Origin of the sequence: Hydrogenophaga sp., from assembly GCF_050182545.1 — a bacterium.
Taxonomy (GTDB): domain Bacteria; phylum Pseudomonadota; class Gammaproteobacteria; order Burkholderiales; family Burkholderiaceae_C; genus Hydrogenophaga.
Genome location: NZ_JBFXCD010000010.1, coordinates 53,778 through 106,091 on the forward strand (window position 1 = coordinate 53,778; position 52,314 = coordinate 106,091).

The following is a 52,314-nucleotide window of genomic DNA, read 5'->3' on the forward strand; positions in this document are numbered from 1 at the left end:
ACGGCGTGTTGAACGCGAAGATGGCCACGAAGGCCGCGGCCGCGATGCCCCACATCCAGCGGTTCTTCAGCGCGCGCGTGCCGATGCGGTGCGCCGCGTGCAGCACCAGCGCAGTCACCGCCGGCTTGATGCCGTAGAAGATGCCGGCCACCACCGGCACGTCGCCAAAGCGCAGGTAAATCCACGACAGGCCGATCAGGATGAACAGCGAGGGCAGCACGAACAGCGCGCCCGCGACGATGCCGCCCCAGGTTCGGTGCATCAGCCAGCCGATGTAGGTGGCGAGCTGTTGCGCCTCGGGACCGGGCAGCAGCATGCAGTAGTTCAGCGCGTGCAGGAAGCGCTTCTCGCTGATCCAGCGGCGGCGCTCGACCAGCTCGGCGTGCATGATCGCGATCTGCCCCGCCGGCCCGCCGAAGCTGATGAAGCCGAGCTTGAGCCAGAAGCGCAAGGCCTCCATGAAACTCGCGGGTGCGGGCTGCCCGGTGGGCGCGGGCGTGTTCATGGGGTTCTTCCTTCGGTGGGGGTGGCCAGCAGGGCGTCGAACACGCCCGCCGCGGCGGCCAGCAAGCGGTCGTCGTCGCCGTGCATCTCGCGCAGCCCGGCCAGAACGGCCTCCAGGCCCACCGCCTCGGGCACCGGGATGCCACCCGCGTCGAGGCAATGCACCATGGCGCCGATGCGCAGCAACCGGGCGTCCTGGTCGAGCCCGAAGCTGGCCAGCAGCACCTCAAAGGTCACGCGCGCGCCCACATGGCTGAAGCGCGCGCCGTCGAAATCGAAGCCGATGGCGCCGCGCGGCAGCCGCGCCACATCGGCGAGCCAGACGAACTCGGCCCGCGCGTCGATGAAGCGCGCGATCAGCCAGGCGCTGGCCAGCCGGTCCACCCAGGGCCGTGCGCGGGTGGCCCAGCGCCTGCCCTGGAACTGGCGCGCGTCGAGCCGAGCGATGCCGTGCTCGGGCCGTGCGCGGGGTTCGCCTTTCGAGTAGTGCGCATCGAGTGCGTCACGCAGGTCGGCCAGCGTGGCCTGGGCCTGCAGCGCCGCCTCGCCGGGAAAGTAGTCGGTGCGCTGCACCTCCTCCAGCGACTGCGCCAGGCCGCGCCAGCGCCGGCGCGCCACGGCCTCGCCCAGCGCGGCGAGTTCCGCGTGCAGGGCCTCGGCCGTGGTGCGCCAGGCCGCATAGGCCTCCCCCCGGTCGAACAGCGCCAGCAGTTCGGCGCGCTGGCCCTCGTCCGTCGCCTCCAGCCGCAGCACCATGGCCGAGCCGCCGTGCTCGCGCACCTCTTCGGCCAGTGGCTCGAACAGCGTCTGCTGCGCCTCGGGCAGCAGATAGGCCCCGTCGCGCAAGGCCGCGCAGCCCAGCGCCTTGAGCGCACGCCAGATGCGCACCCGCACTGCGCTGGGCTGGGTGGGCAGGGTGACGAGCAGCATCGAGAACATGTCTTGTAATATACATCACATTCTTGGTTTTACTTATTACCAATAAGGAACGGATTCTGCATCAGTCCGTCGCGGCCTACCATGGCCTCACCATGCCCACCCCACCCACAAACCCCGCCCTGCAAGGCGGCCTGCTCGCCCTGCTCGCTGCGGCACTGTTCGGCCTGAGCACGCCCCTGGTGCAGCGCTTCGGCACTGGGCTGGGGCCTTTTTCCACCGCCGCCTTGCTGTACATCGGCGCGGCGGTCGTGGCAATCGTGTTGCGCCGGCCGGCCGGCCGCGAAGCCCAGCTGCGCCGCACCGACCTGCCCCGCCTGCTAGCCATGGCCGGCATGGGCGCGGTGGTGGGGCCGGTTGCGCTGGCCTGGGGCCTGCAGCGCACCAGCGGCTCCAGCGCCTCGCTGATGCTCACGCTCGAAGCCGTGTTCACCGCGGTACTGGCCTGGCGCTGGTACCACGAGACGCTGGACCGGCGCGTGGCCACGGCCATGCTCCTGCTGCTGGCCGGCGGCGCAGTGCTGGTGGTCGAGCAGGGTCTGGCCGGACGCGTGCAGTTGCTCGGCCTGCTCGCGGTGCTGCTGGCCACCGCGGCCTGGGGCGTGGACAACACCCTTTCGCGCGGCGTGGCCGAGCGCGATCCGGGCCAGGTCGTCTGGGTCAAGGCACTGCTGGGTGCGAGCGCGACCACCGTGCTGGCTTTCCTGTGGGGCGAACCGCTGCCCGGTGCGCGGGCCGCACTGGCGCTGCTGGCGGTGGGCGCCAGCGGCTACGGGCTGAGCCTGCGCTTCTACCTGCTCGCGCAGCGCGCCTTCGGCGCGGCGCGCACCGGCTCGGTGTTCGCCTTCGCGCCCTTCATTGGCGCCCTTGGTGCGTTTGCCCTGGGGGAACGAGGGCTCTCCGCCCTGGTCCTGGTCGGCGGGGCCCTGATGTTGGCTGGCGTGTGGCTCCACCTGGCCGAGCGCCACGAGCACCTGCACGACCACGAAGCGCAGGAACACGAGCACGCGCACACGCACGACGACGGCCACCACACCCACACACACGACCCCATGCCCGCTGGCCCCCACAGCCACGCACACGCGCACACGCCCCTGCGCCACGCCCATCCCCATGTGCCCGACGCCCACCACGCGCACCGGCATTGAGCGCGCGCCCTTCCATGCAGAATGGCGCCGTGGTCCAGCGGACCGCAGCAACCGCCGCCGTACCGGTCCAAGGAGGACACCATGCAGACCATCCCGCCGCGCGACCGCGTTCTGACCTGGGTGCTGCCCCTGCTGCCTGCCGCGGTCGCCCTGCTGCTGCTCGGTTTGGGAATCCTCTCCATCGAGCGCATCGTGGGCGACGAGCTGGCACGACGCTCCAGCTTCCGGGTCGAACAGACGGCGCAGCTCTATGCCGACCAGCTCTCGCGTCTGCTGTCGCGGCGCGCCGCCGAGATCCACCTTCTGGGCGAGATGTCCCGCGCCGACGTGCGCGCCGATACCTGGCGCGAGCAGATGCAGCGCCTGAAGTCGAGCGCCGGGTCTTTCGTCTGGATCGGCGCGACCGACCTGTCCGGCCAGGTCGAGGTGGCGACCGACCGCCTGCTTGAAGGCACATCCATCGCCGAGCGCCGCGTGTACGTCAACGGACGGCAGAGGCCGTGGTTCGGCAGCCTGCATCCTCCCGTGGCACTGGTGGAGCCCCTGCAGCGCTCGGGTTACCCGGTGCCAGCCCAGCTCGCCGACATCGCCCAGCCGATCCACGACGCCGAGGGCCAGCCGCGCGGCGTGATCGCCACCCACCTGGACACCCGGGACTTCGAACAACTGCGCGAACACGTGCTCGGGCCACTGGAAGCAAGGCGGTTTCTCACACTGGCGCTGGTGGACGATGCGGGGCGCGTGCTGCTGGGCGAACGGCCCGCCGTGACCGACGACGGATGGCTCACCCTGCTGAGCGCCCCCACGGACACCCCCGTGGCACTGCAGGACAGCGAGGAAGAGGCGCACTACCTCTCGCGTTCGGCGGTGCAACCCACGGAATCGGCGCTGCGCATCGGCTGGCAGGTGGTGGCCTCGCAGCCGCTGCACGCGGCGCTGGCACCGGTGAGGCAGCTCGAACGCAGTCTGATCGGCTGGGGCGGCGTCACCACCCTGCTGCTGGGCCTGGCCGGTTTCGCGGTGTCGCGCCGGCTCGCCCGCCCCTACAGCGAGTCCGAACTGCGCCTGCGTGAACAGGGCGAAGTGCTCAGCGCCGTCATCAACAGCGCGAGCGACGCGGTGATCAGCGTGGACGCCACAGGCCGCATCAGCCTGTTCAACCCGGCCGCGGCGCGCATCTTCGGCCACCCGGCCGAGCGCATGATCGGCCAGCCGCTGGATGCGTTGCTGCCTGCGGAGCAACGCGCGGCGCACCTGGGCTACCTGCAACGCTTTGCCGAGTCGCAGTCCACCACACGACCCATGGGCGTGGGTCGCGTGGGCGGGCTGCGCGCCGATGGTGAGGTGCTCGACCTGGAGGCCTCAATCTCGCAGATCACGGTGCGCGGGCACAAGCTGCTCACCGCAATCCTGCGCGATGTGACCGAGCGCGTGCGCGCCGAACGCGCCCTGGCGCAATACCAGCTCGAACTCTCCGAACTCACGCAGCGCCTGCTGCACCAGGAGAAGCAGACCACGCGCAAGCTGGCGCAAACCCTGCACGACCAGCTGGGTCAGACGCTGGGCGCGATCAGGTTGTCGTACGACGCCCTCTGTGGACTGATGCCGCCCGACATGCCGCCAAAAGCCCGCGAGCGCGAATACAAGCTGGGGGAGCTGATCAACACCGCCAATGCCGAAGTGCGCCAGGCGCTGGTGGCATTGCGCCCGCCCCTGCTCGACGAGGCCGGCCTGCCGGCGGCGCTGGAAAGCGAGATCCTGGCCAGGGCCGCAGCGGCCGAACCCACACGCCTGCGGCTGGAAGTGGCGCCGTCGGCCCGGGAACTGCGCTGGCCGGCCGACGTCGAGTACGCCGCCTTCATGGTGGCGCGAGAGGCTCTGGCCAATGCGATGCTGCACGCGCGCGCCACTGAGGTGGTGGTGAGCGTGGAAGGCGCGCCGGGCTACCTGCACCTGCGCGTGGCCGACGACGGTGTGGGTCTGGACAAGGACATGGCCGCCGGGCGCCCGGGCCACCTGGGCATGGTCGGCATGCGCGAGCGCGCGCTGGCCATCGGGGCGCGGGTGGAGGTGCAGGGTTCGCCGGGGGCGGGCACCGTGATCTCGCTCACATGGGAGGCCGCCGCGGCCAGCGCCGTCGCGCAATAGTCACTGAGCGGACGGTCATTGCGCTATCCTGCCGCGAAATGAGCGACATCTACCTGGTCGATGACCACGCCATGATGAGGGACGGTTTGCGCGCGGTGCTCGAAGGGGCTGGACACCGCGTGGTGGGCGAGTCCGACCATCCCACCCCCGCGCTGGCCGACCTGATCCGCCTCGCACCCGCCGTCATGCTGCTGGACCTGCACCTGGACCAGCGCTCGGGCTTCGAGCTGCTGGAACAGGTGCAGCGGCGCAAGCTCTCCACGCGCGCCATCATGCTGACCATGTCCGCCCAGGCCCGCCATGTGGCCGAGGCCATGCGCCTGGGCGCGTTCGGCTATGTGCTCAAGGGATCGCCCTCGCGCGAGGTGCTCAGCGCGGTGGAAGCGGTCGCGAACGGGCGCAAGCACCTGGGCACGGGCGTGGCCGAACTCGCGGTAGAGGGGCTCATGCACGACGCAGCGCCCAGCAGCATCGCGGCACTCTCCGCGCGCGAGCAGCAGGTGATCCTGCTGGTGGTGCGCGGCCACACCAGCGTGGCCATTGGCGAGCAGCTCAACCTCTCGCCCAAGACGGTCGAGTCCTACCGCAGCCGTCTCATGGCCAAGCTGGGCGTGAGCGACCTGCCCGCGCTGGTGCGGCTGGCGATCCGCGAAGGGCTGATCAGCGCCGACGACCGCTGAACGGGGCTCCGCCGGACACGGCCGCGCGGGAATTCACAGCGGCACCACTCCAGCTTTCCCGGCAGGCGGCGGGCGCGGAACGCCCCACAGTGGATCCCATGGCGCCGCCGTTCGAGTGACGCTGCAGGGAGCCTCGCATGATCGAATCCGGCCACAACGACGACCACGCCAGCCAAGGCGACATCCCCCTGTTGCGGGTGCTGGTGGTGTGCGCCCGCTGCGGGTACGTGGGCATCGTGCGCGACATCGCCCGCCAGTGGGGCCGCCCGGTTCACGTCCAGTGGACGGCCGACATCGCCGAGGCCCTGCGACTGGTGGCCGAATGCCCGCCCGCGCTGGCCATCGTCGATGCGCGGGTCGATCGGGCCAGCGGCTGTGCGCTGATCCGCGAACTGGAGCGCCGTTGTGCCGGAATCGACGTACTGACCTTCGACGAGCGCTGCGCACCCGCCCCGCTCGCGCAGCGCAGCACCTGGCACTGGCCCGAGTTGCCGCGTGCGATCAACTGGTGGGTGCAACGCTACCTGCGCCCCGCCCCGGCCCTGCGCTGAAAAGACAAAGGCCAGAACCGCCCCGCGGTTCTGGCCATTCGGGCCTCTCGGTCTCTCCCGTTTCAGCGGAACACGCTCACCGCCTCCACCAGCCGTTTCGTCTGATGTTGCAGGCTAGACGACGCGGCCGCGCCCTGCTCCACCAGGGCCGAGTTCTGCTGGGTGACCTGATCGAGGTGGCCCACGGCCTGACTCACCTGCTGGATACCGCCACTCTGTTCGATCGTCGCGGCGCTGATCTCGCTGATGAGATCGGACACGCGCCTGACCTGCGTGACGATCTCGTCCATGGTCTTGCCCGCGTCGTCGACCAGGCGCGTGCCGGCCTCGACCTTGTCCACGCTGGCGCCGATCAACTGCTTGATCTCCTTGGCCGCCTCGGCGCTGCGCTGCGCCAGGTTGCGCACTTCGCCGGCCACCACCGCGAAGCCGCGGCCCTGTTCGCCGGCGCGGGCCGCTTCCACTGCCGCGTTCAGCGCGAGGATGTTGGTCTGGAAGGCGATGCCGTCGATCACGCCGATGATGTCGCTGATCTTTCGCGAGCTTTCGGTGATCGCGCCCATGGTACTGACCACCTGGGCCACGGCGTGGCCGCCACGCGCGGCGGCATCGCTGGCGGTGCCTGACAGCGCATTGGCCTGGCTGGACGTTTCGGCGTTCTGCCGCACGGTGGCGGTCATCTGTTCCATCGACGCAGCGGTTTCCTGCAGGCTGGATGCCGCCTGCTCCGTGCGCTGGCTCAAATCGTTGTTGCCCTGGGCGATCTCGCTCACCGCCGTCTGCACGGTCAGCACCTGCTGGCTCACGTCGTCGATCAGCCAGCGGAACATGAGGCCGAGCTGGCTGATGGTGCGCAGCGTCATGCCGATCTCGTCCACGCGGTCCATGTGCTCGACCTTCTGGCTGTCGCCGCTGGCCACGCGCAAGGCGGTCTGGCGCAGGTGTTCCAGCGGGCGCACGATCTGCACATCCAGGAACCAGGCGGCCAGGCCCACGGCCACGGCGGACAGGCCTGCGAACTCGGCCCACTGCAAGCCGCGCAACCCCAGCGCCCAGGCCCCTCCGATCAGCATGAACATCAGCATGAACAGCGGCAGGCGGATGCGGCTGCGCACGCGCAGGGTCTTGAAGACGGTGGTCAGGCCCATGGGCCCGGTGCGCAGCAGCAGGCCCTTGTGCAGGCGCAGGTGCCGGGCACGGCCTTCGCGCATGTCGGCATACAGGCGCTCGGCGCCGGCAATTTCCTCGCGCGAGGCCTTGGTGCGCACCGACATGTAGCCCGTGGTCTGGCCATTGCGGATCACCGGCGTGGCGTTGGCCCGCACCCAGTAGTGGTCGCCGTTCTTGCGGCGGTTCTTCACCAGCGCCGTCCAGGGCTCGCCGCCCTTGAGCGTGGCCCACATGTCGGCAAAGGCCTCCTTGGGCATGTCGGGGTGGCGCACCAGGTTGTGCGGTTGCTGCTGGATTTCATCCAGCGTGAAACCACTGACGTCCACGAACGCCGCGTTGGCGTAGGTGATGCGGCTCTGCGTGTCCGTGGTGGACATCAGGGTCGCGTTGTCGGGAAACTCGAACTCGCGCTGGGTGACAGGGGTGTTGACGCGCATGGTGGCCTCTGGGGGTGGGAAGGGACACCCCTGTTTCGGCCGTCTGCGGGCGATCTTGTGTAGGGAAACCTTGACAGCCGCCGTCGGAAAACACCGTACCGCCAGCGGCGGGACACTGCGCTAAGCTCCCGCCATCCGCCCTCGCCAGCCCCACCTTTCCAGGAGTCCCCATGACCCAGCAACCCTTGCGCACCGTCCTGGTCTTCAGCGCGGAAGACCAGGCCTGGATACGCCGAACACCCGTGACCGTGCCGGCCTTCTGGGAAGGCCACACCGTGCCCCCCGCCAAGGGTGACCTTGTGCGCGTGGGTGGTCGGCAGTTCCCGGTGCTTGGCCGGGTGTGGGAGCACGACGGCGAAGGCCCCATCCTCAAGCTGTATGTGGGCGACGCCCACGCGCCCAGCGATACCACTTTCGGTTGACAGGGGCGCCCGCCGGCGCACCGTTCAGCGCTCCCAGTCGCGCTCGGGCTTCGCGCCGCGCGCCTTGACGGCGGCAATGTACTGCGACAGCAGCGCCTTGGCCTGCACGCCGCGCCCTTCGTTGTTCTTCACCCATTCCTGCGAGAGCGGCGGCAGCTGATCAATCCACTTGCGACGGTCGGCCTCGGACAGCGGGGTCACGGTCACCGGCGGGTTCTGCGTCTTGCCCACCTCCACCATGCGGTCGATGGCGGCCTGGTGGCGCGTCACCAGGTCCTCGCCGTGGCGGCGCGAGTACTCGGCGCCGGCCTCGCGCATGGCGGTCTGCACCTCGGGGGGCAGCTTGTTCCACGTGTCCTTGTTGATCGCCAGGCCGCCGGAGAACACCACCCCCATGTTGACCTTGGTGATGTAGGGCGCCACCTCGTAAATCTTGGTCGGCAGGATGCCGGTGGCCAGCGAGACCACGCCGTCTGACACGCCGGTCTGGATGTCGGTGTAGAAGGTGGTGAGCGCGCCGTCCACCGGCGTGGCCCCCACGCCGCGCAGCCATTGGCCCAGGATGCCGGGCGCCGAGATCTTGCGGCCCTTGAGGTCGTCCACCGACTTCACCGGGAACTTGGTGAAGATGTCATAGGTGTCCGAGCCGGTCGCACCCAGGAACACCAGGTTGTACTTGTCCCACTCATTCCTGAACGCGGGGTTCTTTTCGATCAGCTCGTTCATGGCGCCGAGCACGATGCGCGTGTCGCTCGTCACGAAGGGCGTGTGCACGCTCAGCTGGCTGATCGGCATGCGCGCGGGCTCCAGGTAGCTGAACACCCAGCCCAGGTCGGTGATGCCCTGCTCCACGCTGGTGAGCGTGGCATTGGCCTTGTAGAGCTGGCCGCCGAACGCCTCCTTCCACTGGATCTTGTACTTGCCGCCCGCGGCCAGTCGCTTGTCCACCTCGGGCATGAAGACCTGGGGAATGAAGCCCACCCAGGGAATGGTGGTCGGGTGGCTGGACGCCACCGTGAGGTTGATCACCTGCTGGGCCGAAGCGGCCAGCGGCAAGGCCAGGCTCGCTGCGGCGATGGCCGAGAGGCGGACGAAGGTCGAAAGTTTCATGCTTGTCTCCTGTTGTGGGTTGTCTAACGCGAACACGAAAACCGAAAAACTCAATCCACCTGCGCGCCCGACTGGCGCACCAGCGCGGCCCACTTGGCCACCTCGGTGCGGCCGAACTCGGCCATGGCCGCGGGCGAGAGCGGGCGCTGCTCGACGCCCTGCGTGGCGAGCTTGCCCGCCACCTCGGCGCTGGCCAGCGTGCTCGCGGCGGCCTGGCGCAGGCGCGCCAGCGCGGGCTCGGGCGTGGCCGCCGGGGCGTACAACATGAACCAGGCCACCAGGTCGAAGTCGCTGCCGGTCTGCTCGGCAATCGAGGGCAGGTCGCGCGCGGCCGCACTGCGCTGTGCACTGGAGACGCCGAGCGCGCGCAGGCGCCCCGCCTGGATGTGGGGCAGCACCGCGGCCGGGTGGTAGAACATGAAGTCGGCACGGCCGCCCATCACGTCGTTCATCGCCATGCCGCCTTCCTTGTAGGGCACGTGCAGCATCTGACCACCCAGGCGCGCCTTGAGCAGTTCGCCCGCGAGATGGCCCGAGGTGCCGTTGCCGGCGGAGGCGAAGCTCACGCCCTGCCCTTGCGCGGCGCGCGCCTTCAGGTCGGCCAGCGTCTTCAGCGGGCCCTGCGCCGAAACCACCAGCATGGTGGGGGTGTAGCCCACCAGCGCCACCGGCGCGAAGTCCTTCAGCGGGTCGTAGGCCAGACTGCGGAACAGCGTGGCATTGATCGCGTGCGTGCCCACCGTGCCCATGAGGATCTGGTAGCCGTCGGCCGCGCCACGCGCGACCTGGCTGGTGCCCACCGTGCCGCCCGCGCCGGCGCGGTTCTCCACCACCATGGGCTGGCCCAGCTCGCGTGCCATGGCGTCGCCCACCACGCGCGAAATGATGTCGGTGGTGGTGCCGGGGCCAAAGGGCACGACCATGCGCACCGGTTTGTCCGGGAAGGCCTGGGCCCAGGCGGGCAGCGCCAGGCTGCCGGCAGCCGCGCCCAGCGCCAGCAAGGCGTCGCGGCGGGTGGGTCGTTGGAATCGCTCGGTCATGCAGTCTCCTTCTTGGGGGTGGGGTTGCCGTCGCCGGCGCCGGCCGCAGGCCAGCCGTTGGCAAACAGGGCGTTGTGCTCGCCCAGGGTGGGCGGTGGTTTCACGTGCAGGTTGCGCTGGCCGTCGAAGCTGATGGGCGAGCGCACCGTGCGCGAGTCGCCCATCTGCGGGTGGTGCGTGTCCACGAACAGTTGCAGGTGCTTCGCCTGCGGGTCGTCGGGCACCTCGTCGGTGCGGTACATGGGCGCGTGCGGCACGTCCTGCGCGAGCAGGCGCTCGCACCATTCGGTGCGTGGGCGGCGCTTGAAGATGTCGCGCAGCACAACAATGAGCTCGTCCTGGTTCGCGATGCGCGCGAAACGGTCGCAGAAGCGCTCGTCGTCGAAGATGTCGGGCTTGTCCATGGCCACCGCCAGGCCCTGCCAGAACTTCTCGGGCGAGGACATGTGCAGCGCGATCCAGTTGCCGCAGGCGCATTCGAGCACGTAGCTCTGCGACACGCTGGGCCGACTGTACGGGCCCATGACCTCGCCGACCGAGAACAGGTGCGTGAAGGCGTCGAGGTTGAAGTGCGCCATGGCCTCGAACATCGACACCTCCACCAGGCGCCCGCGCCCGGTGGCGTGGCGCTCGTGCAGCGCACCCAGGATGCCGAAGGCCGCGTAGTAGCCGGTCATGGCGTCGGCAATGGCCGGGCCCACCACGCGCGGGTTGGCGGGGTTCACCAGCAGGCGCAGGTAGCCGCTGGCGGCCTGGGCCACGGTGTCGTAGCTCGGGCGCGCGGCGGCCGGGCCGTCGGGGCCGAAGCCGCTGATGGCGCAGTAGATCAGGCGCGGGTTGAGCGCGCGCAGGCGCTCCTCGCCCGCCTGGATCTGAGCGGCGAAGCCGGGCCGGAAGTTCTGAATGTAGATGTCCGCGCCCCCGATCAGCTTGTCGAAGGTCTCGCGGTCCGCGGCCTGGCGCGTGTCCAGCGCCACGCTGTGCTTGTTGCGGTTGTAGGTCTGGTAGTGCGGGCTGTACAGGCCGCCCTTGAAGGCGCGGAACGGGTCGCCGGTGCCGGGCAGTTCCACCTTGACCACCTCGGCGCCCATGTCGGCCAGCACCATGGCAGCGGCCGGGCCGGTGATGAAGGTGCCGTGCTCGACGACGCGAAGGCCTTTGAGTACCTGGGTCATGCCGGGTGCCTCACGGTTTCTGGTCGGGCACGAAGCCCTCGGGCAGCGCGCCGGTGTAGCGCTGTTCGCGCGTGGCCTGGTACGACAGCGCGAAGCCGATGGGCTGCTCCAGCTCCTCGCTCATGTGGGCGATCAGCCCGGCGCAGCGCGCCAGCATGGGCACACCCTTGAGCGCGTTGAGCGGGAAGCCCACGCCCAGCAGCACCGCGGGAATGGCGGCCGACACGTTGAGCTTGAGGTCCTTGCCCACCACCTCGGGCAGCACGGCTTCGACCGCTTCGGCGATCTGCACGTAGCGCTGCCCCCCACCCGCCTGCTTCGACACGCGGAACAGTGCGGCCACGCGCGGGTCGCGCTCCTTGTGCACCGGGTGGCCGTAACCGGGCACGGCCTGCTTGCGCGCACGCCACTCGCCCACCACGGCGCGCGCGGCGGCGGTGATGTCACCCGCATGGTCTGGCGCGGCGCGGTCGATCTCGTCGAACAGGCGTCCGGCGGTTTCGGAGGCACCCAGAATCACCGAACCACAGCCCAGGATGCCAGCGGCCACCGCGCCCTGCAGCGCGTCGGGTGCGGCGGCCAGTGTCATGCGCGCGGCCTGCACGCTGGGCACCAGGCCGTGCTCGGCAATCGCCACCAGCGTGGCGTTGAGCACGGCGCTGGCCGGCGCGTCGGGCCGCCGGCCGGTGAGCAGCAGGTAGAAGTAGTCGGCGAAATTGACCTGGCCGATCAGGTCCTGGCACAGGTCCTGGCCGCGCACCACGATGGCGTCGGGGTTGTGGGCGCAGATCGCCGAATGGGGCACGGTGGCCTTGCCAATCTTCACGGGGTTCTCCGTTGGGGTTCGTATGCCTCAGGCCTGCGGCACAAGGCGGAAGTCGTAGGTGGCGCTGTGGTACGGCACGCTCATCTGGCGGCCGTCGGGCGCGGTGCCGGGCTCGTGCCGCGCGAACGGCACGATCAGGCTGTCGCGCACGCCAAAGACGGCGTCCGAATCCAGATAGGGGCTGTCGGCCACGAACAGGTGGGTGGTCACGGTCTGGTGGCCGGGGGCGTAGACCTTCATGTGAATGTGGCCAGGGCGGTTGGGGTGGCGCCCCATGCGGCGCAGCATGGCGCCCACCGGGCCGTCGTCCGGCACCGGGTAGAACGAGGGTTTGATCGACCAGAAGCGGTAGCGGCCCTGTTCGTCGGTGTGGAAGCGCGCGCGCAGCCGCATGCCGGCGTCGTCGCCCATCTGCATGTCGTACACGCCGTCGCCATCGCCGGACCACACATCCAGACAGCAGTTGGCGATGGGCCGGCCCGCTGTGTCGATCACCATGCCGTGGTAGTAAGCCGGTTCGCCCGGCATCTGTTCACCGATGTCGCTGCCCAGCGCCAGTTCGGGTGCGCCTTCCCAGTAGAAAGGGCCCTGCACCGTGGCTTCGGTGGGCTTGACCGCGCTGGTGCCGCGCGCCTCGAACGCGCGCGCCGCCTTGAGCTGGTTGAGCGCCACCACCAGCATGGAGATGCCCAGCGTGTCCGACAACAGGATGAACTCCTGGCGCTTGTCGTCGCAGGTCTTCCCGGTCGCGGTGAGGAAGCCGATGGCCTCCATCCACTCGCTTTCGCTGAGTTCGACCTCGCGCACGAAGGCGTGGGCGTGGCGCACCAGCGCCGTCATCACCTGTTTGAAGCGGGGGTCGTTGCAGTCGGTCATGCGGTCCAGCACCGCCTGCGTGATGTCGTCGGCTTCGAGTTGAGCCATGGCTTGTCTCCTGTTTATGGTGGCAGTCTAGGGAATAGGTGATGGCGATGGAAGTGATGTTTTTCGACCGCTATCATCGATGCCATCGATGATGTCAACGGGCATGACATGGAACTCCGACACGTTCGCTATTTCGACGCCGTGGCCGACACGCTGAACTTCACGCGCGCGGCCGAGCGCCTGCACGTGACACAGTCCACCCTGTCGCACCAGATCCGGCAACTGGAGGAGGAACTGGGCCTGGTGCTGTTCGACCGGGGCCACAAGCGGGTGGCGCTGACCGAGGCCGGGGAGATGCTGCGCAGCCACCTGGTGCCGGCACTGCAGCAGATCGACCGCGGCCTGCAGGCGCTCAGCCGCGCGCCCGAAGCGGTATCCGGCGAGCTGCGCATCGGCACCACGCACAGCTTCAACACCCGGCTGGTGCCACTGTGCGTGTCGTCCTTCCTGGCTTACCACCCGGGCATGCGCGTGACGGTGGAGGAGCTCTCGGCCGAGCTGATTGCCCGGCGCATCGCCAGCGGCCACCTGGACCTGGGCGTGTCGTACCGGCCGCAGGACCGGCCCGAGCTCTGGTTCGAACCGCTCTACAACGAAGAGCTGCGCCTGGTGGTGGCCGACAAGCACCCTTTCGCGAAGCGGCGGCGCGTGCGCATGATCGAACTCAACCACTGCCGCATGGTGTTGCTGCCGCCGCAGTTCTCCACCCGCAAGCTGCTGAACGACTGCTTCGAGGCGGCCAGCGCTCAACCGCTGGTGATCGCGCAACTCAACTCGATCGCGCCCATGCTCGAGCTCATCCGCCAGACCGACCTGGCCGGCATCATCGCCGAGACCGCCGTCTCGCCGTCGACCGGGCTGCGCGTGGTGCCGCTGGAAGACCCGACGCCGATCCGCACGCCGGGCCTGCTGTGGAAAAAGGGGGGCAACCGGTCGCCGACGGTCAAGCACATGGCGTCGGTGATCCGTCGGGCCGCGTCGGGGCATGCGGGGTGATGCCTCGCGGGCCTTGTGGGCGAGCCGAGGGCCTGGGGCCTGCCTTGGGCCCTCGGCCAGTGAGGTGCTGGCGCGCCTACCACGCAACTTGTCAGGGCGGTGCCCCTGGCCCTGGCGGCGCATAGGCAGTGCCGAGGAGCACAGGGCCATCAGGTCGCCGCGCGCAGCGCGGTCAAGTTCGCATGTTTGAGCGGAGCGAGTTTGCGAACTTGCCTGATGGACCGCGCACCGCAGGGGACCCGTCGCGCAGCGATGGGCGCTGCATCTAAGCCGACAGGGCCAGGGGCGCCGCCCTGACTCCGCCCATCCCTTGGCCAGAAACCTCAGAGCACCCGACACGCCTCGTCAAACCCCAACCGCGCATTGCGATCAAACAGCTTGGTGTCGTCGCCGTAGCCCAGGTTGATGAGGAAGTTGGCGCGCCAGCGCCCGTCGGGGAAGAACTCAGCGTTCACCTTGGCCAGGTCCACGCCGCTCATGGGACCGCAGTCCAGCCCGAGAGCACGCGCGGCAATGATGAAGTAGCCCCCGCCCAGCGTGCCGTTGCGCGCGGCCGTGGCCTCGGCCAGTGCCGGGTTGCTTTCGAAGTTCTCCTTCGCACCTTCGCGGTGCCACACCTTGGGCATGAACTCGTAGAAGCGCGTGTCGGTGGCCACGATCACCGTCACCGGCGCGGCGCGCGTCTTGTCCAGGTTGCCCGGAGTGAGCGCGGGCAGCAGGCGCGCGCGCGACTCCGCCGTCTTCAGGAACACGTAGCGCGTCGGCTGCGTGTTCATGGACGTCGGCCCCATGCGCGCGATGTCATAGACCTGCCGAAGGAGCTCGTCGGGCACGGGTTTATCGATGAAGCCGTTGGCGGTGCGCGCCTTGAGGAAGATCTGGTCGAGGGCTTTCGCGTCGATGGTCATGAAGAGTTTCAGTTGGGTTGGTGTTCAAGGAGATTCAAAGTCCACCTGATGGCGTGTGATGCGCAGGCCTTCGAGTTCGCGGCGCACACGCAGGTGTTCGGGGTGGTCGGCATAGGCTTCGAGCGCCTGGCGCGACTCGAACTCGGAATACAGCACCACGTCGCAGGCGTAGTCGACCCGGCTCACGTCCAGGCCGATCTCCAGCCGCAGCAGACCGGGAATGCGAGCACCCAGGCCCTCGAAGGCGGCCTTGAGGCGCTGCGCATTGCGCTGCTTCTCCTCGGCGTTGTCGCCCAGGAGGTTCCACATGACGATGTGCTTGATCATGCGGGTGGGAACCCGGCCTTCTGAGGCCACAGGTTGGCAAAGGCGTGCACGGTGACGCCCGCGTACAGGCCGGCCATGAAGAACGGCTCCTGCGCCAGCCAGCGCTGCGCGGCCTCGCGGTCGGGGAAATCGATGGCCAGCAAGCTGCCCACCATGGTCACGCCGTCGTCGGCCAGCAGCGGGCCGGCAAACGCCATGCGATCGGCCTGCTGCGCCAGGTAGGCCTTGTGCTTCGGCCGCACGGTCTGGCGCAGCTCGCCCGCGCCGGGTTTGTCGAGCAGGTGAAAGATGTAGATCATGAAAGCCTCACATGCGGGCCAGCCACGTGGACAGGCCCGGGAACACGGCGAACAGGAACAGCGCGGCGATCATCACCAGCACGAAGGGCAGCGTGCCGGCGAAGATGTCGCGGATGGTGATGCGTGGGTCGTTGATCGCCGACTTCACGGTGTAGACGGACACCCCGAACGGCGGCGTGAGCAGCCCGATCTCCACCGCGACCACCGTGAGCACGCCGAACCAGATCAGGTCCATGCCGAATTCGCGCGCCACCGGCAGCACGATGGGCAGCATGATGAGCATGATCGAGACCGAGTCGATGATGCAGCCCAGCGCGATCACGATGACCAGGTAGGCCAGCAGGAAGGCCCAGGGGCCCAGGCCCATCTCGGTGATGCCGGTGGTGATGGCCGCGGGCATGCCAGTGAGTGCCAGCATGCGGCTGTAGAGCGAGGCCGCCGCGATCAGGAACAGCACCGAGACCGAGACGAAGCCGGTCTCCACCAGCACGTTCCACAGCTTGCGCCAGGTCAGGCGCCGGCGCAGCAGCGCGATGGCGAACGCGCCCGCCGCGCCCACGGCACCGGCCTCGGTGGGTGTGAAGATGCCGCCGTACAGGCCACCGAGCACCAGCACCACCAGCGTGAGGATAGGCAGGAACTTCACCGCCGCCGTCGCCGCCGTCTCCTGCTGCGCCTCCCCGTCCGGTGCGCGCTGGACGCCACCGGTGAAGATCTTGGTCGGCCAGAAGTAGGCGAAGCCGAGGATGAGCGCGGCAAAACCCAGGGCCAGGCACAGGCCGGGCAGGATGCCGGCGAGGAACATGCGGCCGATCGACTCCTCGGCGATCACCCCGTAGATGATCATCAGCAGCGAGGGCGGGATCAGCATGCCCAGCACCGAGGAGCCCGCAACCACGCCCACCGAGAAGCGTGGCGTGTAGCCGTGGCGCATCATCTCGGGCACGGCCACCTTGGTGAACACCGAGGCCGAGGCGATGGAGATGCCGGTGATGGCGGCGAACACCGCGTTCGCCCCCACCGTGGCCAGGCCCAGGCCGCCCTTGAGCCGCCGCAGCAACCACTGGAACACGTCGAAGGTGTCGCGCCCCACCCCGGAGACACTCACGAACATGCCCATGAGCACGAACAGCGGCACCACACCGAAGAGGTAGTCGCGGATCGCGTCGTTGGCGGAGGCGCCCACGAAGCGCGCGGCGATCTCAGGCGAACGGATGAACAGCACGCTGACGAACGAGGTGACGATGAGCGCCACGCCGATGTGCATGCCCAGCACGATGGCCACGAGCATGACGCCGATGGCCATGAAACCGATGCCGAGGTCGCTCATGCCGTGCTCCTGCGGCTGTCGATCATGTCCTGCCAGGCCAGCAGAAGGTACTGCAACGTCGCCAGCGACGCGCCCACCACCACCACCAGCCGCATCGGCCAGGTGGGGAAGGTGAACAGGCCCTCGATGCCCAGGAACTCGTTGTTGTTCCAGGAACGCAGCAGCAGCGGCCAGGTGGCGTAGGCGATGACACCGCACGCGAACACACCGAACAGCGAGAACACCGCGCGCAGACGCCGCCCGCCGCGCGGGTTGCGCAGCAGGTAAGGGTCCAGGAACAGGTCGGCGCGCGACATGCGGCCATGGCGCAGCGTGGCCGGCAGCTGCAGGAAGACGATGATGATGATGGAGGTAGCCACCATCTCGGACACGCCTTCGATCGGCTGGTTGAACAGGTTGCGCATGAGCACGTCGGCGCACATGAGCACCATGGTGGCCGCGATCACCAGCGAGCCCAGGCCGTTGAGCCCGTCGATCAGATGGCCCAGCGGACTGGACCGCGCCGCGGAGGGCGGTGGTCCTTCGTCGAGGTTGGTGTTGGCTTCAAAGCTCATGCCGCGCTCACAACTCCTTGTCCCAGTCGCGCAAAGGTTTGGCGCCGCGCTTGCGCAGTTCCTCCAGGTAGGTTTTCACGATCTGCGCCGACGGTCCCCGCGAGGCATTGGCCTTGGCCCAGTCGGCCGCGATGTTAGGCATGGTCTTCGCCCACTTCTCCCGCTCACCGGGAGCCATCGGCGCGATCTTCACCGGCACGGCCTGTTTGGCGCCCTGCTCGCCGATGGCCTTGAGCGCCGCCTCGTAGCGCTGCATGAGCGTATCGCCCAGCACGCGCGAGTACTCCAGGCCCACGTCCTTCACGATCTTCTGCACCTCGGGCGGCAGCGCGCCGAAGCTGTCCTTGTTCATGGCCATGCCACCGTTGTAGAGCGCGCCAATGTCCACCGTGGTCACATACGGCGCCACTTCATACACCTTGCTGGGCAGGATGCCGGTGGCAATCGAGATCGTGCCCTCGCTCACGCCGGTCTGGATGTCGGTGTAGTAGCTGGTGAGCGAGCCGTCCACCGGCACCGCACCAGAACCCTTGAGCCACAGGCCCAGCGCACCAGGCGCCGAGAGCTTCTTGCCATTCAGGTCGGCATAGGTGCTGATGGGGGTCTTGGTGAACAGGTGGTAGGTGTCCACGCCGCTGGCACCCAGGAACACCAGGTTGTTGCGGTCCCACTCGGCCTTGAGCGCCGGCACCTTCTCGTTCATTTCGTTGGCCACCTGCAGCAGGGTGCGCACGTCGCCCGTGGCAAAGGGCGTGACGGTGGCGAACTGGGTCAGCGGCATCTTGGCCGCCTCGAGGTTGGCGAACACCCAGCCGATGTCGGCAATGCCCGAGCCCACGCTGGTGAGCGTGGCGTTCATCTTGTAGAGCTGGCCGCCGTAGGCTTCCTTCCACTCGATCTTGTAGCCCTTGCCCAGGGCCTCCACGCGCTTGTTCACCTCGGGCACGAACAGCGTGCTCATCAGACCCACCCAGGGCAGCGTGGTCGGGTGGCTGGACGCGATCGTCAGCTTGAAGGTCTGCTGCGCCTGCGCGCTGCCCAGTCCCGCCGCGGTCAAGGCCGCCACCAGAGCGGTCGTCACGAAGGCACGTTTCTTCATCTTCATCATGGTCTTGTCTCCTGTTGTCATGGGCCTCTCAGGCCGTGGTTTTCTGCACCGGGTTGAGCACAAAATCGAAATCGAGGGTGAAGCTGCCGTCGGGCTGCTCCAGCCAGTCGGCCACGAGCGACTGGCGCACGCCGAACACCGCGTCGGAGTCGAGGTAACGGTCGCCGTTGCGGAACACATGGGTCACCAGCGTCTGGTAGCCGGGCGCCTTGATCATGAAATGCAGGTGTGCCGGCCGCCACGGGTGGCGCCCCGTGGCCTTGAGCATGTCGCCCACCGGGCCGTCGTCGGGGATCGGATAGGACTCGGCCACCACGCTGCGGAAGTGGAAGCGCCCGTCGGCACCGCTGCGCAGCACGCCACGCGCCTGTGCGTGCTCCAGGCCCTCGCGCTGCACGTCGTAGTTGCCGTCGGCATCGGCTTGCCACACGTCGATCTCGGCGTCGGCAATGGCCTCGCCGCCCAGGCCGCGCACGCTGCCGCGCACCACGCAGGGCACGCCCGGCGCGCCATTGGCCACGTCGTCCCCGTGCTCGTAGTGCGGCGCGCCTTCCACATGGAAGGGCCCGAACACCGTGGATTCGGTGCAGCCGGCGGGCTTGTCGTTGTTCAGCGCCACGGTGAGCATGGACAGGCCCAGCGTGTCCGACAGCAGGATGAACTCCTGGCGCTGGCCGTCGCACTTGTGGCCGGTGGCGGTGAGGAATTCAATGCCCTGCATCCACTCGGCCTCGGTCAGCTTGACCTCGCGCGCAAAGGCGTGCAGGTGCTGCACCAGGCTGGTCATGACCTGCTTGAGGCGCGCATCCGGCGTCTGTGCCATGCGCGCGAGCACCGCCTGGGTGATGTTGTACTGGTCGAGGTTTCTCAACGCGTGTCTCCTGATCGCCTGCACGCGATGAGCAGGCCCGGCACAATGTAGACCCAGGGAGCGCGGCGAAAAATGCCTGAGACAAAAATGACTTTTCCGTCAGGCGCAACAAAGAGGAGACCATGGACCGCTGGACCGAAATCGAACTGTTCGTGCAGGTGGCCGAAACCGGCAGCCTGAGCCGTGCGGCAGAACTGCTCAACCTCTCCAACGCCAGCGCCAGCCGCCACCTGGCCGCGCTGGAGGAGCGCCTGGGCGTGCGCCTGGTGGAACGCAACACGCGCCGGCTCTACCTCACCGACACCGGGCAGGAATTCTTCCAGCGCGCGCGCAACATCCTGGGCGACCTGCGCGACGCCGAGTCCGACGTCAACGCCGCCGCGCTCAACCCCACCGGCGTGCTGCGCGTGACGGCCTCGCTTTCGTTCTCCATGCACCACATTGCGCCGCTGCTGCGCGAATACACCGAGCGCTACCCCAACGTGACGGTGCACGTGGAAGCGGCCAACCGCTACCTGGACATCATCGACAACAACATCGACGTGGCCATCCGCAACCGCGAGTACGAACCCGACAGCAACATCACCATCCGCCGCCTGGCCGAGACGCGGCGCATCCTGGTGGCCTCACCGGGCTACCTCGCGCGCCACGGCGTGCCCAAGGAACTGGACGACCTGCAGCGGCACAAGCTGCTGATCTACATCCACGCCAACAACCCCAACGAATTGCGCTTCACCCGCGGCGACGAGCAGCGCACGGTGAACGTGAAGGGCCTGCTGGAGAGCAACGACGGCCAGATCCTGCGCGCCGCCGCGCTCGACGGCATGGGCATCCTGATCCAGCCCAGCTACATCGTCTACGACGACGTGGTGGCCGGCCGCCTCGTGCCCATGCTCGACGACTGGGACCTGCCCCACCTCACCATCAACCTGGCCTACCCCAGCCGCAAGCACCTCAGCGCCAAGGTGCGCACCTTCATCGACTTCATGGCCGCGCACTTCAAGAAGATGGACTACGAGCGGAAATGGACGGGGCGGTTTGTGGTGTATTGAGGCCAGGCCCACATGAATGCCACGATCCGCCCCTTCTGCATAGGCGAAGAAGCCGCCCTCTACCGGGTGCACCATGGCGCCGTCCACCGCGTCGCCTCGCGCGACTACACGCCCGAACAACTGAGCGCCTGGGCACCACCCGAACCCGACCATGAAGCCTGGACGATCAAGATGCGCACTCTGCGCCCGTTCGTGGCCGAGGTCGACGGTCTCATCGCGGGCTATGCCGATGTGCAAGCGTCCGGCTACATCGTGCATTTCTTCGTTTCCGCCGACTTTCCGCGGCAGGGTGTGGGCCGCATGCTGATGGACCGCATCCACGAACAGGCCACCCATCTCGGCATCGCCGAACTCGTCTCGGACGTCAGCAGAACCGCCCAACCCTTCTTTGCTGCCTTCGGCTTCGAGGTCGTGGAACACCGTTTCGCCGTGCGCCGGGGCGTCACCATTCCCAATGCGCTCATGCGCAAGGCCCTGGCCTGACTGGTTCAACAGGATCGCGATGCCTTCCATACACACCAGAGAACTTCCGGCCGATGCCCTGCTCGGCAAGTACCGCGAGAACGGCGCCTACACCGACTGCTATGCCGTGGACGTGGGTCGGGTGGTCTCGCAGGCCGCGTACGTCGAGGCCTTCTACACCTCGGCGGTGTTCAAGATCGAGAGGCAGTTGCTGGCCTGGTTCGTGTCGAAACCGGCCACCGATCATCAAGCGAGCCTGCTCGCCAACGGCCAGTTAGACGCCTTTTCGGCCTGGACGGTTGAGGGTCGAGCGGCGAATCAGCTGCTGCTCTGCGATTTCCAGGGCCGCACGCGCTCCTGGCTGATGCGTGCACCGGTCGATGTCAACGGATCGCCGGGCACCCGCCTGTACTTCGGTTCGGCGGTGGTGCCGGTGCGGGACCAGCGCACGGGCCAGGCAACGATGGGGTGGGTGTTTCGTGCTCTGCTCGGCTTTCACAAGTTGTACTCGCGCGTGCTGATGCGGGCTGCCGTTGCCCGTCTGGTGCAACCGACCACCGGGGATCCGTGACACCGCCCGATCACCCCGGCCTCCTCCCCTCAAACGCCTCCTGCAACAACCCCCGAATCGCCCCCCGCCCCAGCCCCCTCGGGTTCGGGTACTGGTTGCTCATGGCGATGTCGCAGGCCTTGTCCAGGTCCTCGGCCTTCATGCCGATGTCGCGCAGTGCCACCGGCGCACCGTTGGATTTCGCCAGGTCGTACACCGCCTGCGCGGCGTTGGTTCCGCCCAGGGCGCGTGCGATGCGTTCCATCGCCAGCGGCGCAGCGGCGGCGTTGTAGGCCAGCGCGTGTGGCAGCACGATGGTGTGCGTTTCGGCGTGTGGCAGATTGAAGCTGCCGCCCAGGGTGTGGCACAGCTTGTGGTGCAGGGCCATGCCGACCGAGCCGAGCACGATGCCGCAGAGCCAGGCGCCGTAGAGTGCGTCGCCGCGTGCCTCCACGTCCTGCGGGTCGGCGACGATGCGCGGCAGCGCACGGCCGATGGCGGCGATGCCCTCCTCGGCCATCAGGTCCACCACCGGGTTGCCCTCCACCGAGTACAGGCCTTCGGCCGCGTGCGCGATGGCGTTGATGCCGCTGGTCACGCTCAAGCCCACGGGCAGGCTCAGGGTGAGTTCGGGGTCGTAGATCACGCTGCGCGGCAGCACGCGCATATCCTTGCCGGTTTTCTTCAGACCGGCTTCGGTGATGCCGTAGATGGGCGTCATCTCCGAACCGGCGTAGGTGGTGGGGATGGCGAGGATGGGCAGGCCCGAGTCGAGCGCGATCGCCTTGCCCAGGCCGGTGGTGGAGCCGCCGCCAATGGCCACGGCACAGTCGGCGCCCAGGCGGCGCGCCTCGTCGCGCGCCTCGCGCGCGGTCTCGATCGGCACGTGCATCACCGCGCGGTCGAAGATGCCGGCGGCGCGATCGCCCAGCAAGGCCGCCACGCGCTCGGCAGAAGCGCGCTGCTCCGGCGTGCAGAGCACCAGTGCGCGCTGCGCGCCCATGGCCTCGATGGCCTGCGGCAGCTGGGCCAGCGCACCGGCGCCGAACACCACGCGCGAAGGCAGGCCCTGGTAGACGAACGACCTCATGGCACCAGCCCCGCGCTGCGCTGCACCGCCTTGATGATGGCGGCGTAATCGTCGCCCGCGTCGCCCTGCGCCTGCGCCGCGGCCATCAGCTGGCGCGTCATCGCGGTTTGCGGCACGGGTACCTCGCAGGCGGCGGCTTCGGCCAGGATCAGGTCCAGGTCCTTGTTCATCTGCGTGACCGTGAAGGTGGGCGTGTAGTCATTCTTCGACAGCTGCACCGCCTTGGCCTTGAGGATGGGCGAGGCCACGGCGCTGGCGCCGAGCACGGCCCACATGTCTTGCCAGGCCAGGCCGCCTTTCTGCCCCAGCGTGAGGCCTTCGGCCAGCATGGCGCTGGTCTGCGCGATCAGCAGGTTCACCACCAGCTTCATCAGGCGCGCCTGCTCACCCGTGCCCAGGTAGAAATGGTTCGGGCCCCAGCAGCGCAGCAGCGGCAGCAGTCGCTCGTGCACGGCCTGTGGGCCAGAGGCCATCACCGTGAGCTGCGCCGCCTCGGCCATGTGGTTGTTGCCCGAGACCGTGGTGCGCAGGTAGTCCACGCCGGCCGCCGCACAGGCCTGCGCGACCTCGGCCGATGCCGCCTGCGACACGGTGCTGGTGTCCACGTAAACGCCACCGCGCGGCAGCGTGGCCGCCACGGCCGCGCCGACGCTGCGCAGGGCGCCGTCGTGCGGCAGCGACGACATCACCACGCTGGCCGACGCCAGTGCGTCCGGGCTGGCGGGCTTGAGGCCGCGCGCGGCCGCCAGCTCCAGGCGGCCCGCATCCGGGTCGCTCACGGTCACGGCATGGCCCGCGGCGTGCAGGTGGCTGGCCATGGGCAGGCCCATCTTGCCGACACCAATGAAATGGATGGATGCGCTCATGCGGGATGTTCCTGCGTGTTCACAGGCCCATGGCCTGCGTGATCTTCTGGCCCGACTGCGTCAGGCGCTCCAGCAGCGAAGGGATGTCGGCACCGAGCACGCGCCCGTCGCGCTTGCGCCACTGGCCGGCGACCATCACGCTCTCGATGTTGGCCAGCGAGGCCTGCAACACCACGGCACTCACCGCGTCGTGCACCGGCTGCATGTTCAGCGTGTCGGCGCGGACCAGCACCAGGTCGGCCTGCTTGCCCGGCGCCAGGCTGCCGATGCGGTCCTGCTGCTTGAGCATGCGCGCGCCCTCGATCGTGACCCAGCCCAGCGCCTCGCGCGTGGTGATGGTGGAGGTGGGCGGAATGCTGCCGTGCGCTTCGCGGTGGGCCACGTTGTCCAGGCTGCGCTGGATGCCCAGAGCGATGCGCGCCTGGCTGAGCATGTCGCCGCTCATCACGCTCTCCAGGTCCACGCCCAGCGATGGCGCACGGCCCAGCGCGCGCAGGCGCCCCGTGAGCGGGTGGCCATGGCCTTGCGACATCTCGCTCTCGGCTGCGGCGGAAAAGCTCATGCCAAGTTCGCAGAAGCGCGCCAGTTGTGCGTCGGTGAGCGCATGGCCGTGCACGATGTTGATGTGCGACCCGAGCAGGCCGGCCGCCTCCAGCCGCTCCCAGCCGTCGGGCGTGCGCGCGGGGCCGCCCCCCTGGTGCATGGAGGCGATCAGGCCCAGCTCCTGCGCCATGCGAAAGTCGTGCATGGCCACGTCCAGCGTGCTGTAGTGCGGGCCCAGCACGGCGGCGTGGATGCTCAGCAACGGCTCGCCCGCGTGGGCCTTGAGCAGGCGCTCGACCTCGGCGCGCGGGTGTGGCTGCTCCCAGAAAGGGGTCTCGCCGGGTCTCGGGTCGGGTTTGGGTGTGCCGTGGAAGAAGGCCGCGCGGATGCCGGACTGCAGCAGCGCGGCCACCGCCGCGTCGTTGTGCGCGGGCGTTGGGTTGTTGTGGCACCAGTCCACCAGCGTGGTGGTGCCGCAGTTGAGCTGGTTGAGCGCGCCCACGAGCGTGGCAATGTGCAGGTCTTCAGGCGCGAACACGGTGGCCAGGCCGGCGTGCATGTTCTTGAAGTACTGCAACAGCGTCCAGTTGGCGGCCACGCCGCGCAGGGCGGTCTGCCAGGTGTGCATGTGGGCGTTGATGAAACCCGGCACCAGAATGCAGCCGCTGGCGTCGACCACCTGGGCGTCGTCAACGGCCAGCTGCGGTGCAATGGCTTCGATGGTGTCGCCGGCCACCAGCAGGTCACCAACAGGCAGGTCACCCTGCGCGTCCATGGTGACGATGCTGGCACCGCGGATGAGCGTGCGCTGTGCCATGCCCGGCCTTCAGTTGCTCAGGCCGTCGCTGACCTCGACGTTCAGTGGCTGGATGTCCAGCCCCGCGTCCGCCGCCGTCTCCTTGAGCAGCACGGCGAAGTCGATGTCCTCGTAGCCGCGGCCCACCATGCGCGCAATGCTCTCGCGCGTGGCCGCCGCGGCCGGCATGGCCACGCCGTGGGCCTTGGCCGCGCCCAGACCCAAATCCATGTCCTTGAGCAGCAGCTTCGGCGTAAAGGTGACCTGGTCGAAGGTGAGGTTGGTGAGCACCGGCGTCTTGTAGCGCGTGTACATGCTGCCCAGCACCGAGTCGTTGATGCTCTCCAGGAACACGTTGCGGGGAATGCCGGCTTTCTCGGCCAGCACCGTGATCTCGCACAGGTTCTGGATGATCACCCCGAACATGGTGTTGTGCGCGATCTTCCAGACACGGGCGAGCTCGCCCTCGCCCACCCACATCGCCTTGCGCGACATCGCCGCCAGCAGCGGTTCGGCCTCGTCGTAGATGGCCTTCGGGCCTGAGGCCACCACCAGCAGCTTGCCGACCTTGGCCACCTTGGCGTTGCCGGAGACCGGCGCGCACAGATAGACGACACCCAGGGCTTCGAGCTTCGCGCGGATCTCGGCCGAGCCTTCCTGGGAGATCGACGAACTGTCGATCACCACGCGCGGGCGCTGCGCGCCAGCGACCAGGCCGCCATCGCCAAACAGCACTTCCTTGAGGTCGTTCGTGGTGGAGACCATGGTGAACACCGTGTCGCAGGTGGACAGGTCCTGCTTGCTGTTCACCACCGTGGCGCCGTATTCGGCCAGGGGTGCGGCCTTGGCCGCGGTGCGGTTCCACACCTCCACCGCGTGGCCCGCCTTCGTCAGCCGTTTCACCATGGCCTCGCCCATGCGGCCAAGGCCAATCCATCCAATGCGCTTGCTGCTCACTCTTGTCTCCGTCCATGTGGTTGTCGGGTGGGCTTCGAGTGTGTCGCCGCACCCGCGCCACCGCAACGGACTGGCTGAAAATCAGTTTTCCGGTCCGCGAAAAGTTGCAAAGTCGCTCTGCGCATAGGCTTGGCGCAAGGGCCTCGCGGGCCGCGCGCGGCCCATAATCGCCCTCTCTTTCCACGGTGCAAGCAGGAGACTTTGCCTTGATCAACAAGATTGCGGCCTCAGTGAACGTGGCGCTCGCCGGCATCGAAGACGGTGCCACGGTGCTCATCGGCGGCTTCGGTACCGCCGGCATTCCCGGTGAACTCATCGACGGCCTGATCGACCAGGGTGCGCGAGAGCTCACCGTGGTGAACAACAACGCCGGCAACGGCGACACCGGCCTGGCCGCGCTGCTCAAGACCGGGCGCGTGCGCAAGGTCATCTGCAGTTTTCCGCGCCAGGCCGACAGCCATGTGTTCGACGCGCTCTACCGCAGCGGCCAGCTCGAACTTGAGTTGGTGCCGCAGGGCAACCTGGCCGAGCGCCTGCGAGCGGCCGGTGCGGGCATCGGCGCCTTCTTCACCCCCACGGGCTTCGGCACCGAGCTGGCGAAGAACGCCGACGGCACGCCGAAGGAAACGCGCGTGATCAACGGCAAGGCCTACGTGCTGGAGTACCCGATCTTCGGTGACGTCGCCCTCATCAAGGCAGAGCGCGGCGACCGCTGGGGCAACCTCACCTACCGCAAGGCCGCGCGCAACTTCGGCCCGGTGATGGCCACCGCCGCGAAGCGCACCATCGCCAGCGTGTACGAGATCGCCGAGCTCGGCAGCTTCGACCCCGAAACAGTGGTCACGCCCGGCATCCATGTCAGCGCCATCGTGCGCATCCCCCGCGTGGCCACGCAGGCTGGCGGCTTCAAGAACGTGGCGTGAGGCAGGACACCATGAGCTACACCCGACGAACCAAAGACGAACTCGCGCGCCGCGTGGCGCAGGACATCCACGACGGCGCCTACGTGAACCTGGGCATCGGCCAGCCCACGCTGGTGGCCAACCACCTGCCCGCTGGCATCGAGGTGGTGCTGCACAGTGAGAACGGCATCCTGGGCATGGGCCCGGCGCCGGCGGCCGGCGAGGAAGACTACGACCTCATCAACGCCGGCAAGCAGCCGGTGACGCTGCTGCCCGGCGGCGTGTATTTCCACCACGCCGACAGCTTCGCGATGATGCGCGGCGGCCACCTGGACATCTGCGTGCTCGGCGCCTTCCAGGTCTCGGCCACGGGCGACCTGGCCAACTGGAGCACCGGCGAGCCGGGCAGCATCCCCGCCGTGGGCGGCGCCATGGACCTGGCCATCGGCGCCAAGCAGACCTGGGTGATGATGGACCTGCTCACCAAGCAGGGCGCGAGCAAGGTGGTGGCGCAGTGCAGCTACCCGCTCACCGGCATCGGCTGCGTCAAGCGCATCTACAGCGACCTGGCCACGCTGGAATGCACGCCGCAGGGTCTCAGGCTCATCGACGCCGTGGACGGCCTGGCGCATGCGGAGCTGGAAAAGCTGGTGGGCTTGCCCATCGCCGTCGTTTGACTTTAATGTGGAAAACACCATAATCAAGTCATGCCCGCGTACCATCCGCTTGCCGAGCAGGAGCTGCTGGACATCCTGAAAGTGGGTGGCCGCAGTGTCAAGCGCTGCCTCGGCATGATGCTGCAACGGCACCTGCGAATGGACAACGGTGCCGAACCGCTCAGCAAGGCCGAAGACATCGGCTCGGGCAACGGACTTTCGGTGCTGTACCAGGTGGTCTACTCATACAGTGTGTTTGCCAGTGTGGACTGCGTGTATCAGAAAGTGGGGGGTGCCGTGACGTTGCTGGCCGCCGATGCGCAGCAAGGCGTGCTGCGCCTGGGCTTGCCAGCCAGTGCCCCCGATGCCCGCGCGCGGGCTGTGAACCGTTCATCCTGACTGGAGGCCTTCCATGAAAAAGCAAACTGCCTTTGAAGCCGCCGCACTGCACGATCCCGACGTGCTGTTCGGCTTCGACAACTACGACGTGCTCAAGCAACTCGGCTCACTCGTGAGGGAGGTCCGCGTCGACAGCGGCATGTCGCAGGCCGCACTGCAGGAAGCGAGCCAGATCTCGCAGGCCGACATCAGCCGGCTGGAGTCGGGGATGATGGAGCGCGGCCCGTCGGTGCTTACTTTGGTGCGCCTTGCGCATGCGACGGGCAAGCGACTGGTCATTGGCATCGAGGATGCTGAAGGCGGCAGCAGCGCGCCACGGCTGTTGTCGCTCTGAAGCCAGCCATGTCCGCGAATGAACTGTCTGATCTGCTCGGTCTTCTCAGCGGTATCGCGCTGCTGGTGACCGCAGTCAGGAACGACGGCCTCTATGCGTTCGTCGACAAGTTGCGCAAAGCCGTGAACACGGCAAAGGAGACGCAACGCCAGACGGACGCATTGACGGGGCCGATCACCCAGGCGCTGGACGCAGAGCTCACCCGATGGTCCTGGATCGACCGCTGGAGCTTGCGCGCCGGGGCCGCCTTGCTGCTCCTGTCCTATGGGGTCAAGGTGTTCTGCTGACGAGCGCTGATGCAGCGTTCTACCCCTTCGACTCTCCCCCCACCAGCGCACCCGCAGCCTTGAGACGGTCGCGCAGCACTGTGGTGTCCACCCCGCGCACGTCCACCCCGCCCTCACAGGCCATGGCGGCCGCCATGCCGGCGGCCTGGCCGACCGCCATCGAGATCGTCATCACGCGGATCGCGGCCAGCGCCGCGTGCGTGGCCGAAATGCCGCGCCCGGCCACCAGTGCGTTCGCCACGCCCTTGGGGATGAGGCTGCGGTAGGGAATCTGGTAGGCGTGGTCATCTCCCATGGAGGCATAGACCAGTTCCCCGCCCAAGGCCGGGTGGATGTCGATCGGGTAGGCGCCGCAGGCGATGCCGTCGTCGAACGCCACGGCCCGGGTGAGGTCCTCCGCGGTGAGCACGTGTTCGCCGTCGACACGGCGCGTTTCCCGGATGCCCACCTGTGTGGCGAAGGCCTGCAGCCGGCCGCCTTCGCAACCCGGCACGCGGCGCTGCAGGTACTGCGCGGCCTTCCAGGCCTGGCGCCGCCCCTCCATCTCGGCGCGGCTGAGCGCGCTGGCGTCGGTGGCGTCGATGCCCAGGCGGCTGATGTTGAACCAGGCATCGGTGGAAAACGGATCGCGCGACGCATGCAGCGCGGCGCGCGCGAGGTCGCCGCTCTCGAAGCCCTCTCGCGCCAGGGACTGCAGGTCGGCGGGTGGCGTCGCGTCGAAGCGCGCGAAGTCGATCGGCCCGAAGCGGAACATCATGGTCGCTGGCTGCAATGCATCGCCCTCGTCCAGCGGCAGGAAGCGCGCGCCCGCGCGGTGCAGCACGTCGATGTCGCCCGAGGTGTCGATCACCACGCGCGGGTGCACGTCGATCACCCCGCTCTTGGTCAGCAGGCGCACGGTGCGAATGCGCCCTGCCTCGCAGACCACGTCGCACACGCTGGCGTGCAGCATGGGCTGCACGCCAGCGTCCAGCACCATGTCGTCGAACACGAGCTTGAGCACCTCGGGCGCGTATTCCACGCGGTCCATGCGGTGGCCGGTGGACATCACGAACACCTGGTGCGCGCCGGCCGCGCCGTAGTCGCGCAAGCGTTGCACCACCTCGTCGGCCAAGCCTGCCACCACGCGGCGACCGGCCTCGGTCTGCCAGCTGTTGAACTGCGCCACCGCACCGCCGGTGGCGTTGCCACCGAGGAAGCCGTAGCGCTCCACCAGCATCACGGTCGCGCCCTGGCGCGCCGCGGCCACCGCCGCCATGGTGCCGGCCACGCCGCCACCACACACCAGCACATCGACCACGGCGGGCGGTCTGGGTTTGTGGGCCGTCACGCTCACCCCACCTTGATGCCGCGCGCCTTGATCACGGTGGCGTAGCGCTCGCCTTCGGCCTTGATGAAGCTCACGGCTTCGGCGCGGCTCTGGATCACCGGCGACACACCCAGCGTGCTGAAGCGCGACTTCACCGCGTCGGACGCCAGCGCCTCGGCCAGCAGCTTCTCCAGCCGGGCGAGGCCGGCCGCAGGAATGGAGTCCTTGGGCGCGAACAGCGCGGCCCAGCCCTGCACCTCCAGGCTGGGCTGGTTCAGCGAGCGGAAGGTGGGCACACCGGGCAGCTCGGGCACCTCCTTCGGCGAGGACACGGCGAGCGCGCGCAGGCGGCCCGCGCGGATGTGCGCGAGCACGCTGGGCAGGTTCAGGAAGCCGAGCGAGACCAGCCCCCCGAGCAAATCGGGCATGAGCGCGCTTTCGCCCTTGTAGGGCACAGGGGTGAGCGCTGCACCGGTCTGGCCGGCGAAGATTTCCGAGGTCAGGTGCGCCAGCGTGCCGTTGCCGCTGTTGCCGGCCATCAGCTCGCCGGGCTTGGCCTTGGCGGTGGCGACCACGTCGGCAAAGCTCTTGAGCGGCGAGCTGGCGGGCACCACCAGCACCAGCGGCTGGGCAGAGACCATACCCACCGCGTCGAAATCGCGCGCCACGTCGTAGCCGATGCCGGGCACGAGCGAGGGGTTGATCACCATGCTGTTGCTGCCCATGAGCAGGGTGTGGCCGTCCTTGCTCTGCGCGGCGGCGGTCACGCCGATGGCGCTGCCAGCGCCTGGCTTGTTCTCGACGATCACGCCCTGGCCCAGTTGCGGCGCGAACAGCTCGGCCAGCACCCGCGCGGAACTGTCGGCACCACCACCGGGCGCGAAGGGCACGATGATGCGCACGGCTTTCAAAGGCCAGGCATCGCTGGCGAACACGCCCTGCGGCCAGACGGCAGTGGCGCCGGCCAGCGCGGCAGCGCCCGAGAGCAACGCGCGGCGGCGCACGGGAGTGGAAGCGAAGAGGGGATGGTCGGTCATGTGTTGTCTCCAGAAGCGTGTCGAAGGGGTGCGAAGGATCCGGGGGATTCCTGCGGGCATCGTAAAAATGTGGCCCCTAACAAGCAAATACCAATATGTCGCCATCCAATAACATGCTGTTATTGATATTCATCGACCTCATGCCATGAACCTGCGCCAGATCGAAGTCTTCCGCGCGACCATGCTGACCGGCTCCACCGCCGACGCGGCCCGTCTGCTGCATGTCTCGCAGCCTGGCATCAGCCGCATGATCGGCCACATCGAAGTGCAGCTCGGCGTGCGCCTGTTCGAGCGCGGCAAGGGCCGACTCAGACCCACACCAGAGGCCCACGCGCTCTACGCCGAGGTGGAGCAGGTGTACCGGGGCGTGCAACGCATCGATGAACGCGCAAAGGCCATCAAGGCCGGAAGCGGTGTACCGCTGCGCGTGCTGGCCAGCCCCAGCACGCTGCTGGAGATCGTGCCGGCCGCCGTCGCGTCCCTCACGGCCGACTACCCGGACTCGCTGATCTACCTGGAATCGCAACTCGTGCGCGACATGGTGCGCCTGCTGTCGAACGGCGAGGCCGACGTCGGCATCAGCAACCTGCCGATCGACCACCCGCCGCTGGTGTCGGAGGTGCTGGGCTCCTGGTCGCTGAGCTGCGTGTTCCAGCGGGGACACCGCTTTGAACGAGAGGCTTCGCTGCCGATCAGCGAAATCGTGAAGGAAAAGCTGATCGCCTTCAGCCCCGACACCCCACAGGGGCGGCTGGTGGCCGAACACTACCCGCACACCCTCGGCCAGGGAACGCGGCGCATCGAGGTCCGCTCAGGCCAGGTGGCCTGCGCACTGGCCGCGGCGGGTGCGGGTGTCGCCGTGGTGGACAACCTCACCGCCCGGGGCTGGCACCACGACCAGCTCTCGTTCCGACCGATCAGACGCTCGCCAAAAAGTCTTGTATATCGGGTGCGCAATCCCGACTTCCCGAGCTCGGCGCTGGAACAGGCACTGATCGATCGCATCCGCCTGGCCTTTCGCGGCATGGCGCAGCGCGGTTGAAACCATCACGCCGGCTCTCAGATGTTTAGGTAATAAACAACCAAAAATTCATTCGTTCCATATCTGTTCCGTTGTCGGGATCATCCGACTCACCCCATCAACAACGGATTCCTGAGGAACGAGCCATGACCCACCGCCGCCAGATCATCCAGACACTTGTCGTCGCCGCCCTGACCGCCAGCGCCTTCTCGGCCGTGGCCCAGCCCGCCCCCGTGACCCTGCTCAACGTGTCGTACGACCCGACGCGCGAGCTCTATGTCGAGTACAACGCCGCCTTCATCAAGCACTGGAAGGCCAAAACCGGCCAGGACGTGACCATCAAGCAAAGCCATGGGGGTTCGGGCAAGCAGACCCGCTCGATCATCGATGGCCTGGATGCCGATGTGGCCACGCTCGCACTGGCAGGCGACACCGACGCCCTGCGCACCAAGGCAGATCTCATTCCCAAGGACTGGCAGAAGCGCCTGCCACTCAACAGCTCGCCCTACACCTCCACCATCGTGCTGGTGACGCGCGCGGGCAACCCGAAAAACATCAAGGACTGGGACGACCTCATCCGCCCGGACGTCAAGGTCATCACGCCCAACCCCAAGACCTCGGGCGGCGCGCGCTGGAACTACCTGGCCGCGTGGGAATTCGCCAGGCGCAAGTACGGCAGCGACGACAAGGCCAAGGAGTTCGTGGGCAAGCTCTACGCCAACGTGCCCGTGCTCGACACCGGCGCCCGCGGCTCGTCCGTGACCTTCGCGCAGCGCAACCAGGGTGACGTGTTCATCAGCTGGGAGAACGAGGCCTACCTGCTGGAGAAGGAGTTCGGCAACAAGGTCGACTTCGTCTATCCCTCGCTGTCCATCCTGGCCGAGCCTGCTGTGGCCATCGTGGACAAGAACGTGGACAAGAAGGGCACGCGCGCCGTGGCGCAGGCCTACCTGGAATTCCTCTACACCGAAGAGGCGCAGGACATCATCGGCAAGCACTTCTATCGCCCGACCTCGGCCAAGGCCCAGGCCAAATACGCCAAGCAGTTGCCCAGGCTCAACCTCTTCAAGATCGAAGACGCGTTCGGTGGCTGGGAGCAAGCGGCCAAGGTGCACTTCGCCGATGGTGGCAGCTTCGACCAGATCTACACCCGCAAATGATGACGCCCGTCATCGTGCCGGGCTGGCGCAACTCCGGCGCCGGTCACTGGCAGACCCTCTGGGCGCAACAGTTGCCACGTGCGGTGCGGGTGGAGCAGGACGACTGGCTCTGGCCGCAGCGTGAGGCGTGGGTGACACGCATTGCCGACACGCTGCGTGCACAGCAAGGACCCATCGTGCTAGTGGCCCACAGCCTGGGCTGCATCGCCGCCGCGCATCTGCCGCCCGAATCAAGCGCATGCGTTCTGGCCGCACTGCTGGTCGCACCGGCCGATCCGGAGCGCCGCGGACCCCTGGCCGATTTCGCGCCGGTGCCGTATCACCGCCTGCCCTATCCCAGCATCCTAGTGGCCAGTGACAACGACCCCTTCTGCCCCTTGCGTCTGGCCGGGGCCTACGCCCGTGCCTGGGGCAGCGAACTGGTCAGACTGCCCGGCGCGGGTCACATCAACACGGCGTCGGGTCATGGCGACTGGCCGCTGGGTTTGAAGCTGCTGAACTCCCTCGCGGCCATTGACGGCCCCGTCACCGCGCCATGACAGCGACGCTCACCATTGCATCAACGCCCTTCCACGCGCCGGCCAGGTCACGCCAACGCGTGCTGCCGGGTTTCAACATCACGCTGGGCTTCACGGTTTTCTACCTGAGCCTGATCGTGCTGATCCCGCTGTCCGCGCTGATCTTCAAGACCTTCACGCTGACCTGGCCGCAGTTCTGGGACGCCGTCACCGCGCCGCGCGTGCTGGCCTCGTACCGGCTTACCTTTGGCGCTTCGTTCATCGCCGCCTGCGTCAACGCGGTGTTCGGTCTGCTGGTGGCCTGGGTGCTGGTGCGCTACCGCTTCCCGGGCAAGAAGATCATCGACGCGCTGGTGGACCTGCCCTTCGCCCTGCCCACCGCCGTGGCCGGCATCTCGCTGACCGCGCTGCTGGCCGGCAACGGCTGGATCGGCCAGTACCTGGAGCCGCTGAGCATCCAGCTCGCCTTCAACCCCAACGGCGTGGTGATCGCACTCATCTTCATCGGCCTGCCCTTCGTGGTGCGCACGGTGCAGCCGGTGCTGGAAGACACCGAGAAGGAACTCGAGGAAGCCGCGACCTGCCTGGGCGCAACGCGCTGGCAGACGTTCAGCCGCGTGATCTTCCCCAGCATCGCGCCTGCCTTGCTCACGGGGTTTGCCATGGCTTTCGCGCGCGCGGTCGGTGAATACGGTTCGGTCATCTTCATCGCCGGCAACATGCCCATGGTGTCCGAGATCACGCCGCTGATCATCATCAGCAAGCTCGAGCAGTACGACTACGCGGGTGCCACAGCGGTCGCGACCGTCATGCTCGCCATCTCGTTCGTATTGCTGCTGCTCATCAACGGGCTTCAGACGTGGCAGAGAAAACGCTCTGGCGGGGCCATGGCATGAGCACGGTCCGCACCGAAACCCCCTGGGTGCGGCGCATGCTGATCGGCGTGGCACTGGTCTTCATGTTCCTGTTCCTCGTGTTGCCGCTGGCCGCGGTGTTCACCGAGGCCCTGCGCAAGGGCTGGGACGCCTACTGGGAAGCGCTGAAGGACCCGGACGCCTGGTCCGCCATCCGCCTGACCTTCATCACCGCACTGGTGGCCGTGCCAATGAACCTGGTGTTCGGTGTGGCCGCAGCCTGGGCCGTCGCCAAGTACGAGTTCCGCGGCAAGTCCTTCCTGACCACGCTGATCGACCTGCCGTTCTCGGTGTCGCCGGTGGTCGCGGGCCTGATCTACGTGCTGGTGTTCGGCGCGCAGGGCTGGCTCGGCCCATGGCTGGCGGAGCACGACATCAAAATCATCTTCGCCGTGCCCGGCATCATCCTGGCCACGATCTTCGTTACCTTCCCGTTCATCGCGCGCGAACTCATTCCGCTGATGCAGGCACAGGGCAGCGACGAAGAGCAGGCTGCGCAAGTGCTGGGTGCCAGCGGCTGGCAAACCTTCTGGCACGTCACCCTGCCCAACATCAAGTGGGGCCTGATCTACGGCGTGATCCTCTGCAACGCGCGGGCCATGGGCGAGTTCGGCGCGGTCTCGGTGGTCTCGGGCCACATCCGTGGACAGACCAACACCATGCCACTGCACGTGGAAATTCTCTACAACGAATACCAGTCGGTCGCGGCCTTCTCCGTGGCCTCCCTGCTGGCGCTGCTGGCGCTCGTCACACTGGTGATCAAGTCGGTCGCCGAATGGAAGATGGAGCGTGAGATGAAGGCGCTGGCCGAGTTCCCACCCGAGCGGCCCACGCCCGTCTCCAACCCCTTGCTGGGACAGACACCATGAGCATTGAAATCCGCCACATCAACAAGCAGTTCGGCACCTTCCAGACGCTCAAGAACGTCAATCTCGACATCCACTCCGGCGAGTTGCTGGCCTTGCTCGGCCCCTCGGGCTGCGGCAAGACCACGCTGCTGCGCATCATTGCCGGGCTGGAGACGCCCGACACCGGCAACATCCTGTTCAGCGGAGAGGACACCACCGACGTGCATGTGCGCGAACGCAACGTGGGCTTCGTGTTCCAGCACTACGCGCTGTTCCGCCACATGACCGTGTTTGAGAACGTGGCCTTCGGCCTGCGCGTGAAGCCGCGTGGCGAACGCCCGAGCGACGCTCAGATCGAGACCAAGGTGCTCGACCTGCTCAGGCTGGTGCAACTCGACTGGCTGGCCGACCGCTACCCCTCGCAACTCTCCGGTGGCCAGCGCCAGCGCATCGCCTTGGCGCGAGCACTTGCCGTGGAGCCCAAGGTACTGCTGCTCGACGAGCCCTTCGGCGCGCTGGACGCGAAGGTGCGCAAGGAGCTGCGCCGCTGGCTGCGCCGCCTGCACGACGAGTTGCACGTCACCAGCGTCTTCGTCACGCACGACCAGGAAGAAGCACTCGAGGTGGCCGACCGCGTGGTGTTGATGAACCAGGGCCAGATCGAGCAGACCGGCGCACCACAAGAGGTGTGGGAACACCCGGCGAGTCCATTCGTCTATGGCTTCCTGGGTGACGTGAACCTGTTCCACGGCCGAGCGCACGAAGGCCTGCTGCATCTCGATGGCGTGTCCATCGACTCGCCCGAACATGCCAGCGCGCAGGACGCCAAGGCCTTCGCCTATGTGCGCCCGCACGACCTCGAAGTGCAGCGCTACGCCTCAGGTCTGCCGGGCATCGTGGCGAAGCTGGACCGCTCTGTGGTGGTGGGGCCGATTGCGCGACTTGAACTGCTGCCAGTGGACGCGCAAGCACCCGGCGGGCACGACCCACTGATCGAAGCGCGCATGTCGGCCGAGCGCTTCAGGGAACTGGGGTTCCAGGAAGGCGACACCCTGGTGGTGTCGCCGAAGAAGGCGCGCGTGTTCCTGCAGTCGCAGACTGCCTGAACGGTGCGGCCGGATCCCGCTCCCGTCGGCGGGGCGGATGATCATTCGGCGAGCCGGATCTTGCCCTCGCTCACATAGCGCTGGAAATTGGCCAGCGGTATCGCCGTCGAGCCGCGCACGCCGTCGTGCGTCCAGCTCAGCGTGACGTCGTGTTCGCCTTTCAGCACCTGCACGGGGCCGGGGCGAATGATGAGGCTCTGACCGTCGCCCTCACGGTATTCGACCTTGCCGACGATGTGTGCGGTATCCGCCATGGCGATGTGTGCTCCTGAGTGGTTGTGACAGCCTGGCCAAAGGATCGGTGACGGGGCGCAGCGCGGTCTGTGCGTTGTCGAACAGAACTTCCACACGGGCAGGCTTAGTCTGGAATCCAGCCGATTCCCCGGCTGCCATCAACCACTGCCCCGCGCAGCTACCCAAAGGACCCGACCATGAAAACGAGCAAACTTCTCACCACCTCCGTGGCCGCACTGACCGTTGTCGGTGCTGGCCTCGTGTACGCGCAGACGACCCAGCAGACCAGCCCTGCCACCCCTGCTCCGATGGAGCAACCCGTGCAGGCGCAACCGATGACGCCGCCTGCCGACACGCAGACCTCGCCCAGCCAGGAGACCGTGCAGCGCAGCCCGATGACACCGGACGCGCAGGCCGACCGCAACTGACCGTGCGCGCAGGACCATGCGCATCAGCCCTTCCACCGCCCAGGACATCCGCCACGGTGTGCTCATCGGCGCGGCCGTGCTGACCCTGCTGATGCCGCCGGGCTCGCTCGCGCCTCCGTCGGCGGATCGAGGCCTGGCCTCGGCCGTCGCGGCACAGCGCCCGACACCCGTGCCGGATTTCGGGGCGGTGGATGCCAGCGCCAGTTCGCGCGAACTCGTGCACTGGATCGCGCGCACCGGCGACAACGCGGGCATGCCCTTCTTCCTCGTGGACAAGCAGGCCGCCCGGCTCCATGTGTTCGATGCCGGTGCCCGCCTGCAGCACACCACCCCCGTGCTGCTCGGCTCGGCACCGGGCGACGACTCGGTGCCCGGCATTGGCGAGCGCCCGGTGGCGCAGGTGCTGGCGCATGAGCGCACCACGCCGGCGGGTCGCTTCGTCGGCCGTTTCGGTCACACGCTCACGGGCGAGGACGTGGTGTGGGTCGACTACGAGGCCGCGGTCTCGATGCACCGCGTGCGGCCCCACCTGCAGCCCGCTGAACGGCGCGCCGAGCGGCTCGCATCGGCAACCACGGCGGACAACCGCATCTCCTACGGCTGCATCAACGTGCCCGCGGCGTTCTACGAGGCGCACATCCAGCCGGTGTTTTCCAGGATGTCGGCCGTGGTGTACGTCCTGCCCGAGCGCAAGAGCCTGCGCCAGGTCTTCGGTGTGATGGCGTAGGCCCCAGCAGCGAGGGGGCCCGCGCTCAGTCAGGTACTGTGCCGTTCGCGCGGCGCGGCCGGGTGGCCACAGGACAGCTTGTCGTAGGCGCGTCGCACGACCCCATAGCACTCACAGCTGCGCGCCTCCAGGCCGTGGCGGTCCAGGATGGAGATATGTCCCCGGTGGTACTCGATCAACCCGGCCCTCTGCAGCTTGAGTGCGCCGCTGGTGACGCCCTCGCGGCGCACGCCGAGCAGGCTGGCAATGCGTTCCTGCGTGGCGAGCATGTCGGTGTCGTCCTGCCGGTCCAGGTGCTGCAGGAGCCAGCGGCAGAGTTGCTGGTCCAGCGCGTGGTGGCGGTTGCAGGCCGAAGACTGCGCCATGTGCGTGATCAGGGCCTGCGTGTACGAGAGCAGCTGTTGCATGAGCGCCGGCGAGCGGTGCGTGTGGCGCTGCAGCGCCTGGACGCCCATGCGGGCGGCATGCCCCGGGCGCTGCACGACGGCGTCGCACTGGGCCGTGGTCTCACCCATGAAGGCACACACGCCCACCATGCCCTCGTTGCCGACGACAGCCACTTCGGCGGAGGCACCATCCTCCAGCGAGGACACGAGGGAGACCGTGGCCGTGGCCGGAAAGTACACGTGGCGCAGTTCGGCACCTGCCTGGTGCAGTACGGCGCCCGCGTGCAACTCGTCCCATTCGAGATCGGGCTCCAGCAGACCCCGCTCACCGTCAGGCAATGCGGTCAGCAGGTGGCTTCTTTCGAAGAGTGAGATGGCAGTGGTCATGGCGGGTCCCTTTCTGCAGACGGTCTGATGCAGGCCCGTCCCGCCAGCGGGACCGGGCCATGTCCGGATTAGGTGGGGAGCCGCGCGCGCGCCGTGTCAGACAACACGCTGTCCTTCTTTCAGGATGTGACGAGATGTCAGGCTGCGCGGGTGCGGTGACCACCACACCGGCACAGGCAAACGCCGCTCCCGCACCGCCAGCTGGCGGGCCGGCCGTGGGCTGTCAGGGGCCTGGATGGCAGGCGCAGGCCTCGCCGTGCGCGGCCGAGACCAGTTCGTCGAGGATGCCGCAGGAGCCTTCGGGGTGGTGAGCGCCGTCGCAGCGCGAACGAAGTTGCAGCAATTGTTTCTCCAGCGCGCGCATGCTCTTGAGGCGCGCGCGCACGCGGCTGAGCTGCTCGTCCACCAGCTGGTCCACGTTCAGGCCGTGGCCGCTCGGGTCGTCCACGAAGCCGAGCAGGCGCTTGACGTCCGACAGCGGCATGTCCAGCGCGCGGCAGTGGCGGATGAAGGACAGGCGCTCCAGGTGGGGCTGCGCGTAATTGCGGTAACCGTTGTCCAGCCGCGCGGGCTCGGGCAGCAGGCCTTCCTTTTCGTAGAAGCGGATGGTTTCCACGTCCACGCCGGTGGCGCGGGCCAGTTCCTTGATCTGCATGGCATGTCCTTGCTGCGGTTGCGGTCACGTGGCCGCGATGTCTTGACACTGTAGCGGCTTCAGGGTTTTCAATGGCGGCATCGAAAGGAAAAACCATGTCCTCGCATTGCTGTGATCACGACACACCGAAACCCACCGAAATCGTCAACCTGCCGCGTTACCGCCGCATCCTCTGGATCGCGCTGGTGGTCAACGCCCTCATGTTCCTGATCGAGATCGTGGCCGGCTGGCAGGCCGGATCGCTCTCGCTGCTGGCCGACGCGATCGATTTCGCCGGCGACGCGCTGAACTACGCGGTCTCGCTCGCGGTGCTGGCCTCGGCCCTGGCCTGGCGCGCCCGCGCGGCCGTGCTCAAGGCGCTCAGCATGATGGGCTTTGGCCTGTACATCCTGGGCAGCGCGGCGTGGGCGGTGTGGCGCGGCGACGTGCCCGACGCCGCGACCATGGGCGCCATCGGTGTGCTGGCACTGGTCTCCAACGTGGCGGTGGCCTGGATGCTCTACGCGTTCCGCGAAGGCGACGCCAACATGCGCAGCGTGTGGCTGTGTTCTCGCAACGACGCCATCGGCAACGTGGCGGTGATGCTGGCCGCGCTCGGCGTCTTCGGCACCGGCAGCGCCTGGCCCGACCTGCTGGTCGCCAGCCTCATGGCCACGCTGGCCCTGCATGGCGGCTGGCAGGTGCTGCGCCAGGCGCGTGGCGAACTCGGTGCGCAAGACGTCCACGCGCACTGAGGCACAGGGCGCGTGCCCTCGACGCGCTCAACCCTTGAGCACGTAGGCGCTGCACCAGCCGATGGCGGAGACCCGCTTGCCGGTGAAGATGCGGCATTCGCCCGTGCCATCGCCGGGCCGCCCGGCATACAGCTCGCAATTGCCGCACTTCTGCGCGCTGCTGTGGTTGGGAAAGCGCTTGGGATTCACCCTGGCGGAATCCGTGGTGTAGCCCAGCGCGGCGGCGGTGGCGTCCTTCTCGCTCACCATGACCACCTGGGCACGGGCAGCGTCAGCGCCCAGCAGCAGTGCACTGCCCGCAGCCACCGGCGACAGCAAGAAAACGCGACGATTCAGATCGTTCATGGGGAACCTCGTGGGGCGACGCAACGGCCGGAGCATCGTACACCGCGCCTGGCGCGGTGCGTACACTTGACCCCCAAACCGCCCCACGCATGAGCCCCCAAGACTACGTCCAGCAAAAAGCCGCCGCCTCGGGCAGCAGCTTCTACTACGCCTTCCTGTTCCTGCCGGCCGAACGCCGGGCCGCCATCACCGCGTTTTACGCGTTCTGTCGCGAGGTCGACGACGTGGTCGACGAAGTGAGCGACCCTGGCGTGGCGCAAACCAAGCTGGCGTGGTGGCGCGGCGAGGTCGCCAAGGCCTTTGCCGGCGAGCCCACACACCCCGTGATGCGCGCGCTGATGCCCCTGGCCCGCACCTACGAGATCGAGGCCCGCCACCTGATGGCCGTGATCGACGGCTGCCAGATGGACCTGGAGCAGAACCGCTACCTGGACTTCGCCAACCTGCAGCGCTACTGCCACCTGGTGGCCGGCGTCGTGGGCGAGGTGGCCGCGCGCATCTTCGGCCAGACGCAGCTGGCGACCACCGAGTACGCGCATCGCCTGGGCCTGGCCTTCCAGCTCACCAACATCGTGCGCGACATCGGCGAGGACGCCACGCGCGGCCGCATCTACCTGCCGGTCAACGAGTTGCAGAGCTTCAATGTGAAGGCGCACGAAATGATCCAGCGCGGCGCGGCGCCCGGCACCGACGCGGCCGACTTCCAGCGCCGCTTCACCGCGCTCATGCAGTTCCAGTGCACGCGCGCGCTGCAGACCTACGCCGATGCGCTCGCCCTGTTGCCCGAGGCCGACCGCCGCGCGCAGAAGCCCGGCCTGATGATGGCGAGCATCTACCGCACCCTGCTGCAGGAGATCGCCGCCGACCCGATGCTGGTGCTGACGCGCCGGGTGAGCCTGACGCCGCTGCGCAAGTTCTGGCTGGCGTGGCGCGTGCAGGCGCTGGGCAGGCTCTGACCGTGAAGCTGGCCGTGATCGGTGCGGGCTGGGCCGGCATGGCCGCCGCGGTGGAAGCGGTTGCGCACGGCGCGGACGTGACGGTGTTCGAATCGGCACGCACACTGGGTGGGCGCGCCCGCGCTCTGCCCGTGGCACGCGACGATGGCCCGTCGCTCACGCTGGACAACGGCCAGCACATCCTGATCGGCGCCTACACCGAGACACTGGCGCTGATGCAACGCGTGGGCGTCGATCTTTCAAGGGCCTTGCTGCCCCTGCCGCTGGCCCTGCCCTACCCCGACGGCTCCGGCCTGCGCACCCCCGGCTGGGCCGCGCGCTGGCCAGCGCCACTGGACGCACTGGCCGCCATGGCCACCGCACGCGGCTGGCGCTGGCACGACAGGCTGGCGCTGCTGAGGGCTTCGCTGCGCTGGCAACGCGCGGGCTTCGCCTGCGCACCCGGACTCACCGTGGCCGATCTGTGCGCCGGCCTGCCGCCGCGCGTGCGCGACGAGCTCATCGACCCGCTGTGCGTGTCGGCGCTGAACACACCCCCGGCGGACGCGAGCGCGACGGTGTTCCTGCGGGTGCTGCGCGACGCGCTGTTCGGTCCGGGCAGCGCGGGTTTCAGCGCATCCTGCCTGCTGCTGCCCCGCGTGGACCTCTCCAGCCTGTTCCCGGATGCGGCGGCGCAGTGGCTGAACGCGAGCCACGCCGGGCAGTACCGCCTGCGCAGCGGCACGCGCGTGGGTTCGCTGCGACCGCAGCCCGCGGGCTGGTTGCTGGGGCACGAAGGCGGCGAAGAAGCCTTTGACGCTGTCATCTGCGCCACCGCCGCGAGCCCCGCGGAAAAACTCGCCGAACAGGCGGCCGAAGGATGCGAAGCGACCACGGCCACCACCCTGCGGGCCTGGGCACGGACGGCGCGAGGCCTCTCCTTCACCGCACTCACCACGGTGTACGCGCACGCGCCCGGTGTCCGCCTGAGCTTGCCCATGCTGGCGCTGCGCGCCGAGCCCGACGAGCGGGCGGCGCCGGCCCAGTTCGTCTTTGATCGTGGCCAACTGCAGCCGCAAGATGCCCATGCGCAAGGCGTGCTGGCCTTCGTGGCGAGCGCCAGCCAGGGCGAGCGCGACGGGTTGCAGGCGCGCGTGCTGCGGCAGGCCGCGCGCCAGCTCGGTCTGAACGCACTGCGACCGGTGCAGACCGTGGTCGAGAAACGGGCCACCTTCGCCTGCACGCCGGGCCTGGAGCGCCCGGCCTCGGCCATGGCGCCGGGCCTGTGGGCGGCCGGAGACTATGTGCAGGGACCCTACCCTGCCACACTGGAGGGGGCGGTGCGCAGCGGATGCGCCGCGGCCGCGAGCGCCACACGCCCTCCCTGACGCGCATGCCTTCCGGATGCACGAGGTTGCCGCGCACAATTCAACGGAACCTCTGCCAACCCGCACGTTCCCACTGGCTGGGATTTTTTGAAACCAGAGGAAAGGAGCTCCTGCAGATGAACTGCACCACCCCCGTACGCCACTTCATGGCAGCCGCCAGCCTGTGCGCGCTGGCACTCACCGCCAGCGTGGTTCACGCGCAAAACATGGTCAGCGTCAAGGGCAGCACGCTCAACATGCGCGAGGGCCCGGGCACCAACACCACCGTGCTGTGGGAACTCAAGCGGGGCTATCCCCTGCAGGTCACCCAACGCAAGGGCGGCTGGATCAAGGTGCGCGACTTCGAAGGAGATACGGGCTGGGTCGCGCGCCGGCTCACGGGCAGCACACCCCACCACATCGTCAAGGTCCGGACCGCCAACGTCCGCAGCGGTCCCGGCACGAAGAATCGCATCGTCGGCAAGGTGGAATACGGTGAGCTGCTGCGCACGCGCGAGAAGCGCGCTGGCTGGGTGCGCGTGGAGCGCGAACAGGGCGCCGGCGGCTGGATCGCCCGGCGCCTGCTCTGGGGTTGGTGAACCCTCAGCTGCCCGTGGCCGGGGCGCCCTGCGCTTCGGGCCGGGGCGGCACCATGGCGCCGATGACGTCGGCCATGGCCAGGGTGCCGAGATGGCGCCCTTTGCCGTTGACCACGTTGGCGATCTCGCAGCCCTCGGCGCTGAGCAGGCGTGCGGCCTCCTCGATCACCAGGCTTGGGTCCACAGCAGGTCCCTGCACCGGCGCGGCGCCACCCTGCATGAGCGTGCGGCAGCGGATCACGCGGCCCCGGTTGACGTCGCGCACGAAGCTCTCGATGTATTCATCGGCCGGCTTGAGGACGATCTGCTGACCGGTGCCCCGTTGCACCACCTCGCCATCGCGCAGGATGGCGATGCGGTCGCCCAGACGCAACGCTTCATCCAGATCGTGCGTGATGAACACGATGGTCTTGCCGATTTCCTGCTGGATGTCCAGCAGCACCGACTGCATGTCGGCGCGGATCAGCGGATCGAGCGCGGAGAAAGCTTCATCCATGAGCAGGATGGGCGCGTCGTTGGTCAATGCGCGCGCCAGCCCCACGCGCTGCTGCATGCCGCCCGAGAGCTGGTTGGGGTAGCTGTCCTCGTAGCCCTTGAGCCCGACGCGATCGATCCAGCGCGCGGCAGCCTCGCGCCGCTTCTTGCCGGGCACGCCCTGCACCTGCAGGCCGTACTCGGTATTCTCCAGCACGGTGAGGTGCGGGAACAGCGCGAACTTCTGGAACACCATGGCGGTTTGCTCGCGCCGGAACCGCAGAAGCTCGCGCGGCCCCATCTTCGCCACATCGAGCTCGCGCCCGTTCACCGGAACCAGCACCTCACCCGCCGTCGGGTCGATCAGGCGGTTGATGTGGCGGATCAGCGTGCTCTTGCCCGAGCCCGACAGGCCCATGACGACCTGGATGCCGCCGGCCGGCATGTCGATGCTGATGTTGCTCAGGCCCAGCACGTGGCCGTGCACGTCGCGCAATTCCTGCTTGCTCATGCCTTGCCGCACCGGTTCGAGGAACTTGCCCGGCGTGGGGCCGAAGATCTTGTAGAGCCGGCGGATGGAAATGCCCACCGTGGCATCCACCCTGGGTGCGGCGGTCGCAGTAACCGCCGCCTCGGAAGCGGTGCGCGCCATCTGGACATCGGTCAGTGCGGCTTCAGCCATGGACCACCTCCAGGTGTTTCTGCAGCCGCTTGCCATAGGCCTGCGACACGCGGTCGAAGATGATGGCGATGCCCACGATGGCCAGCCCGTTGAGCAGGCCCATGGTGAAGTACTGGTTGGTGATGGCGCGCAGCACGGGTTGCCCCAGGCCCTGCACGCCGATCATGGACGCAATGACAACCATGGCCAGCGACAGCATGATCGTCTGGTTGACGCCGGCCATGATGGTGGGCAGCGCCAGCGGCAGCTGCACCTGGCGCATCTTCTGCCAGATCGACGAGCCAAAGGCGTCGGCGGCCTCCAGCAGGTCCTTGTCCACCAGGCGGATGCCCAGGTTGGTGAAGCGGATCACCGGCGGGATCGCGTAGATCACCACCGCGATGACGCCCGGCACGCGGCCGATGCCCAGCAGCATCACCACCGGAATCAGGTAGACGAAGCTGGGCATGGTCTGCATCACGTCCAGCACCGGATTGACCAGCCGTTGCATGCGGTCGGACCGGCTCATCGCGATGCCGATGGGCAGCCCCAGCAGCAGCGCGACCACCGTGCAGACGAAGATCATGGAGATCGTCTTCATGGTGTCGTCCCACATGCCGAAGTAGCCGATCAGCAGCAGCGTGAGCACCGAGCCGGCCACGATCTTCCAGGAGCGCGAGGCCAGCCAGGCCACCAGCGCGATGCCACCGATCACGATCGGCCAGGGCGTCTGGGTCAGCAGACGCTCGGAGAGCAGCAGGAAGTCCCGCAGTGGCTCGAACAGCCTCTCCAGCGTGTCGCCGTGTTCGCGCGTGAATGCGCGAAACGCGCCGTCGACACCCCGGCGCAGGGCACTGAGCTGCTCAGCGCCCAGGGCCGGGAAGGCATCGAGCCAGCTCATGCCGCGTCAAGCGAAGCCTTGACCTTTTCAGCGACCTCTGGCGAGACCCACTCGGTCCAGATTTCGGGTTGCGTCTTGAGGAAGTGGCGCGCGCCATCCTGGCCCGTGGCCTGGCCTTCGCTCATCCACGCCAGCAGGGCGTTGACGGTGTCGTTGCCCCAGGCGCGCTTGTTCAGGTAGTCCACCGCCGGGCCGCCCGCTTTCTGGAAGCGGTCGGTGATGACGGTGTACACGTCGGCCCGGGCCCAGTCGCTCTTGACCGGCTTGTCGCACTCGGTGATCGAGTTGCAGGCTTCCCAGGCTTCCTTGTTGTGCGGCACGCCGGCGTCGAGCTTGACCATGTCGTACTTGCCCAGGATGGACGTGGGCGCCCAGTAGTAACCCAGCCATGCTTCCTTGCGCTCGTAGGCCTTGGCGATCGAACCGTCCAGGCCGGCGGCGGAGCCGGTGTCCAGCAGCACGAAACCCTTGGCCTTGGCGTCCCAGGCCTTGAAGGCGTTGGCCGTGGTGATCTGGCAGTTCCAGCCCGATGGGCAGTTGTGGATGGCGCCCTTGGACTTGTCCTCCGCTGAGGGGAACAGCTCGGGGTGCTTGAGCGCGTCGTCGATGGTCTTGATGTCGGGGTGCGCATCGGCCACGTACTTCGGAATCCACCAGCCCTCGATGCCACCGTCCTTCAGCGCCTCGGCGGCGTAGTGCAGGCGGCCTTCCTTCACCGCCGCGTCCAGCGGCTGGCGCACGGCATTGACCCAGGCTTCGGGTGCCACGTCGGGCTGGCCCTTTTCCATCATGGAGGTGAGCGTGGGCATGGTGTCGCCGGGCACGATTTCGACCTCACAGCCGTAGCCCTTGGACAGGATGATGTTGTCGACGTGGGCCAGCACTTCGGCCGACTGCCAGTTCATGGCAGCGACGGTGACCTTGCCGCATTCGGCAGGGGCTGCGCCCACGGCCGGTGCCGCAGAGGGTGCTTCGGTGGTGGCTTCTTCCTTCTGGCCGCAGGCGGCCAGAAGGGTCACGGCGACCAGGGCGGTCAGGGTGAGGTGGGGGGATGTTTGCATGTCTGCTCCGGGTTCGGGTGGATGGGTCCACCGGCGCGCTGCGCCAACGGATGTGAGGAACACACCCAACGAACTGGAGAGATAGACGAACGCCGCTGCAAACCAATTGACCGGCCGCTCAACCAACAGCCGTTGGGTTGAACTAAGCCCGCAAATATACTTTTTTATCTTATTCGCACGCAAATACTGCGACTTTTCATATAACGATACGAATTGTCACATAGGACTCAATCGGTGCCCGTGGCCTTGACGGCCTGGTGCGCCGGCCGTTCCACGCAGCGCAGGATCCACGCGTGCGTGAGGGGGTGGGCCTCCATGAGGACGCGTGAAGGGCGCGCCCAGTTGAGCACGCTGGCAGCGCAGACATCGGCCACGGTGAAACGTTCGGCGGCCAGAAAGGCCTGCCCACGCGCCTGCTGATCGCGCAGATGACGCTCGATCACACGAAGGGGCACGGCCAGGCGGCGCTCGGCCGCGTCGGCCAGTTCGGGTTTGCGCCGCGCCTCGGGCATCACCATGCGGTGCATCAGCACGGTGAGCGCGTCGGCCTCGGCTTCGTTGACCGCCCAGAAGCTCCAGCGCAGGGCTTCAGCGTCTTCCCGTGGCGTGGCGGGGGTGATGCTTTGCCCGTCCGCCCGACCGTGGTGGCGCGCGATGTACAGCGCACAGGCCATGCTTTCCCACAGCACCACATCGCCGTCGGGCCGCGCATCCACCACGGCTGGCACATGGCCGTTGGGGTTGATCGCGAGGAATTCGGGCGTGCGCGTGCCGCCACCCTGGAAATGCAGCCTGACGTGATGGAAATCCAGGCCGAGTTCGGTGGCGGCCCAGAGCGGGCGCACCGCGCGTGAAGCGGCAATGCCGTAGATGGTGAGACTCATGGAAGCGGAAGGAAAAAAAGCATCAGCCGATCTGGCGGCACAGGGCCAGGAGATCGCTCACGGTGGCGTGCGGTTGCAGCGGCGCATGGTCCCAGGTGTGGCCCGCGCGGTTGAGCCAGGCCACCTGCATGCCCGCGCCGAGTGCGCCCACCACGTCGAGCTGCGCGTCGTCGCCGATGTGCAGCACCTCTGCAGCACCCGCGCCCGCTGCCTGGGCCGCCGCGTGGAAGATGCGCGCATCGGGCTTGCCCACGCCGAACTCGCGCGCGCTCAAGGCGGCCTGGAAGTGCCGGCCCAGGCCGACGCGGTGCACATCGGCGTTGCCGTTGGACAACGCCACCACCGGGTAGCGGGCCGCCAGCCATTCGAGCGCGGGCAGTGCGTCCTCGAACAGCTCCACGCGCTGGCGCTCGGCAAAGAAGATCTCGAACGCTGGCTCGGCCAGCGCCGGATCGTCGCCCGACTGCGTCAGCACCAGACGGATCGACTCCCGGCGCAGGCCGCTCAGGTCGTGCGCGAGATCGGGCCTTGTGTGGTGCATCTGGTTGCGCACCTCGCGCAGCGCGGCCGGGTTGCCCCAGCGCCGCGCCGTGGCCGGCGCGTGCTCGGCCAGCCACGCCGACAGCGCGGCCTCAGCACGCTCGATGGTGGGCCAGATCGGCCAGAGGGTGTCGTCCAGGTCGATGGTGATGGCGCGAATGCGGCTCGCATCCAGCAGCGCCATCGGTTCGGGTGCGGTGCCGTGGCGCACAGGGTCGGGGGTATTCATGTCTGCGGGAGAATAGCGCATGAAATTTCGCCAGGAACCGCACATTCCCCATGGCCAGGCGCCGCGCACGGCCATCGTGCTCTGCAACCTCGGTACCCCCGACGAGCCCACCGCCCCTGCCCTGCGGCGCTACCTGGCGGAGTTCCTGAGCGACCCGCGCGTGGTCGAGATCCCCCGGCTGGCCTGGCTGCCCATCCTGCACGGCATCATCCTGCGCACCCGGCCGGCGAAGTCGGCCGCCAAGTACGCCAGCGTCTGGCTGCCCGAGGGCTCGCCTCTCAAGGTATGGACCGAGCGGCAGGCCACACTGCTGCGCGGCTACCTCGGTGAACGCGGCCACCAGGTCACGGTGCGCTATGCCATGCGCTACGGCAACCCGTCCATCGCGTCGGTGCTCGACGAACTCAAGGCCGAGGGCACCACGCGCGTCCTGGTGCTGCCGGCCTACCCGCAGTACAGCGGCACGACCACCGCAAGCGTGATGGACGCGGTGACCGCCTGGTCGCGACCCGTGCGCCACCTGCCCGAGTTCCGTTTCGTGAACCGCTACCACGACGACCCCGGCTACATCCAGGCGCTGGCCCGGCGCATCCGCGCGCACTGGATGGCATACGGCCAGGGCGAGCACCTGGTGATGAGCTTTCATGGCGTGCCCGAGCGCACGCTGCACCTGGGCGACCCCTACCACTGCGAATGCCACAAGACCGCGCGCCTGCTGGCCCGGGAACTGGGCCTCGCCAAGGACCGCTACACCCTCACCTTCCAGTCGCGCTTTGGCAAGGCGAAGTGGCTGGAGCCGTACACCGAGCCCACGCTGGTCGCCATGGCCGGGAAAGGCCTGAAGAACGTGGACGTCGTCTGCCCCGGCTTCACCAGCGACTGCCTGGAAACGCTGGAGGAGATCAACATGGAAGCGCGCGAAGCCTTCCTGCACGCGGGCGGCCAGCAGTTCCAGTACATCCCCTGCCTCAACGACGCACCCGAGTGGATCCGCGCACTGACCGACATTGCCGAACGGCACCTGCAAGGCTGGCCCACGCAACGGGCGGACGACCCCATGGAACTGCAGGCCAGCCGGGAGCGCGCGCTGGCGCTGGGTGCGAAGTCGTAATCACGACCGGCGCCACCGAGTTACGCAGCGTCGGCCCTGGCGAACCGCACCACCGTCACGCCCGCGCGGGCCTGCCGCAGCGACGGCATGACGAGCACGCAATCGTCGTAGGGCGTGGTGACGATCTCCCCGTCGTTCTCGCCGATGGGGGTGCCCGCACGCGGGATGACCTGCAGGTCGCGGTAGTCGTCGAAAAAGCGGAAGCCACTGCTTCGCGCGGTCACACCACCGCTGACCCGAAGCACGCATGACCCGGCGTCGTCGCCTTGCCGCCAGCCTGGCAGCAGGGCTGTTGCCGCCGCCATGTCCAGCGTGTTCGATTCAAGCAGGAATCGCAGGGACACGTCCCGAGCCACGTCGCGGCTTGAAGGGTCGCCGTGAAAGCCGCATTCCACCAGCAGGGAGCGCACCTCACCGGCCTGGGCATCCGGCAACCCGAAGTGGCCGAAATCGCGCATGCGCGTGCCATCCCGGTGCCCTTCGTCCACCACGATGTGCCTGGGTGCGCCCAACCGACGCGCCAGCGTCAGGTTGCGGGCGTGGGGCCCGGAGAGCATCAGCGGTGCGCCCGGCTCGTGCATGGAATGCAGGTCCAGCAACCAGTGCGCACGCTGAACGAAAGGCAGCAGTTCCGCGACCCTGCGCCGCTCGACGGTGCCACCTTCACCGATCCGGTCGATGCTCCACTGGCGGTTCATGTCTTCGTCCACGAAGCGTGCCGCATCGAAAGCGTCTGGGTCGAAACGGTCAAAGGCCGCCAGGTTGCAGAACGCCAGCGTGAGGCTGCCTCGAAGTGGCCGCGCACCGGCTTCCAGCAAACCCTTGACCGCCCAGGCGCCGCACAGTTCGTTGCCATGGATCAGCGAGGTGATCATCACCCGCAGGCCCGGCTGGCCTGAGTCGAAATGCCAGACGCCTTGAGTGCCCGTGTTGCCCGCGCGCAAGTGGTCGATGTCGGGGCGATCCAGTTCGAACTTCAGCGGGTTCATCATTCCGTGATCTTCGCGAAGTCGACCACCTTCTGGTACTTGGCCGTCTCATCGGCCAGAAAACGCGGCATGTCCACATTCAGCGGTGCAATGGTGGAGCCCGCATCTTCCAGCGTCTTGCGAAACTCGGGCGTCTGCAGGATCTCGTTGAGCGTGGCACGCAGCCTGGCCTGCACCGGCGCGGGCAGCTGGGGTGGCGCCATCAGCGCGAACCACACACCGATGTCCATGTCCTTGAGCTTGGGCGACTCGGCCAGTGCCGGAATGTCGGGCGCGGCGGGCGAGCGTTTTTTCTCCGTCACACCCAGGGCCACCACCTTGCCCGCGCGAATCAGCGGCAGACCGCTGGAGAGCACGAACACCCCATAGTCCATCCGGCCACCCAGCAAGTCGGTGGTGAGCGGCCCGACGCCCCGGTAGGGGATGTGCGTCATGAACAGGCCGCCCTGCTCCTTGACCATTTCCCCGGCCAGATGCAGCGCCGTGCCGATGCCGCTGCTGCCGTAGCTGAAGCGGCCCGGGCTGGCCTTGACCGCGCTCAGGAACTGGCTGGCATCCTTCACCCCCGTGCTGGGGGAGGCGACCAGCACCATGGGCTGCGAGGCCACCAGGCCGATGGGCGTGAAGTCCTTGTAGCTGTACTTCACGGTGGCCGGCGTGATCAGCCGGTTGATCGCGATCTCGTTGTTGGCGCCGACGAACAGCGTGTATCCATCCGGCGCGGCGCGCGAGGCCTTCATGGCCGCAATGGCGCCGCCCGCGCCGCTGGCGTTCTCCACGACGACGGGAACACCCAGCTTCTTGGCCAGCTGATCGGCGACCGCGCGGCCGGTCAGGTCGGTGCTTCCGCCCGGCGGATAGCCAATCAGCACCGTAATGGGCTTGTTCGGGTAAGCCGCTTCCTGGGCCGCGGCGGAACCCGGCCCCATGGACAACAGCAGAAACGGCGCAATGGCCAGGGCAAGTGGTTTTTTCATGGTGTGTCTCCTGTGGAGCCCCGATTCTTGGTTCGGAGGCACACCGCGGTTGTGCCGTTTCGGCACATGGACGTGCCGAAACCTACCGCTCAACCCGGGTCCACCGTCTGCCAGAACGATTCCGCTGCAGGCGAGAGTTTTCGCTTCGCCCGCACCATGCGGATCTCGAAGCCGATCTCCAGGGCCTTGCTGCCCACCGGCGCCAGCTGCTTCGCCTTGCAGGCGCCCGCGGCCAGCGACCACGGCAGCCACGCCACGCCCAGCCCCTTGAGCGCGTACTCCAGCAAGGCGTCGGCCGAATCGCATTCGATCGTCTCCGCGAGCCGCGGCGCTTTCGGGTGGTTGCTCAGATGATCGCGCACCAGCCGCCCCAGGGCCAGGGTGTCGGCATAGGCCAGGTACGGGACGGCCTGGGCGGCGTCGAAGCTGAACGATGCGTGCCCGAGGGCATTGACCTTGCCCACCGGCACCAGGCGGTCGCTCGCCACCCTGCGCTGCAGGTACTGGTGCGAACTCAGCCGCATGGCGATTTGCGGGTGGTGGTAGGTCAGCATGAAATCCGACTCGCCGCGCTCGAAGCGCTGAAGGGTTTCCGCCATCGAACCGGTGCGCACCACCACCCGCACGCCGGCGCGCTGGCGCCGTATTCTGGCGAGCCAGTCGGCCGCCACCGTGCGGGCCAGGGTGCGGCCCGTGGTCAGGGTCACGGTGGCCGCGCGCCCTTCGCCGTCCGCCCCCGCGATCTCGCTCCTCGCCTGCGCCATGGCCGGGACCATCTGCAGCGCGTACCCGAGCAGCTTCTCACCTTGCGCCGTCAAGCGCACGGAAGTCCCGCGCCGCTCGATCAGGGGCGCGCCGGCCCAGGCCTCGAGCGCCTTGATGCGTCGCCCGAACGCCGGGTGGGTCACGTGCCGCTGCTCCGCGGCGCGCGTGAGGCTGCCGGTGTGGGACAGGGCGATCAGGTCTTCAAGCCATTTGGTCTGCATGGCGCCGACTGTAGCGGCACGACGCCGGGATCCAGGTCGAAATGCAGCACGTCCTCGCGCACGCCCAGCTTGCTGTACAGCGCGATCGCCGGGTCGTCCCCGTGATCGGCCTGGACGAAGATCACGTAGGCGCCCCGCTCCCGCGCCACGCGCTGGAGTTCCTCGATCAGCGCGGTGGCGATGCCCTGCCGCCGGTGCGCGGCGTCCACCGCCAGGTCGTAGATGTAGATCTCCGAACGCGCCTGCTCGAACTTGGGCAGCACGTACGCCGCCAGTCCGCCCACCACCTTCTCGCCGGCCAGCGCCGCCACGGCGATGAACGCATCGCCCGCCAGAAGACGCTGCAGCCAGGCGTCGTCGGGCTGGGCTTGCGTGTAGGTGGGCACATCTTCAAACGCCTCGCCAAACATGGCGAGCATGGATCGAAAAGTGC

General features: G+C 68.0%; 61 protein-coding genes (2 of these 61 running past the window's edge). 27 read left to right on the forward strand and 34 right to left on the reverse strand.

All coding sequences use genetic code 11. The features are described from left to right. Both chrA and AB7P10_RS12365 read right to left on the reverse strand, forming a co-directional pair. Window positions 1-505 carry the 5' end (the start) of a chromate efflux transporter gene (chrA, locus tag AB7P10_RS12360; protein WP_428294154.1) on the reverse strand. Its footprint begins 839 nt before the window's first position, so 505 of the gene's 1,344 nt are visible here — the first part of the coding sequence; the start codon lies at window positions 503-505; the stop codon falls past the left edge of the window. After that, window positions 502-1,443, reverse strand: coding sequence for a chromate resistance protein ChrB domain-containing protein (locus tag AB7P10_RS12365; RefSeq protein ID WP_428294155.1), 942 nt, complete (start codon window positions 1,441-1,443; stop codon window positions 502-504). Before AB7P10_RS12365 ends, chrA begins: the two co-directional genes overlap by 4 nt. A gap of 92 nt (window positions 1,444-1,535) precedes the next feature. Here AB7P10_RS12365 and AB7P10_RS12370 point away from each other — a divergent pair, with 92 nt between their 5' ends. From AB7P10_RS12370 to AB7P10_RS12385, 4 genes are all read left to right on the forward strand, one after another. Next, window positions 1,536-2,588, forward strand: a complete 1,053-nt coding sequence (locus AB7P10_RS12370) for a DMT family transporter (protein ID WP_428294156.1) — start codon at window positions 1,536-1,538, stop codon at window positions 2,586-2,588. An 81-nt stretch (window positions 2,589-2,669) separates the two neighbouring features. Then, window positions 2,670-4,736 carry a PAS domain S-box protein gene (locus tag AB7P10_RS12375; RefSeq protein ID WP_428294157.1) on the forward strand — a complete coding sequence of 689 codons (2,067 nt, stop codon included), beginning with the start codon at window positions 2,670-2,672 and terminating at the stop codon, window positions 4,734-4,736. A gap of 38 nt (window positions 4,737-4,774) precedes the next feature. Beyond that, on the forward strand, window positions 4,775-5,416 hold the full coding sequence (locus tag AB7P10_RS12380) for a response regulator (RefSeq protein ID WP_428294158.1): 642 nt from the start codon (window positions 4,775-4,777) through the stop codon (window positions 5,414-5,416). 137 nt (window positions 5,417-5,553) lie between these two features. After that, window positions 5,554-5,967 carry a hypothetical protein gene (locus AB7P10_RS12385; RefSeq protein WP_428294159.1) on the forward strand — a complete coding sequence of 138 codons (414 nt, stop codon included), beginning with the start codon at window positions 5,554-5,556 and terminating at the stop codon, window positions 5,965-5,967. Window positions 5,968-6,029: 62 nt separating this feature from the next. On the opposite strand, the gene AB7P10_RS12390 is transcribed toward AB7P10_RS12385, so the two are convergent. Further along, complete coding sequence (locus tag AB7P10_RS12390) at window positions 6,030-7,574, reverse strand: methyl-accepting chemotaxis protein (RefSeq protein ID WP_428294160.1); 1,545 nt, start codon at window positions 7,572-7,574, stop codon at window positions 6,030-6,032. 170 nt (window positions 7,575-7,744) lie between these two features. On the opposite strand from AB7P10_RS12390, the gene AB7P10_RS12395 reads away from it, so the two are divergent. Then, a complete protein-coding gene (locus AB7P10_RS12395) occupies window positions 7,745-7,996 on the forward strand; it encodes a hypothetical protein (RefSeq protein WP_428294161.1) in 252 nt (83 codons plus the stop codon). Between the two features lie 24 nt (window positions 7,997-8,020). Here the strand turns inward: AB7P10_RS12395 and AB7P10_RS12400 are convergent, their stop codons facing one another. The 5 genes from AB7P10_RS12400 to AB7P10_RS12420 are packed head-to-tail and all read right to left on the reverse strand — an operon-like array spanning window position 8,021 to window position 13,071. Next, a complete protein-coding gene (locus AB7P10_RS12400; RefSeq protein ID WP_428294162.1) occupies window positions 8,021-9,106 on the reverse strand; it encodes a C4-dicarboxylate TRAP transporter substrate-binding protein in 1,086 nt (361 codons plus the stop codon). A 50-nt stretch (window positions 9,107-9,156) separates the two neighbouring features. Beyond that, entirely contained in the window at window positions 9,157-10,146 is a 990-nt protein-coding gene (locus AB7P10_RS12405; RefSeq protein ID WP_428294163.1) for a Bug family tripartite tricarboxylate transporter substrate binding protein, read from the reverse strand. Further along, entirely contained in the window at window positions 10,143-11,321 is a 1,179-nt protein-coding gene (locus tag AB7P10_RS12410; RefSeq protein WP_428294164.1) for a CaiB/BaiF CoA transferase family protein, read from the reverse strand. Before AB7P10_RS12410 ends, AB7P10_RS12405 begins: the two co-directional genes overlap by 4 nt. Window positions 11,322-11,331: 10 nt before the next feature. Continuing rightward, the gene (locus AB7P10_RS12415; RefSeq protein ID WP_428294165.1) at window positions 11,332-12,147 is read right to left on the reverse strand and encodes a citryl-CoA lyase; all 816 of its coding nucleotides are present in this window, start codon (window positions 12,145-12,147) and stop codon (window positions 11,332-11,334) included. A gap of 27 nt (window positions 12,148-12,174) precedes the next feature. Next, window positions 12,175-13,071: a dioxygenase gene (locus tag AB7P10_RS12420; RefSeq protein WP_428294166.1), complete on the reverse strand. Its 897-nt coding sequence runs from the start codon at window positions 13,069-13,071 to the stop codon at window positions 12,175-12,177. 108 nt (window positions 13,072-13,179) lie between these two features. Here AB7P10_RS12420 and AB7P10_RS12425 point away from each other — a divergent pair, with 108 nt between their 5' ends. After that, on the forward strand, window positions 13,180-14,067 hold the full coding sequence (locus AB7P10_RS12425; protein WP_428294167.1) for a LysR substrate-binding domain-containing protein: 888 nt from the start codon (window positions 13,180-13,182) through the stop codon (window positions 14,065-14,067). A gap of 323 nt (window positions 14,068-14,390) precedes the next feature. Here AB7P10_RS12425 and AB7P10_RS12430 read toward each other — a convergent pair whose 3' ends face one another. From AB7P10_RS12430 to AB7P10_RS12460, 7 genes are read right to left on the reverse strand one after another with little or no spacing between them, the layout of a single operon-like run. After that, window positions 14,391-14,975 carry a malonic semialdehyde reductase gene (locus AB7P10_RS12430; protein WP_428294168.1) on the reverse strand — a complete coding sequence of 195 codons (585 nt, stop codon included), beginning with the start codon at window positions 14,973-14,975 and terminating at the stop codon, window positions 14,391-14,393. A gap of 24 nt (window positions 14,976-14,999) precedes the next feature. Continuing rightward, on the reverse strand, window positions 15,000-15,302 hold the full coding sequence (locus AB7P10_RS12435) for a Dabb family protein (RefSeq protein WP_428294169.1): 303 nt from the start codon (window positions 15,300-15,302) through the stop codon (window positions 15,000-15,002). Further along, window positions 15,299-15,601, reverse strand: coding sequence for a YciI family protein (locus AB7P10_RS12440; protein ID WP_428294170.1), 303 nt, complete (start codon window positions 15,599-15,601; stop codon window positions 15,299-15,301). Before AB7P10_RS12440 ends, AB7P10_RS12435 begins: the two co-directional genes overlap by 4 nt. Window positions 15,602-15,608: 7 nt before the next feature. Beyond that, window positions 15,609-16,931 (reverse strand): TRAP transporter large permease, encoded by a 1,323-nt coding sequence (locus AB7P10_RS12445; RefSeq protein ID WP_428294171.1) that lies wholly within the window; start codon window positions 16,929-16,931, stop codon window positions 15,609-15,611. Continuing rightward, window positions 16,928-17,485 (reverse strand): TRAP transporter small permease subunit, encoded by a 558-nt coding sequence (locus AB7P10_RS12450; RefSeq protein ID WP_428294172.1) that lies wholly within the window; start codon window positions 17,483-17,485, stop codon window positions 16,928-16,930. Before AB7P10_RS12450 ends, AB7P10_RS12445 begins: the two co-directional genes overlap by 4 nt. A gap of 7 nt (window positions 17,486-17,492) precedes the next feature. Further along, a complete protein-coding gene (locus AB7P10_RS12455; protein WP_428294173.1) occupies window positions 17,493-18,614 on the reverse strand; it encodes a C4-dicarboxylate TRAP transporter substrate-binding protein in 1,122 nt (373 codons plus the stop codon). 7 nt (window positions 18,615-18,621) lie between these two features. Continuing rightward, window positions 18,622-19,464: an intradiol ring-cleavage dioxygenase gene (locus AB7P10_RS12460; RefSeq protein ID WP_428294174.1), complete on the reverse strand. Its 843-nt coding sequence runs from the start codon at window positions 19,462-19,464 to the stop codon at window positions 18,622-18,624. Between the two features lie 122 nt (window positions 19,465-19,586). Here AB7P10_RS12460 and AB7P10_RS12465 point away from each other — a divergent pair, with 122 nt between their 5' ends. The 3 genes from AB7P10_RS12465 to AB7P10_RS12475 are packed head-to-tail and all read left to right on the forward strand — an operon-like array spanning window position 19,587 to window position 21,549. Then, a complete protein-coding gene (locus AB7P10_RS12465; protein ID WP_428294175.1) occupies window positions 19,587-20,516 on the forward strand; it encodes a LysR family transcriptional regulator in 930 nt (309 codons plus the stop codon). Window positions 20,517-20,528: 12 nt separating this feature from the next. Continuing rightward, window positions 20,529-20,999, forward strand: coding sequence for a GNAT family N-acetyltransferase (locus AB7P10_RS12470; RefSeq protein WP_428294176.1), 471 nt, complete (start codon window positions 20,529-20,531; stop codon window positions 20,997-20,999). A gap of 19 nt (window positions 21,000-21,018) precedes the next feature. Beyond that, window positions 21,019-21,549: a hypothetical protein gene (locus tag AB7P10_RS12475; RefSeq protein ID WP_428294177.1), complete on the forward strand. Its 531-nt coding sequence runs from the start codon at window positions 21,019-21,021 to the stop codon at window positions 21,547-21,549. Window positions 21,550-21,559: 10 nt separating this feature from the next. On the opposite strand, the gene AB7P10_RS12480 is transcribed toward AB7P10_RS12475, so the two are convergent. The 4 genes from AB7P10_RS12480 to AB7P10_RS12495 are packed head-to-tail and all read right to left on the reverse strand — an operon-like array spanning window position 21,560 to window position 25,846. Then, window positions 21,560-22,618 carry a maleylacetate reductase gene (locus AB7P10_RS12480; RefSeq protein WP_428294178.1) on the reverse strand — a complete coding sequence of 353 codons (1,059 nt, stop codon included), beginning with the start codon at window positions 22,616-22,618 and terminating at the stop codon, window positions 21,560-21,562. Next, complete coding sequence (locus tag AB7P10_RS12485; RefSeq protein WP_428294179.1) at window positions 22,615-23,484, reverse strand: NAD(P)-dependent oxidoreductase; 870 nt, start codon at window positions 23,482-23,484, stop codon at window positions 22,615-22,617. The genes AB7P10_RS12480 and AB7P10_RS12485 overlap by 4 nt, the downstream gene beginning before the upstream one ends. A gap of 19 nt (window positions 23,485-23,503) precedes the next feature. Then, window positions 23,504-24,844 carry an amidohydrolase family protein gene (locus tag AB7P10_RS12490; protein WP_428294180.1) on the reverse strand — a complete coding sequence of 447 codons (1,341 nt, stop codon included), beginning with the start codon at window positions 24,842-24,844 and terminating at the stop codon, window positions 23,504-23,506. A gap of 9 nt (window positions 24,845-24,853) precedes the next feature. Further along, complete coding sequence (locus AB7P10_RS12495; protein WP_428294181.1) at window positions 24,854-25,846, reverse strand: NAD(P)-dependent oxidoreductase; 993 nt, start codon at window positions 25,844-25,846, stop codon at window positions 24,854-24,856. A gap of 140 nt (window positions 25,847-25,986) precedes the next feature. On the opposite strand from AB7P10_RS12495, the gene AB7P10_RS12500 reads away from it, so the two are divergent. The 5 genes from AB7P10_RS12500 to AB7P10_RS12520 are packed head-to-tail and all read left to right on the forward strand — an operon-like array spanning window position 25,987 to window position 28,358. Beyond that, window positions 25,987-26,703 carry a 3-oxoacid CoA-transferase subunit A gene (locus AB7P10_RS12500; protein ID WP_428294182.1) on the forward strand — a complete coding sequence of 239 codons (717 nt, stop codon included), beginning with the start codon at window positions 25,987-25,989 and terminating at the stop codon, window positions 26,701-26,703. Window positions 26,704-26,714: 11 nt separating this feature from the next. Next, window positions 26,715-27,359 (forward strand): 3-oxoacid CoA-transferase subunit B, encoded by a 645-nt coding sequence (locus tag AB7P10_RS12505; RefSeq protein WP_428294183.1) that lies wholly within the window; start codon window positions 26,715-26,717, stop codon window positions 27,357-27,359. Window positions 27,360-27,389: 30 nt separating this feature from the next. After that, window positions 27,390-27,737, forward strand: a complete 348-nt coding sequence (locus AB7P10_RS12510; protein WP_428294184.1) for a hypothetical protein — start codon at window positions 27,390-27,392, stop codon at window positions 27,735-27,737. A gap of 13 nt (window positions 27,738-27,750) precedes the next feature. Then, the gene (locus tag AB7P10_RS12515) at window positions 27,751-28,071 is read left to right on the forward strand and encodes a helix-turn-helix domain-containing protein (RefSeq protein ID WP_428294185.1); all 321 of its coding nucleotides are present in this window, start codon (window positions 27,751-27,753) and stop codon (window positions 28,069-28,071) included. An 8-nt stretch (window positions 28,072-28,079) separates the two neighbouring features. Then, window positions 28,080-28,358 carry a hypothetical protein gene (locus tag AB7P10_RS12520; RefSeq protein WP_428294186.1) on the forward strand — a complete coding sequence of 93 codons (279 nt, stop codon included), beginning with the start codon at window positions 28,080-28,082 and terminating at the stop codon, window positions 28,356-28,358. A gap of 19 nt (window positions 28,359-28,377) precedes the next feature. Here AB7P10_RS12520 and AB7P10_RS12525 read toward each other — a convergent pair whose 3' ends face one another. Both AB7P10_RS12525 and AB7P10_RS12530 read right to left on the reverse strand, forming a co-directional pair. Further along, window positions 28,378-29,688 carry an FAD-dependent oxidoreductase gene (locus tag AB7P10_RS12525; protein ID WP_428294187.1) on the reverse strand — a complete coding sequence of 437 codons (1,311 nt, stop codon included), beginning with the start codon at window positions 29,686-29,688 and terminating at the stop codon, window positions 28,378-28,380. Window positions 29,689-29,690: 2 nt separating this feature from the next. Next, on the reverse strand, window positions 29,691-30,704 hold the full coding sequence (locus tag AB7P10_RS12530; RefSeq protein ID WP_428294188.1) for a Bug family tripartite tricarboxylate transporter substrate binding protein: 1,014 nt from the start codon (window positions 30,702-30,704) through the stop codon (window positions 29,691-29,693). Between the two features lie 145 nt (window positions 30,705-30,849). On the opposite strand from AB7P10_RS12530, the gene AB7P10_RS12535 reads away from it, so the two are divergent. From AB7P10_RS12535 to AB7P10_RS12560, 6 genes are all read left to right on the forward strand, one after another. After that, window positions 30,850-31,746 (forward strand): LysR family transcriptional regulator, encoded by an 897-nt coding sequence (locus tag AB7P10_RS12535; protein ID WP_428294189.1) that lies wholly within the window; start codon window positions 30,850-30,852, stop codon window positions 31,744-31,746. A gap of 125 nt (window positions 31,747-31,871) precedes the next feature. Further along, the gene (locus AB7P10_RS12540; RefSeq protein WP_428294190.1) at window positions 31,872-32,885 is read left to right on the forward strand and encodes a sulfate ABC transporter substrate-binding protein; all 1,014 of its coding nucleotides are present in this window, start codon (window positions 31,872-31,874) and stop codon (window positions 32,883-32,885) included. After that, window positions 32,885-33,424, forward strand: coding sequence for an RBBP9/YdeN family alpha/beta hydrolase (locus tag AB7P10_RS12545; RefSeq protein ID WP_428294252.1), 540 nt, complete (start codon window positions 32,885-32,887; stop codon window positions 33,422-33,424). The genes AB7P10_RS12540 and AB7P10_RS12545 overlap by 1 nt, the downstream gene beginning before the upstream one ends. Further along, window positions 33,421-34,299, forward strand: coding sequence for a sulfate ABC transporter permease subunit CysT (cysT, locus tag AB7P10_RS12550; RefSeq protein WP_428294191.1), 879 nt, complete (start codon window positions 33,421-33,423; stop codon window positions 34,297-34,299). Before AB7P10_RS12545 ends, cysT begins: the two co-directional genes overlap by 4 nt. Beyond that, a complete protein-coding gene (gene cysW, locus AB7P10_RS12555; RefSeq protein WP_428294192.1) occupies window positions 34,296-35,186 on the forward strand; it encodes a sulfate ABC transporter permease subunit CysW in 891 nt (296 codons plus the stop codon). The genes cysT and cysW overlap by 4 nt, the downstream gene beginning before the upstream one ends. Further along, the gene (locus AB7P10_RS12560; RefSeq protein WP_428294193.1) at window positions 35,183-36,271 is read left to right on the forward strand and encodes a sulfate/molybdate ABC transporter ATP-binding protein; all 1,089 of its coding nucleotides are present in this window, start codon (window positions 35,183-35,185) and stop codon (window positions 36,269-36,271) included. The genes cysW and AB7P10_RS12560 overlap by 4 nt, the downstream gene beginning before the upstream one ends. A gap of 41 nt (window positions 36,272-36,312) precedes the next feature. Here AB7P10_RS12560 and AB7P10_RS12565 read toward each other — a convergent pair whose 3' ends face one another. Next, window positions 36,313-36,525 carry a hypothetical protein gene (locus AB7P10_RS12565; protein ID WP_428294194.1) on the reverse strand — a complete coding sequence of 71 codons (213 nt, stop codon included), beginning with the start codon at window positions 36,523-36,525 and terminating at the stop codon, window positions 36,313-36,315. Between the two features lie 177 nt (window positions 36,526-36,702). Here AB7P10_RS12565 and AB7P10_RS12570 point away from each other — a divergent pair, with 177 nt between their 5' ends. Continuing rightward, window positions 36,703-36,933: a hypothetical protein gene (locus tag AB7P10_RS12570; RefSeq protein ID WP_428294195.1), complete on the forward strand. Its 231-nt coding sequence runs from the start codon at window positions 36,703-36,705 to the stop codon at window positions 36,931-36,933. 16 nt (window positions 36,934-36,949) lie between these two features. Beyond that, the gene (locus AB7P10_RS12575) at window positions 36,950-37,660 is read left to right on the forward strand and encodes a hypothetical protein (protein ID WP_428294196.1); all 711 of its coding nucleotides are present in this window, start codon (window positions 36,950-36,952) and stop codon (window positions 37,658-37,660) included. A 29-nt stretch (window positions 37,661-37,689) separates the two neighbouring features. Here AB7P10_RS12575 and AB7P10_RS12580 read toward each other — a convergent pair whose 3' ends face one another. Continuing rightward, window positions 37,690-38,433 (reverse strand): Crp/Fnr family transcriptional regulator, encoded by a 744-nt coding sequence (locus AB7P10_RS12580; RefSeq protein WP_428294197.1) that lies wholly within the window; start codon window positions 38,431-38,433, stop codon window positions 37,690-37,692. 223 nt (window positions 38,434-38,656) lie between these two features. Beyond that, complete coding sequence (locus AB7P10_RS12585) at window positions 38,657-39,088, reverse strand: Cd(II)/Pb(II)-responsive transcriptional regulator (protein WP_428294198.1); 432 nt, start codon at window positions 39,086-39,088, stop codon at window positions 38,657-38,659. A gap of 95 nt (window positions 39,089-39,183) precedes the next feature. On the opposite strand from AB7P10_RS12585, the gene AB7P10_RS12590 reads away from it, so the two are divergent. Next, a complete protein-coding gene (locus AB7P10_RS12590) occupies window positions 39,184-39,822 on the forward strand; it encodes a cation transporter (RefSeq protein ID WP_428294199.1) in 639 nt (212 codons plus the stop codon). 27 nt (window positions 39,823-39,849) lie between these two features. Here the strand turns inward: AB7P10_RS12590 and AB7P10_RS12595 are convergent, their stop codons facing one another. Continuing rightward, window positions 39,850-40,167: a high-potential iron-sulfur protein gene (locus AB7P10_RS12595; RefSeq protein ID WP_428294200.1), complete on the reverse strand. Its 318-nt coding sequence runs from the start codon at window positions 40,165-40,167 to the stop codon at window positions 39,850-39,852. Window positions 40,168-40,256: 89 nt separating this feature from the next. On the opposite strand from AB7P10_RS12595, the gene hpnD reads away from it, so the two are divergent. From hpnD to AB7P10_RS12610, 3 genes are all read left to right on the forward strand, one after another. Further along, complete coding sequence (hpnD, locus tag AB7P10_RS12600) at window positions 40,257-41,123, forward strand: presqualene diphosphate synthase HpnD (protein WP_428294201.1); 867 nt, start codon at window positions 40,257-40,259, stop codon at window positions 41,121-41,123. 2 nt (window positions 41,124-41,125) lie between these two features. Beyond that, window positions 41,126-42,490, forward strand: coding sequence for a hydroxysqualene dehydroxylase HpnE (gene hpnE, locus AB7P10_RS12605; RefSeq protein WP_428294202.1), 1,365 nt, complete (start codon window positions 41,126-41,128; stop codon window positions 42,488-42,490). A gap of 116 nt (window positions 42,491-42,606) precedes the next feature. Continuing rightward, entirely contained in the window at window positions 42,607-43,068 is a 462-nt protein-coding gene (locus AB7P10_RS12610; protein ID WP_428294203.1) for an SH3 domain-containing protein, read from the forward strand. Between the two features lie 4 nt (window positions 43,069-43,072). Here the strand turns inward: AB7P10_RS12610 and AB7P10_RS12615 are convergent, their stop codons facing one another. The 5 genes from AB7P10_RS12615 to AB7P10_RS12635 form a co-directional block, all read right to left on the reverse strand. Beyond that, window positions 43,073-44,224 carry a quaternary amine ABC transporter ATP-binding protein gene (locus AB7P10_RS12615; RefSeq protein ID WP_428294204.1) on the reverse strand — a complete coding sequence of 384 codons (1,152 nt, stop codon included), beginning with the start codon at window positions 44,222-44,224 and terminating at the stop codon, window positions 43,073-43,075. After that, entirely contained in the window at window positions 44,217-45,104 is an 888-nt protein-coding gene (locus tag AB7P10_RS12620; RefSeq protein WP_428294205.1) for an ABC transporter permease, read from the reverse strand. The genes AB7P10_RS12615 and AB7P10_RS12620 overlap by 8 nt, the downstream gene beginning before the upstream one ends. Continuing rightward, window positions 45,101-46,165 carry an ABC transporter substrate-binding protein gene (locus AB7P10_RS12625; protein ID WP_428294206.1) on the reverse strand — a complete coding sequence of 355 codons (1,065 nt, stop codon included), beginning with the start codon at window positions 46,163-46,165 and terminating at the stop codon, window positions 45,101-45,103. The genes AB7P10_RS12620 and AB7P10_RS12625 overlap by 4 nt, the downstream gene beginning before the upstream one ends. Window positions 46,166-46,392: 227 nt before the next feature. Further along, window positions 46,393-47,049: a glutathione S-transferase family protein gene (locus tag AB7P10_RS12630; protein ID WP_428294207.1), complete on the reverse strand. Its 657-nt coding sequence runs from the start codon at window positions 47,047-47,049 to the stop codon at window positions 46,393-46,395. Between the two features lie 22 nt (window positions 47,050-47,071). Further along, window positions 47,072-47,818, reverse strand: a complete 747-nt coding sequence (locus AB7P10_RS12635; RefSeq protein ID WP_428294208.1) for an HAD family hydrolase — start codon at window positions 47,816-47,818, stop codon at window positions 47,072-47,074. 19 nt (window positions 47,819-47,837) lie between these two features. Here AB7P10_RS12635 and hemH point away from each other — a divergent pair, with 19 nt between their 5' ends. Then, window positions 47,838-48,929 carry a ferrochelatase gene (gene hemH, locus AB7P10_RS12640; RefSeq protein WP_428294209.1) on the forward strand — a complete coding sequence of 364 codons (1,092 nt, stop codon included), beginning with the start codon at window positions 47,838-47,840 and terminating at the stop codon, window positions 48,927-48,929. 20 nt (window positions 48,930-48,949) lie between these two features. Here hemH and AB7P10_RS12645 read toward each other — a convergent pair whose 3' ends face one another. The 4 genes from AB7P10_RS12645 to AB7P10_RS12660 all read right to left on the reverse strand — a co-directional run. Beyond that, window positions 48,950-49,918, reverse strand: a complete 969-nt coding sequence (locus tag AB7P10_RS12645) for a succinylglutamate desuccinylase (protein ID WP_428294253.1) — start codon at window positions 49,916-49,918, stop codon at window positions 48,950-48,952. Beyond that, window positions 49,918-50,895: a Bug family tripartite tricarboxylate transporter substrate binding protein gene (locus tag AB7P10_RS12650; RefSeq protein ID WP_428294210.1), complete on the reverse strand. Its 978-nt coding sequence runs from the start codon at window positions 50,893-50,895 to the stop codon at window positions 49,918-49,920. Before AB7P10_RS12650 ends, AB7P10_RS12645 begins: the two co-directional genes overlap by 1 nt. An 89-nt stretch (window positions 50,896-50,984) precedes the next feature. Beyond that, on the reverse strand, window positions 50,985-51,881 hold the full coding sequence (locus tag AB7P10_RS12655; RefSeq protein WP_428294211.1) for a LysR family transcriptional regulator: 897 nt from the start codon (window positions 51,879-51,881) through the stop codon (window positions 50,985-50,987). After that, a protein-coding gene (locus AB7P10_RS12660; protein WP_428294212.1) for an AAC(3)-I family aminoglycoside N-acetyltransferase crosses the window boundary here: on the reverse strand, window positions 51,854-52,314 show its 3' portion. The gene runs 43 nt beyond the window's last position; only the last 461 of its 504 coding nucleotides appear in the window; the start codon falls outside the window, past its right edge; the stop codon is at window positions 51,854-51,856. The genes AB7P10_RS12655 and AB7P10_RS12660 overlap by 28 nt, the downstream gene beginning before the upstream one ends.

Bases quoted from the DNA above. Each gene is read 5' to 3' on its own strand.
- AB7P10_RS12375 (WP_428294157.1), top strand. From the start codon at position 2,670: ATGCAGACCATCCCGCCGCGCGACCGCGTTCTGACCTGGGTGCTGCCC.
- AB7P10_RS12535 (WP_428294189.1), top strand. From the start codon at position 30,850: ATGAACCTGCGCCAGATCGAAGTCTTCCGCGCGACCATGCTGACCGGC.
- AB7P10_RS12465 (WP_428294175.1), top strand. From the start codon at position 19,587: ATGGACCGCTGGACCGAAATCGAACTGTTCGTGCAGGTGGCCGAAACC.
- AB7P10_RS12560 (WP_428294193.1), top strand. From the start codon at position 35,183: ATGAGCATTGAAATCCGCCACATCAACAAGCAGTTCGGCACCTTCCAG.
- cysW (WP_428294192.1), top strand. From the start codon at position 34,296: ATGAGCACGGTCCGCACCGAAACCCCCTGGGTGCGGCGCATGCTGATC.
- AB7P10_RS12510 (WP_428294184.1), top strand. From the start codon at position 27,390: ATGCCCGCGTACCATCCGCTTGCCGAGCAGGAGCTGCTGGACATCCTG.
- AB7P10_RS12445 (WP_428294171.1), bottom strand. From the start codon at position 16,931: ATGAGCGACCTCGGCATCGGTTTCATGGCCATCGGCGTCATGCTCGTG.
- AB7P10_RS12450 (WP_428294172.1), bottom strand. From the start codon at position 17,485: ATGAGCTTTGAAGCCAACACCAACCTCGACGAAGGACCACCGCCCTCC.
- AB7P10_RS12370 (WP_428294156.1), top strand. From the start codon at position 1,536: ATGCCCACCCCACCCACAAACCCCGCCCTGCAAGGCGGCCTGCTCGCC.
- AB7P10_RS12490 (WP_428294180.1), bottom strand. From the start codon at position 24,844: ATGGCACAGCGCACGCTCATCCGCGGTGCCAGCATCGTCACCATGGAC.
- cysT (WP_428294191.1), top strand. From the start codon at position 33,421: ATGACAGCGACGCTCACCATTGCATCAACGCCCTTCCACGCGCCGGCC.
- AB7P10_RS12565 (WP_428294194.1), bottom strand. From the start codon at position 36,525: ATGGCGGATACCGCACACATCGTCGGCAAGGTCGAATACCGTGAGGGC.
- AB7P10_RS12440 (WP_428294170.1), bottom strand. From the start codon at position 15,601: ATGATCTACATCTTTCACCTGCTCGACAAACCCGGCGCGGGCGAGCTG.
- AB7P10_RS12365 (WP_428294155.1), bottom strand. From the start codon at position 1,443: ATGTTCTCGATGCTGCTCGTCACCCTGCCCACCCAGCCCAGCGCAGTG.
- AB7P10_RS12395 (WP_428294161.1), top strand. From the start codon at position 7,745: ATGACCCAGCAACCCTTGCGCACCGTCCTGGTCTTCAGCGCGGAAGAC.
- AB7P10_RS12425 (WP_428294167.1), top strand. From the start codon at position 13,180: ATGGAACTCCGACACGTTCGCTATTTCGACGCCGTGGCCGACACGCTG.
- AB7P10_RS12380 (WP_428294158.1), top strand. From the start codon at position 4,775: ATGAGCGACATCTACCTGGTCGATGACCACGCCATGATGAGGGACGGT.
- AB7P10_RS12475 (WP_428294177.1), top strand. From the start codon at position 21,019: ATGCCTTCCATACACACCAGAGAACTTCCGGCCGATGCCCTGCTCGGC.
- AB7P10_RS12480 (WP_428294178.1), bottom strand. From the start codon at position 22,618: ATGAGGTCGTTCGTCTACCAGGGCCTGCCTTCGCGCGTGGTGTTCGGC.
- hemH (WP_428294209.1), top strand. From the start codon at position 47,838: ATGAAATTTCGCCAGGAACCGCACATTCCCCATGGCCAGGCGCCGCGC.
- AB7P10_RS12530 (WP_428294188.1), bottom strand. From the start codon at position 30,704: ATGACCGACCATCCCCTCTTCGCTTCCACTCCCGTGCGCCGCCGCGCG.
- AB7P10_RS12410 (WP_428294164.1), bottom strand. From the start codon at position 11,321: ATGACCCAGGTACTCAAAGGCCTTCGCGTCGTCGAGCACGGCACCTTC.
- AB7P10_RS12635 (WP_428294208.1), bottom strand. From the start codon at position 47,818: ATGAATACCCCCGACCCTGTGCGCCACGGCACCGCACCCGAACCGATG.
- AB7P10_RS12575 (WP_428294196.1), top strand. From the start codon at position 36,950: ATGCGCATCAGCCCTTCCACCGCCCAGGACATCCGCCACGGTGTGCTC.
- AB7P10_RS12595 (WP_428294200.1), bottom strand. From the start codon at position 40,167: ATGAACGATCTGAATCGTCGCGTTTTCTTGCTGTCGCCGGTGGCTGCG.
- AB7P10_RS12470 (WP_428294176.1), top strand. From the start codon at position 20,529: ATGAATGCCACGATCCGCCCCTTCTGCATAGGCGAAGAAGCCGCCCTC.
- AB7P10_RS12630 (WP_428294207.1), bottom strand. From the start codon at position 47,049: ATGAGTCTCACCATCTACGGCATTGCCGCTTCACGCGCGGTGCGCCCG.
- AB7P10_RS12405 (WP_428294163.1), bottom strand. From the start codon at position 10,146: ATGACCGAGCGATTCCAACGACCCACCCGCCGCGACGCCTTGCTGGCG.
- AB7P10_RS12455 (WP_428294173.1), bottom strand. From the start codon at position 18,614: ATGACAACAGGAGACAAGACCATGATGAAGATGAAGAAACGTGCCTTC.
- AB7P10_RS12545 (WP_428294252.1), top strand. From the start codon at position 32,885: ATGACGCCCGTCATCGTGCCGGGCTGGCGCAACTCCGGCGCCGGTCAC.
- AB7P10_RS12505 (WP_428294183.1), top strand. From the start codon at position 26,715: ATGAGCTACACCCGACGAACCAAAGACGAACTCGCGCGCCGCGTGGCG.
- AB7P10_RS12385 (WP_428294159.1), top strand. From the start codon at position 5,554: ATGATCGAATCCGGCCACAACGACGACCACGCCAGCCAAGGCGACATC.
- AB7P10_RS12585 (WP_428294198.1), bottom strand. From the start codon at position 39,088: ATGCAGATCAAGGAACTGGCCCGCGCCACCGGCGTGGACGTGGAAACC.
- AB7P10_RS12625 (WP_428294206.1), bottom strand. From the start codon at position 46,165: ATGCAAACATCCCCCCACCTCACCCTGACCGCCCTGGTCGCCGTGACC.
- AB7P10_RS12515 (WP_428294185.1), top strand. From the start codon at position 27,751: ATGAAAAAGCAAACTGCCTTTGAAGCCGCCGCACTGCACGATCCCGAC.
- AB7P10_RS12485 (WP_428294179.1), bottom strand. From the start codon at position 23,484: ATGAGCGCATCCATCCATTTCATTGGTGTCGGCAAGATGGGCCTGCCC.
- AB7P10_RS12570 (WP_428294195.1), top strand. From the start codon at position 36,703: ATGAAAACGAGCAAACTTCTCACCACCTCCGTGGCCGCACTGACCGTT.
- AB7P10_RS12590 (WP_428294199.1), top strand. From the start codon at position 39,184: ATGTCCTCGCATTGCTGTGATCACGACACACCGAAACCCACCGAAATC.
- AB7P10_RS12420 (WP_428294166.1), bottom strand. From the start codon at position 13,071: ATGGCTCAACTCGAAGCCGACGACATCACGCAGGCGGTGCTGGACCGC.
- AB7P10_RS12390 (WP_428294160.1), bottom strand. From the start codon at position 7,574: ATGCGCGTCAACACCCCTGTCACCCAGCGCGAGTTCGAGTTTCCCGAC.
- AB7P10_RS12650 (WP_428294210.1), bottom strand. From the start codon at position 50,895: ATGAAAAAACCACTTGCCCTGGCCATTGCGCCGTTTCTGCTGTTGTCC.
- AB7P10_RS12540 (WP_428294190.1), top strand. From the start codon at position 31,872: ATGACCCACCGCCGCCAGATCATCCAGACACTTGTCGTCGCCGCCCTG.
- AB7P10_RS12645 (WP_428294253.1), bottom strand. From the start codon at position 49,918: ATGAACCCGCTGAAGTTCGAACTGGATCGCCCCGACATCGACCACTTG.
- AB7P10_RS12610 (WP_428294203.1), top strand. From the start codon at position 42,607: ATGAACTGCACCACCCCCGTACGCCACTTCATGGCAGCCGCCAGCCTG.
- AB7P10_RS12615 (WP_428294204.1), bottom strand. From the start codon at position 44,224: ATGGCTGAAGCCGCACTGACCGATGTCCAGATGGCGCGCACCGCTTCC.
- AB7P10_RS12400 (WP_428294162.1), bottom strand. From the start codon at position 9,106: ATGAAACTTTCGACCTTCGTCCGCCTCTCGGCCATCGCCGCAGCGAGC.
- AB7P10_RS12580 (WP_428294197.1), bottom strand. From the start codon at position 38,433: ATGACCACTGCCATCTCACTCTTCGAAAGAAGCCACCTGCTGACCGCA.
- hpnD (WP_428294201.1), top strand. From the start codon at position 40,257: ATGAGCCCCCAAGACTACGTCCAGCAAAAAGCCGCCGCCTCGGGCAGC.
- AB7P10_RS12520 (WP_428294186.1), top strand. From the start codon at position 28,080: ATGTCCGCGAATGAACTGTCTGATCTGCTCGGTCTTCTCAGCGGTATC.
- AB7P10_RS12620 (WP_428294205.1), bottom strand. From the start codon at position 45,104: ATGAGCTGGCTCGATGCCTTCCCGGCCCTGGGCGCTGAGCAGCTCAGT.
- AB7P10_RS12435 (WP_428294169.1), bottom strand. From the start codon at position 15,302: ATGATCAAGCACATCGTCATGTGGAACCTCCTGGGCGACAACGCCGAG.
- AB7P10_RS12655 (WP_428294211.1), bottom strand. From the start codon at position 51,881: ATGCAGACCAAATGGCTTGAAGACCTGATCGCCCTGTCCCACACCGGC.
- AB7P10_RS12430 (WP_428294168.1), bottom strand. From the start codon at position 14,975: ATGACCATCGACGCGAAAGCCCTCGACCAGATCTTCCTCAAGGCGCGC.